Raw genomic sequence first — 57671 nt, 5'->3', positions numbered from 1 at the left:
GTCTGTGCTTCTGCAATTGTAAATGCATGTTCTTCGCCGTCTTTGCATTCAATGACGATTTTTGTCGCCTCTGGTTTAAGTTCAGCATTTTTTAAGAAATGACTTAATTCGATACCGAAAGTACCTGTTTCCATCCCTTTACGATCGAATTTTCGTTCTGATTTTAAAGTTGGTGGGAAAGTAGCACCTTCCATAATTTCGCGTGACCAGTGAGCACCGACTTCACGCATATATTTTGTATCCGCATCTTCCTCTACTTCTCTTGCTTGGAAGTACGTATTTAAGTCTAGTTTACGATCGTCAAAAATCCAAACAGTTGGATCTAATGTAAGCTGATACGAAACTGCACCCTTGATAGGAATAATTGTTTCCATAATAGAAATCCTCCTCAAATCTTGTATATCCATGAATTAGTATAACGCTAATGCAAGGAGATAATAAAGAAATATAATTTGGATTCTTTATTTTCCTACGAAGACACTTGCATTTTTATCGACTAAAAGATAAACTTTATTAAGATAGAATCGAAGAAATATCAGATAATGGGGGCGTCCTCATGGATACGAAATCACAAACTTCCTTTCAAGAGAAGGCTTTGGAGCTTTTAGTAGCTGATGCAGATAAAATTGCTCGCCTCATTCGAGTACAGATGGATCATTTAACGATGCCACAATGCCCTTTATATGAAGAAGTATTAGATACACAAATGTTCGGCCTTTCACGTGAAATTGACTTTGCTGTGAAGCTTGGACTTATTGAACGCGATAAAGGCAAAGCAATTCTCGATTCACTCGAGAAAGAACTTTCTGTACTACATGACGCGTATACAGACAAATAAAAAGAAAAAACTCAAACGCTGCTTGCGATTTGAGTTTTTTTACTAGAACGAGGTTTTCCAATGAAACAATACTTAAAACGATATGCTCAAAATTTTGATTATCCATTATTTTTTACTGTCTTGTTGTTAAGTTTATTTGGGTTAGTGATGATTTATAGTTCAAGTATGATGGTTGCAATTGTACAGAAGGAACAAGCACCTGATTATTTTTATCAAAAACAACTAATTAATTTAGCTGTCGCGTCTTTAGGTTTTTTAGTAGCAGCATTTTTCCCTTATAAGCATTATGCAAATAAGAATATTATGTTGTTACTTACGATTGTATTAATCGTTCTCTTTACATGGGTAAAAGTAGCGGGTAATGGTGCAGAGGAAGTAGGTTCTCAAAGTTGGATTCATGTTCCAGGATTCGGGAATTTTCAGCCTTCTGAATATGCGAAACTATTTATAATTTTATATTTTGCAGCAGCATTTTATCGAAAATCTCAAAAATATACATTTGAAAAACTACAACCAACAGAAATTTTTTATCCGATTTTCCTATGGATACTTGTTGTTGCGGGTGTGGCATTTGAAACAGATTTGGGAGCTGTCATTATTTTATGTGGCATTGCAGTATCCGTTGTTGCGGCAAGTGGTATTCCTTTTAAAACATTTTGGAAGTTTTTTGGCGTATTAGGTGCATTTGGTGCAGCCATTCTTGGTATGCTTTGGCTCTTTAAGGGCGAACTATTAAAAGGGAACCGTAAAGGACGTATCGAGTCTTATTTTAATCCGTTTGATTATGAAAACGGGGTAGGTCACCAAGTTGTCAATAGTTATTATGCAATTGGCGGTGGTGGTTTAGAAGGTCGAGGGCTCGGTCAATCTATTCAAAAATTAGGATATTTACCTGAACCACAAACCGATTTTATTATGGCAATAGTTATGGAGGAACTTGGTGTATGGGGCGTGCTAATCGTCTTAGGTGGTTTAGGATTTATTGTATATAAAGGTTTTTCTATCGCATTACGAACAAAAGATCCGTTAGCACGTATGATAGCGGCAGGTATTGCTAGCTGGATAGCTTGGCAATCGTTTATTAATCTTGGGGGTGTAACCGGGTTAATCCCGTTAACCGGTGTCACGCTGCCTTTCATTAGTTATGGCGGGACATCTATAATTTTGCTATCTTTAGCTATGGGAATATTGGTCAATGTTTCCATGTTTGAAAGGGTAGAAAGAAAGAAATCACAAACATAAGGGGGATACCTATGGAATCAATCAACAAAATCCTTGTAGCCAATCGGGGAGAAATTGCAATTCGAATTTTCCGTGCGTGTACGGAGCTCAACATTAACACTGTCGCTATATATTCACGTGAAGACAGTGGGGCATTCCATCGCTTTAAAGCAGATGAGGCTTATTTAGTAGGGGCAGGCAAGAAGCCCATCGATGCGTATTTAGATATTGAGGGCATCATTGCAATCGCTAAGGATGCAGGCGTTGATGCGATTCATCCAGGGTATGGTTTTTTATCAGAAAACGTGGATTTTGCACGTCGTTGTGAGGAAGAGGGAATTTTATTCATTGGCCCAACTTCACAGCATTTAGATATGTTTGGTGATAAGGTAAAAGCACGGGAACAAGCTATTAACGCAAATATTCCGGTCATTCCAGGTACAGATGGTCCAGTTGCTTCTGTAGAAGAAGTACAAGCTTTTGGTGAACAATATGGATATCCGCTCATGATTAAGGCTTCCTTAGGTGGCGGCGGGCGCGGAATGCGTGTAGTACAAACAAAGGATGATGTTGCGTCTGCTTATGAACGTGCCAAATCAGAGGCAAAAGCAGCTTTTGGTTCGGATGAAGTATATGTAGAAAAGTGCATTCTCCAACCAAAGCATATTGAAGTACAAATTATAGGCGATAAAATGGGCAATATTGTGCATTTATATGAGCGTGATTGCTCAATCCAACGCCGCCATCAAAAGGTGGTAGAGATCGCACCATCCCATTCGATTTCGGAAAATTTAAGAAATAGAATTTGCGATGCAGCGGTTCAATTAATGCAAAATGTCTCGTACATAAATGCAGGGACAGTCGAGTTTTTAGTTGCAGGTGATGATTTTTATTTCATCGAGGTTAACCCTCGAATTCAAGTAGAGCATACGATTACAGAAATGATTACAGGAATCGATATTGTACATGCTCAAATTAAAGTGGCGGCAGGCTACAGCTTGCATAGCGATGAAATTCATATACCACAACAAGCAGAAATTCCGATGATTGGTTATGCAATCCAAGCGCGTGTCACTACAGAAGACCCAGCTAATGGCTTTATGCCTGATACAGGTAAACTAATGGTATATCGTTCGAGTGGTGGCTTTGGTGTTCGCTTAGATGCCGGTAATGGCTTCCAAGGAGCTGTTGTAACACCGTACTATGATTCGTTGCTCGTAAAAATTTCAACTTCAGGCATGACGTTTAAGGAAGCCGCAGCGAAAATGGATCGAAATTTAAAAGAATTCCGTATTCGTGGGGTGAAAACGAATATTCCGTTTTTAAATAATGTAGTAACCCATAAAAATTTTATAGAAGGCACGTTTGATACAAGCTTTATCGATACAACGCCTGAATTATTTAACTTCCCTGTGCGCCAAGACCGCGGAACTAAACTACTAAGCTATATCGGTAATGTGACGTTAAATGGTTTCCCAGGGGTGGAAAATAAGGCGAAGCCAATTTTTGCTCAGCCAATTAAGCCACTAGTAGACTTGAATGGACAGCCACTGTCTGGTACAAAACAAATTTTAGATGAACATGGTGCAGATGGGCTGACAAAATGGATTTTAGAACAGCAAGATGTGTTATTAACGGACACAACGTTCCGTGATGCACATCAATCCTTACTGGCAACACGTGTACGTTCTCAAGATATGTACCAAATTGCAGATGAAACAGCACGTATGATGCATAACTTCTTCTCACTCGAAATGTGGGGAGGCGCAACGTTTGATGTAGCATACCGTTTTTTAAAAGAAGATCCATGGGAGCGTTTAGCGAAGATACGTGCGCAAATACCAAATGTACTATTCCAAATGTTGCTACGTGGAGCAAACGCTGTAGGATATACGAACTATCCAGATAATTTAATTCGTGAGTTTATTGCTGAGTCAGCTGCATCTGGTATTGATGTATTCCGAATTTTCGATAGCTTAAACTGGATTAAAGGTATGGAAGTAGCGATTGATGCGGCAAGAGATGCAGGGAAAATTGCAGAAGCTGCGATTTGCTACACAGGAGATATATTAGATGATGGACGTGCGAAATACTCTGTGCAGTATTACAAAGATATGGCGAAGTCTTTAGAGGCGTCAGGAGCCCATATTTTAGCGATTAAGGATATGGCTGGGTTATTGAAGCCGGAAGCTGCATATCGCTTAATTTCGGAGTTAAAAGAAGCGACAAGCCTACCTATTCATTTGCACACGCATGATACAAGTGGCAATGGTATTTATTTATATGCAAAAGCGATTGAAGCAGGGGTAGATATTTTAGATACAGCACTTGGCGCAATGGCTGGCTTAACATCACAGCCAAGTGCGAACTCACTGTACTATGCTATGAAGGGTAGTCAACGTGAAATTCGTGCTGATATTGAATCGCTTGAAAAGCTTTCATATTACTGGGAGGATGTTCGTAAATACTATAAAGATTTCGAAAGTGGCATGATCAGTCCACATTCAGAAATTTATGTCCATGAAATGCCAGGTGGACAGTACAGTAACTTACAGCAGCAAGCTAAGGCTGTTGGACTTGGCGATCGTTGGGATGAAGTAAAACGTATGTACTCACGTGTAAACTTATTATTTGGAGACATCGTGAAAGTAACGCCATCATCGAAGGTGGTTGGTGATATGGCTTTATTCATGGTGCAAAATGATTTGAATGAAGAGACGGTTATTTCAAGAGGGCAAACAATTGATTTCCCAGATTCAGTTATTGAATTATTCCAAGGATATATAGGGCAACCACACGGCGGCTTCCCTGAGGAGCTTCAAAAAGTAGTCTTGAAAGAGCGTGAACCAATTACTGTTCGTCCAGGTGAACTGTTACAACCAGTTAACTTTGAACAGCTAGAGGAAGTATTGGCGGACAAATTAAATCGTCCGGTTACGAAGAAGGACATACTTGCCTATGCACTGTACCCGAAAGTATTTGAAGAGTATGCTAAAACTGTAGAGTCATTTGGTAATATTTCAGTTCTAGACACACCTACGTTCTTATACGGATTAAAGCTAGGCGAAGAAATTGAAGTGGAAATTGAAAAAGGTAAAACGTTAATTATTAAACTTGTATCGATTGGTGAGCCACAGCATGATGGTACACGTGTTATGTACTTCGAGTTAAATGGTCAATCACGAGAGCTTGTCATTCAAGATATGACAGTAGAAGTGGATGGCAGCATAGCACTAAAGGCAGACCCAAGCAATCCAAATCAAATTGGGGCGACAATGCCAGGTACTGTTTTGAAGGTCGTAGTATCTAAGGGCAGTCCTGTTAAACGTGGTGACCACTTGTTAATTACCGAAGCCATGAAAATGGAAACAACTGTACAAGCACCAAAAGACGGTATAGTGAAAGAGGTATATGCAAGTGCGGGCGATGCCATTTCAACAGGTGACTTATTAATAGAAATTGAATAATACATTATAGAAGAAGGTTATTAGTTTGCTGCTATGGCATACTAATAACCTTTTTTCTTATAAAAAAGAATAGTAGGAAGTGCTCAAGAAAATAATATAGTACAAAACCCTATAAAAATAGTTTTAATAGTAAAAAACATTTCACTATTATATAGTAGAAATCCACTTTTTCGACTTAAGGTATAAGCAGTTTATTGTTTGCTGATGCTGATGTTGTATTATTTCCAGTTTCTTGTCGAAGATTATATAATTGAAGTAAACAAATAGCCTTTTACTTTGTATCAAAAAAGTAATATAAAATAGCTACTTCTTAGCAAAGTTCGTGCATATGTGTTTTTTACTTTTAGATGAAGGCTATGTGGGGTAAATGAAAAAAAAAGACTCGACAGAGCCGAATCCTTTTCTATAGTTATTTATTTTTTTCATTATAATTGCTACGTGCTACAAGCATAATCATGTAACAAAGGAGACCAAATAAAAGTGAAATGAACAATGAATGCAATAAAGCTACTGTTAAATTCAATCTAGTAAGGACTACTGACATACCAGCTAAAACTTGTAATATAACTATGATGAAAGCGATAATCCAGCCATAATAAATAACACGTTGTTGTTTGTATTCTTTTATAGCGTGCCAAGTTATGTATGTAATCCAAATGAAAATAATGATAGCTGCAAGTCGATGTCCCATTTGTACCCATTCGTACATATTGTTTGGTGAGGCAAACGGTGTTTCGTTGTAGCAAAATGGCCAGTCTGGGCATACTAAACTAGAATCTGTATGTCGAACGAGTGCCCCTGTATAAACGACCAAATAAGAATAAATTGTGACAGCAATTGTATGCCAACGTAGTTTTTTCCCAATAAATACGTTATCTGCATCAAACTTTCGATCAACTTCAAATACAATCATAGAAAGAATAAGAACCGCAGCAAAAGAAATAAGTGAGATTCCAAAGTGAAGTGCTAGAATGAAGTCTCCTTGTCCCCATAATACTTGAGCTGCTCCAATTAGTGCCTGTGCGATTAAGAAGAACATCGATAAAAAACCTAAAAATTTTACTTCACGAATATGCCCAAGTTTCCGCCATGTCCAAATCGTTAGGACGAGAATTGAAATTGATACGACTCCTGTTACAAGACGATGTGAGAATTCGATTAATACTTCTGTTGTAATTTCTTTTGGGATAAGAGATCCATTACAATCCGGCCAGTTTCTACCGCAGCCTAAGCCACTATCTGTTTTAGTAACGAGTGCCCCGCCAAGTAAAATAAGGAGCATTCCCACTGTAGCGGCAACAGCAAACCACTTCATATACCTGTTGTGTTGCATAAAATGAGTCACCTACTTTATCTATCAATATTACATGAAAGTAATGTTTCTGCTACTAGATGATATCTAAAATACGTTTAAAAAACAACTTGTAAGGAGTAGGTAGTTTTAGATGTTGATTCCATTTCACAAATTGTTCATAATTTCGTGCTTTAACCTTCACAATTCATTTTAGAAAATGATTTACTATAGATATGTTGTTTTTAATTATATTTCTAGACAAAGCTAATTTTTACAACTTCATCTAAATTTCACTAAACGTCTAGAAATCAATCGCAAATTTCGCTATAGTTATTGTTAGCGGAATATGCTTACAAAAATGAAAGGAGAGGTAACATGTCAAACGGTCGTACGTTTTCAGCTACTAGAAATACTGATCCAGGAACTTCATCCGTTGTAAAAGATTTCTTAGCACTGATAAAAATTGGAATCGTTAACTCGAATCTTGTCACAACGTTTACAGGGATGTGGCTAGCATTTCAATTTACTGGTAGACATTTCTTGCAAGAGCTTGATGTTATAGTTTGTATCATGCTTGGTGCTGCATTAATTATTGGCGGTTCTGGTGCAATGAATAATTTCATTGATCGAGATATTGACCCTATTATGAAACGCACAAAGTCAAGACCGACAGTGACAGGTAGATTTAAGCTGAACTTTGTATTGACCATTGCCCTCTCATTTTTAATTGTAGGTGAAATTTTGTTATTTACGGCATCATTTGCGGCCGGCATGTGGGGACTAGTTGGAATATTCGCTTATGTTGTTCTATATTCAATGTGGTCAAAGAGGAAGCATGTTAGTAACACGATTGTTGGAAGTATTTCAGGGGCGATTCCACCAGTAATTGGTTTTGCAGCAGTTGAACCTGCACTTGGCCCAGGAGCACTTGCCTTATTTCTTATGATGTTTGTATGGCAGCCACCGCATTTTTATGCGCTTGCTATGAAACGTACTGAAGAATATCGTGCAGCTAATATCCCAATGCTACCAGTTGTAAAAGGTTTTAAACGAACGAAGTACTCAATGTTTTTCTGGATTCTTTTATTATTACCGTTACCGTTCCTTTTACCTGAGCTTGGAGTTGGATTCTTAGTGCTTGCGACTACTTTGAACGTAGGCTGGTTATTACTAGCTTTAAAGGGCTTTACCACAAAAGACGATATGAAGTGGGCAAATAAAATGTTTATTTATTCATTGAATCATATGACCATATTATTTGTGGCTATCATAATATTTGCGGTATTCAGCTAATTTGGAATTCTTTCTTTCACAAGAATTCATATAGATAGAACCAATGTCCTAGGTACACATGAAAATACAACAAAGAAAGAGGGGTTTAATTAAGCTATGATGAAAGGGCTTAAAAAGTGGCGTCTTTTTTCACTTCTAGCAGTGATGATGGTTTTCCTTTCTGGTTGTGGTGAAGAATATATTTCTGCACTAAAACCATCTGGTCAAGTAGGTAAAGAACAATTCAACCTATTAATGTTGGCTACTGGAATTATGACGTTAGTTGTAGTAATAGTATCTGTAATCTATTTACTTGCATTCTTAAAATTCCGCCGATCAAAAGTAGGCGAAAACGTTATTCCTAAGCAAGTGGAAGGTAGTCACACACTTGAAGTAATTTGGACAGTTATTCCAATTATTTTATTATTAATCTTAGCTGTACCGGTTGTTACTGCTACTTATAAATTTGCAGATGTTGCTGCAATGGACGAAGTAGATGCTGAAGGTAACAAAACTGCCCTAACAGTAAATGTAACTGCAAAATTATACTGGTGGGAGTTCGAATATCCAAACCAAGGGATTGTAACAGCACAAGAATTAGTTGTACCAACAGGTCAAAAAGTTTACTTTAACTTAAAAGCTGCTGATGTTAAGCACTCATTCTGGATTCCCGCGATTGGCGGTAAAATGGATACTAACGTAGAGAACTTAAACAAATTCTATTTAGTATTCGATAAAGAATCAGCAGATCTTAAAGATGGCGTATTCTATGGTAAATGTGCTGAGCTATGTGGCCCTTCACACGCACTAATGGACTTTAAAGTAAAAACAGTTAGCCCAGATGCATTCGATGCTTGGGTAGCTAGCATGAAAGCAACTGAAGGACAAACTGCTTCAAAAGATTCAACTGATCTTGGTGAAGCAACATTTGCTAACAGCTGTTTAGCTTGTCACGCTGTATCTGGCGTAGGTGGTACTGGTGGAGTGGGTCCTAACTTAACTACATTCGGTGACCGTAACCGTGTTGCAGGTTTCTTAGAACATACTGAAGAAAACGTACAAGCATGGATTAAAAACCCAGGTGACTTTAAACCAGGTAACTTAATGATGAATCCAGATGGTACTGCACCAATCTATGGCGATTTATCTGAAGAAGAAATTCAAGCTCTTGCAACTTACATCATGGGCTTATCAGTAGAGAAATAATTTTTCGTTTATGTAACAAACTTTGAGGGAGGTAAAAGTTGTGAGCTCATATACACAGAAAAAGGGCTTTGGAGCAGCTGTCTGGGATTACATTACAACTGTTGACCATAAAAAGTTAGCCGTAATGTATTTATTAGCCGGTACATTGTTCTTCGCTATCGCTGGTTTTGAAGCGTTATTAATGCGTATTCAGTTAATGAAACCAAATAACGATTTCGTTTCAGCTGGTTTTTTCAATGAATTATTAACGATGCACGGAACGACAATGTTATTCCTTGCCGCGACTCCATTACTATTCGCATTTATGAACATGCTTGTACCATTACAAATTGGTGCACGTGACGTTGCATTCCCGTTCCTTAACTCTTTAGGGTTCTGGTTGTTCTTCCTAGGTGCTGTATTCCTTCACCTATCATTCTTTATGGGTGGCGCACCTGATGCGGGCTGGACATCTTATGCATCATTATCTTTATATTCTCCAGGACATGGTATTGACTTCTATGTACTTGGTTTACAAATTTCAGGGGCGGGTACGTTAATTTCAGGTCTTAACTTTATCGTAACGATTATTACTATGCGTGCTCCTGGTATGACATTTATGCGTATGCCATTATTCACTTGGACTGCTCTAGTATCAAGTGCATTAATCTTATTCGCATTCCCTCCATTAACTATTGGTTTATTAATGATGTTATTTGACCGTATGTTCGGTGGTAACTTCTTTGACCATACAATGGGTGGTAACACAGTAATTTGGGAACACTTATTCTGGATCTTCGGACACCCAGAAGTTTATATTTTAGTATTACCTGCTTTCGGTTTATTCTCGGAGATTATCCCAGCATTCTCTCGTAAGCGTCTATTCGGATACTCTTCAATGGTATTCGCAACAATTTTAATTGGTTTCCTTGGCTTCATGGTTTGGGCTCACCACATGTTCACAACTGGTCTTGGGCCAACTGCAAACGCAATTTTCGCTGTTGCAACAATGGCAATTGCCGTTCCAACAGGTATGAAAGTATTCAACTGGATCTTAACTATTTGGGGCGGATCGATTAAAGTTACTACACCAATGCTTTATGCACTTGGTTTTATCCCGTCATTCGTTGCGGGTGGTGTTACTGGGGTAATGCAAGCATCTGCTCCACTTGACTACCAATTACACGATTCTTACTTTATCGTTGCTCACTTCCACTACGTAATCGTAGGTGGTATCGTAACTGCTTTATTCGGTTCAGCGCATTTCTACTGGCCAATTTTCTTCAACCGTATGTTAAACGAAGCGCTTGGTAAATTGACTTTCTGGGTATTCTTTATCGGATTCCATTTAACATTCTTCGTACAACACTTCTTAGGTTTAATGGGTATGCCACGTCGCGTATTCACTTACATGGAAGGTCAAGGTTGGGATCAGTTCAACTATATTTCTACAATCGGTGCATTGATGATGGGTGTAGGGGTTATCTTAATGGTAATTAACTGCTTAATGTCTATCAAAGGTAAACCAGCAGGTCGCGATCCATGGGGCGATGGTCGTACTTTAGAATGGTCAATTCCACAACCAATTCCATTCTATAACTTCCGTCAAACACCACTTGTTCGTGGTCTAGATCCATGGTGGATTGAAAAGCAAGAAGGTAATAAAGATGTTACATTTGCTGAGCCATTAGGTGATATTCATATGCCAAACAACTCTGCAATCCCATTCGTTATTTCTTTAGGCATGTTTATCGCAGCATTCGGTGCCCTTTATAATCCAGATGCAGATAAACCATGGTCAATTTATGTATTAATTATTGGTCTTGCTATTACATTTGGTGCAATGATTTTCCGTTCTGTTAAGGACGATCACGGTTTCCACTTACACAAAGAAGACATTATTGAAATTGAAGAACAACTTTACGGTAAAGGAGGAAATAAATAATGGATATCAATACTAAATTTACTCCTCATACTTGGCCAGATCATCCTGAACAAGCAACGATGGAAGGTAAAAATAAAGTCGTTGGTTTCTGGATTTTCCTTGCCTGTGAAGTTGTACTTTTCGCAAGTTTATTTGCAACTTACTTAGCACTTAAGAACAAAGGGCCAGCTGGCATGGAGTTCACAACACAAGGTTTATTTGAATTACCGTTAGCATTTGCAATGACGATGTTACTATTAACGTCTTCACTGACTTCAGTTTATGCAATTTACCATATGCGTAACTTTAATTACAAAGGTATGCAAACTTGGTTAGCAATCACGTTACTTTTAGGTCTTGGCTTCCTTGGCCTAGAAATTTATGAGTTCCAACACTATGTGCACCTTGGTTTCACTTTTAACCAATCTGCATTCGCAACTTCGTTCTATACGCTAGTAGGTACACACGGTTTCCACGTAACTTTAGGTTTAGTATGGATTACAACATTACTTATCCGTAACGCTAAACGTGGACTGAACTTGTACAATGCGCCTAAATTCTTTGTGGCTGCATTATACTGGCACTTTATCGACGTTGTTTGGGTATTTATCTTTACAGTAGTATACTTGATGGGAGTGATCGGATAATATGTCATCACATGATACACCTGTAGTTGCTAAGTCTCAAGCGCAATTCGAATATGATCGTCATCATAATGCCGTTCATATGCGTAAACAAGTAATCAACTTTGCGATCATGATTTTCTTTACGTTTATCGCGTTCGCTGTAGTTGCAGCTGGTTTTTCTAAATACTTAATAGCACCATTTGTTCTATTGCTTGCTGGCGTTCAAGTTGTTCTTCAACTTTATGCTTTCATGCACTTAGAAGATAAAAAAACACACTTCGGTGGTGTTATTGCATTCTTTATGTGGATGGGCGTTTTAATCGCATTTACATTCTTCTTAGCATTTTTAACAATTATTTGGTGGTAATCACCAAAAAAGCATGTTCTCTGCTCTTCGCAGAGACGTGCTTTTTTTGTTTTGCTAATAGAATGTAGTACTGGTAAATTGTTCACCGTTCGTTCATTGCAGTATAGCTGTAAGCGTTTTATAATAGGAGTACTGAGTTTTATTGTCTCTGTATAATTGTGCCCGTTTTTTATAGTGCGAACGCTTTAAAAAAACACGATATTCGCTAGAGGCGTAACTTTATTTTGTAAAAGTTTGTTTCCAAGATAAGTAAAACATTTTGGTGTGCATCACTCGCTTAAGGCGTTAGGAATGTATGCTGGAAAAAGTTAAAGGAGCGCGTATTGTATGCCACTTAGTATATTTGGTTTCCAAGCTTTATGGAGCCCGTATTTAATAGGGGTTCTCGTTTTTATAACAGCGATTTACTTTTTAGTGACAACGAAATGGCGTAAAGATTTTAAAGTAAGTGAGCCATTGAAAAAAAGTGAAGCAATTTATTTTGTATTGGCAATGATTACGATTTATATTATTAAAGGATCTCCAATTGATTTAATGGCCCATATTATGTTTACAATGCATATGGTGCAAATGGCTATTCTTTTATTGCTTGTGCCAATTTTCTTAATTAAGGGTATTCCATGGTGGGTGTGGAAGGTTGCAATTGAAGCGCCTGTTGTCAAACCTTTATTTAAAGTGTTAACATTACCAGTGGTTGCGATATTTGTTTTTATAGGTTTATTTTCTATCTACCATTTACCATCAGTATTAGACTACATTAAATTAAACGAAACATTACATGGTACTTATACATTTGTATTATTTGTTTCTGCTGTTTTAATGTACTGGCCTCTAATTCAAAAAATACCTGATAGTGCTGAAATGAAACCTTTGCATAAATTAGCGTATATTATTGCCAATGCGGTTTTAATTACTCCTGCATGTGCTTTAATCATTTTTGCGCCTAATGCTATGTATGAAACATATACGAGTGGCGAAGCTTGGCTCAAAGCAATGGAGCTATGTGTACCAGCCTCAACTTTATCGGGCTTGTCTTTATCTGGACCAGAGTTATTTACAGATATGAAGCCTGTTGCGGATCAGCAACTTGGTGGTGTTCTTATGAAAATATTACAAGAGATTATTTTTGGTGTTTTAATCGGCGCTATCTTTACAAAATGGTATCGTTCTGAGCAAAAGGACCCTGATAAGATTACTGCCGATGCATTAAAAGCACATCAACAGAAATGGGAAAGAGAACATCAACATCAGCTGTAATAATTGAAATTTATTTTGTATAAGGAGTTTTTGTGAATGGAATTGCAAATTTTGCCTACTATTAGTACATCATTTATTGTAATAAGTGCTGTACTTGTAGCAATTGGTTGGGGCTTAATTATAAAGGGAAAAGTAGAAGCACATAAAAAGGTTATGTTAGCTGCTGGTGTTGCTGCACTTTGCTTCTTTATTATCTACGCTTCACGTACGGTCTTTATTGGTAATACAGCTTTTGGTGGTGGTGAGGATTTAAAACCTTACTATACATTCTTTTTAATTTTCCACATTACATTAGCAACAGTTGGAGCTGTGTTTGGACTAGTTAGTATTATTTCAGGTTTAAAAACAAACATTAAGCTTCATAAGCGAATTGGACCAATTACTAGTATTATCTGGTTCTTTGTAGCAGTAACAGGTGTTATGGTGTACATGTTATTGTATATACTATTTGAGCCAGGTGAAACAACATCTGTTATTAAAGCGATTTTAGGATTTTAACAAAAAAATCTCCCTCCTTACTCTTGAGAAGGTGGGAGATTTTTTATAGAAGACTGATTAAATAAAGAAAGAGCAACGACAACGAGTAAAGGGCCGATTAAAATACCGAGAAAACCAAATATTTTAAAGCCGATAAACATAGCAATAAAAGTGGAGAGCGAAGAAAGACCAATTTTATCACCAATAATTTTAGGCTCAATCATACGACGTATTAAGAAAAGTACGACTGTTAGCACAACTAAGGCTATAGCAAAGACATAATCACCAGTAAATGCTTTGTAAATTGCCCACGGTAACAGTAAAATAAATGAGTCTAAAAAGGGAATAACATCTAATATAACAATTAAAAGTGCTAATATAAACGGAAATGGCGTTTTTAATAAAAAGAACGATATTAAGGCTACGGCAAATATACAAACTCCAACAAGTAATTGGGCTTTAATAAAGCCGAATAATGCAACTTTAACACGCTCTCCGATAAAAAGTATTTTTTGATGGTAATGAAAAGGGATAGGTGCCAATAGTCTTTGGTTAATCGATGGTAAATCTAAAAGTAGCATATATAATACAATCCAATAAACGAAAATATCAAACAAAAGTGATGGTAAGTGGGAAAGTAACGACGACCAATCATTAATGTTTGTTAAAGAAAGTGCAAATTTTTCAATGGAAGATAACCCTCGTTCAATCATTAATTGAATTTGTGTCACAAGATCTAATGGCAAATGATACGTATAATTAGCTAGCTTGGATTGAATTTGAATCCATAGTGCTGATAATTGGTTGAGATAATCTGGAATATGAATAATAAAAGACGAGAACTGTTTCCAGCTTATATAGCCTAAGAGAATACATAGTAGTAATGTTATACAAAAAAAGAAAACTAAAAAAATGGAGACAATGATTGTACGCTTTTTTCGAAAGCGTTTGCTCATTCGAATAATGAGGGGCTCTAATAATAGTGCAGTTACATAGGCAAGAAGTATAGGGAAAGATAAGGATAAAAACCATAGAATAATTAATCCTATGGCGATGACAATTATAGGATGACGAAAAAAGGGTCTTTTAAAAAATTGTATCAAGTATCTCACCTACATCATTTGAAAGATATAGTTAGTATGAGGAGAAAAAAATTTTTTACTCAAAATAAAAAAGACTGGACCACCAGTCTTTTCTTGATAATCATACATATAAATTCTTATGACATGCTTGCATTTTGGAACTACAAGTAAAATGAACTTGTTGTTGCATTAATACCATCGTTTTTGGTCATTAATATGCAAAGACATTGGCTTTACGTTGTTGCTAATGTGCTAATTATGCGTTAACAGTTTCCAACGCTTTTTTGTTAGAAGGAGACTCAACTACGAATGCTTCTAAGTCTAATCTTACTTTTTTTAAGATTTCATCACATTTTTTTACAAGATGAGCTGGGAAAACTTCATCGTCACCATACTCAACACCATGTGGATAGTAGTATTTACCAAGAGCTGGTTTCATTAATGTTAAGACAGCATCATGTGCTCCAACATCACCAGATTGCGCATATGCGAATACGCGTAGGTAGTAACGGCCTTCACGAGTATCGAAACGACGGTCAAAAGTCATGCGTTCGTAATCCCAAGCACCATCACATTCTAAACCATTATTTTTCATAATGTTTTCAATCAGTTCTTGGTCAGCTGTTAAATTCTCAAGGTTAGTATTCTCAAAATACATCTAATAATCCTCCTTTAGCTTTTCGTACAAAGTATACGCTCATTTTTATAATAGAGCATATTCGACATTGTTGCAATGACAACATTGTGTCAACACGTTTACAATTGATATAATAACTTACAATAATGGGGAAGAAAGGGGTCGTGTATGAAAGCTTTATTTCGCATTTTAATTGCCTGTGCAACGATTGCGTTTATCGGCTTTATGTTCTTTAATACGCCCAAGGAAAATGAGCCACTTGAAGGACCAAATGCCAATTCAAATATTATTCCGAAAACAGAGTTGGAGCAACCAGAAGTTGGAGCGATGACACGTCCACAAAGTGGTATGTCGACATTAATTGGCCAAGGAATACAAGTTGTCTTAGAACAATATGGTGAACCAGCAAGGAAAGAGCCTTCATCTTTTGGTTACGAATGGTGGGTTTATAAAACAAGTGTGTCAACATTTTTTATGCTAGGCGTGCAAAACGATGTTGTAACACAAGTATACATAGCGGGTGATAAGCTAGATGCTACACCTTTTAAAATAGGTCAGAAGCGGGACGATATTTACCGAATGACGATTATCGATTATGAAGTAGCTGCCAATGTAGGTGAAAATATTTTCATTTTCTCTATGAGTGAGGAAGATATGCAGACTAGGCTACTAATAAAATTTGATGGACTATTTGCACAGCTTTATATTGATCGAGAAACGAGTACGCTACAAGGTGTTCGCTTTACTGATAGCGAGACACTCGTACTACATCAGCCTTATGAAATGATTTATCAAGGGGAGCTTGTTAGTCCGACACCGCCATCCTCGTTTTTACAACAGGAAATTAATGAAGCAAGTACTGCGCAGCTTGATGATTTAATTAATGTCACGCGCGTTCATCATGATTTAGCTTCATTGGAACTTGATGAAAAACTCGAAGAAGTAGCAAAACTGCACAGTGAAGATATGAAGGTGCAAAATTTTTCTGGTCATGAATCACCAACAAATGGCGATTTAAAGAAACGTTTAGACACACATGAAATTGCTTATAGTGATGCAAATGAAAACCTTGCGACAGCATACTTTGATGCGATTGAGGCAATGCACGGCTGGCTAAATTCACCTGAACACCGCAAAGTAATTTTAAATGATAAATTTTCTGCTGTAGGATCAGGTGTCTTTTTAAATTACTACACACAAATTTTCATGGAGCCATCGAAGCAAAAGGATGATAGTGAGGAATCCGTTGAGGATACAGAAGAAGCAATTCAATAAGAAAGAAAGGTGTCAGGCACTCAAACAATTCTGAATTTTCATAGCGCTACCAGTAGTTAACTAAGTAAAAATCTACGCAGAATCCTGAGGGAGCGCACGAAATGTAAGATGCAACAAGCCGAGCGACAGCGAGGGTTGCTGCTTGCAGAGTGCTGTGCGCGGACGATTTAGAAGCCTGTATAGGTATTTATAATTGAATCATTCTCAAAAGATTGTCTTGATTAATTCAAGACAATCTTTTTTTGTGCCTAAAACCGACAAAATAGAATGGCTAATCTTTTTCGTCTTGGTTAATGGCTTGCATCACTCCATGTTCACAACCTACTTAAATGGTATTTGGAGGCTTCTACATTTTTCGTCACACCGTTACAAAAGCCGTCATATGATAGAGAACTGAAAGGAGGAATGAGACATTGCAATTAGCTGAGCTATTGAAAGATTGGCCATGTAGTGTAACTGGTGGATCCATTCGTACAATAATTACTGGTGTAGAGGATTATGCCCAATCGGTGAAACCTGGAGATATTTTCATTGTCCGAAAAGGAAAAAAGACATCTGGCAGTCGCTTTGTAAAAGAAGCACTGGCAAGAGGAGCTGCCGCCGTAGTATCCGAGGAAAGTATTGCAATCCCATTCAGCGATCAGAATATTCCTTTCGTTTGGGTACCGAATACCGCTTTGTTTTTATCTTATGCAAGTGCAAAACTAGCTGCTTTTCCTGCTGAAGCATTATCGGTTATTGCCATAACGGGAACGAATGGAAAAACGACGGTAAGTCATTTTGTAAGCCAATTACTAAAGGCTTTACATAAAAATGTAGCAGTTATTGGAACAGTAGGCTTCTTCGTTAATGGGCAAAAACAACAAACAGAATATGAGCAATTAACAACATTACAAGCAAAAGAGCTGCATCCTATTTTAAAACAATGTGTTCGTCAAGGTGTGACACATGTTGTTTTAGAAGCTTCCTCGATGGGATTGCAACAGCATAGACTTGATCATTGTGATATTGATTGTGGGGTATTTTTAAACTTATCAGAGGATCATTTGGAAGACCATGGGGGACTAGAAGCGTATAAACGTGCTAAAAAGAGGTTAGCTGATTTATCAAAAAAAATTGTGTTAAATGGAGACGATAATTTTTGTCGCTCCGTTGGTATTTACGACAAGAAAAAATCATGCTCATTCGGCTTTGACAATCACAATGATTTACATATCCAGATTGTGAGTGAAACTATTGGAAAAACAGTACTATGTTTGCAAACGACAACGAGTGAGCACATAATTGCTATTCCTTTTGTTGGTAAGTATCATGTGCAAAATGCAGTAGCTGCATTAATGGCTGTGTGGCGTTTAGGCTTCACTATTGATGAACTAGCTGAACATATGTGGGGATTAAAATTACCAGAAGGTAGACTGGAGCGAATAGAAAACCCACTTGGTATTGATGTGTATGTAGATTATGCACATACAGCTGAGGCATTGCAGGCAGTGTTACAAACTTTTGATAGTAAGAAGACCATCTACCTAGTGTTTAGCTGCGGTGGCAATAGAGATAAGGCAAAACGTTTTGCAATGGGGGCTGTGGCAAGTAAGTATGCAGATGTTATTTTCTTAACGACAGATAACCCTCGTGATGAGGATCCTATATTAATTAATGAAAGTATTATTGCAGGTTTCTCAGAGCAGCAATATTATGAAATTTTTTTAGACCGTAAAGTTGCGATTCATCAGGCATTGGCAAAAGCGCAAAAAGGAGATATTGTGCTTGTTGCCGGAAAAGGGCATGAACAAACACAGCAAATAAAAAATCAAAAATTCCCTTTTTCCGATCAACAATGCATTAAAGATTATTTTTCCACTGCTATTACTGACGACGCTGAATAACGAAGAACGAAGCGGTGGCAATAGCTAGTTTACGACCAGTTTCATCCTCGATGTCACATTCCATTACAAGTGTTTGACGTCCCTTATGAACAAAACGTCCTCTTGCAATTAATTCTTTATTGGTCGTTGTTGCTATATAGGAGACGTTAATATTTGTTGTTACAACATTAAAGCCTGCTGGAACAGAACGTGATGCGAGTCCGCCCATTGCGGCATCAGCAATTGTTGCAATGATCCCTCCATGCGGTACTTTAATAGTATTGTGAATAACGGGCGTAATAGGTATCCGTACCTCACTACTGTCTGGCTCGAAGTTGCCCACCATATGTAAAGCGGCATTGATATATCGACGATGTATGCCTTGTTGTTTATCGTGAATACCATTTAGCAAGTGTAGTAATACTTCCTCATCCTCCGCTGTACTATGTTGTAAAATAGTAGCGAGTAATTCTTCAATTTGTCCTTTAGATGATGTTACCAATTTTAAAACTCCTTCTTTTACAAATATCAATAATGTAAAATTACCACAAAATCTGTTATGATGGGTATTAGATTGGGGGAATTAAAATGATGATAACCTCTGAATGGGCAATCATTTTAGATGAGGCCGATGCGCTTTGCGAAATGATTCTTTCCTCCGAGCCTGCGAATACGCTAAGATTAGCGTATAATGCTGTTTATAGCGATAGCGAGCTAGTTGAAGCTATTTATGCATTTGGTCGCATGAAGGAGCAATACGAAGATGTACAACGTTTCGGAAAATATCATCCGGATTATCATACAATTATGAAATCGATTCGTCAGCAAAAGCGCTCACTCGATTTAAATGAAAAAATTTCAGCATTAAAGTTAGCTGAAAATGATTTTCAAGATTTACTAGATGAGATAAGCTTGCTTATTGGTAAAACGGTATCGGAAGCGGTAAAAGTACCAGTAAGTAATCCGTTTTTCGCATCCAATTCTTCATGTGGAAGCGGTTGTGGCTCAGGTGGCTCTTGCTCCTGTTCAGCATAATAGAAGTAGTGTCAAAACGACACTTCTTCATGTAAAGACACAAACCTCTCGAGGTGTTGTGTCTTTTTTTGTGAAAATTCATAACCATATTTTAAAGTAGGGAAGTAGCAAATTATTTTATATGTAGATGCTACTAGTTGATTGGAGTGAAAGGTGCGACACCCCTGCTGGAACAGCACGAGCTTAAAATCCATTTTTGCGGCATTGACGCAAAAATTAGTTGAAGCCGTGCTTGCGGAAAGGGAGCGCCTAGAATGGAAATCAACGTGTCATATTTCTATATGATAGTAGAAGCATGTCAAAATGACACTGCTTCTATTTTTTTTGCAATAAAAATTATATAGTAAATATGTAAGTAAAGTTGGGAAAAGGGGGCAATGAAATGAATACATATCGAATTGCTGTTATTCCAGGGGATGGTATCGGAAAAGAAGTAGTACCAGCAGCGATAGAAGTTTTAGACAAGGTTGCACAATTAGATGGAAGCTTTACATTTGAATGGACAACATTTCCATGGGGCTGTGATTATTATTTAGAAACAGGTAAGATGATGCCTGATAATGGCATTGAACTATTAAAAGGCTATGATCAAATCTTTTTAGGTGCAGTAGGAATGCCTGACTTAGTACCCGATCACGTTTCCTTGTGGGGGTTGTTAATTAAGATTCGTCGTGAAATGAAGCAGTCTATTAATGTACGTCCAGCGAAGCTACTACAAGGCTTAGCATCACCATTACGTAATCCGAATGGCTTTGACTTTGTTGTTGTACGTGAAAACTCAGAGGGGGAGTATTCAGAGAGTGGTGGTCGTATTCATAGCGGACAGGATGAGATTGCCATTCAAAATGCGATCTTTACTAGAAAAGGGACCGAACGTGCAATGCGATATGCCTTTGATATGGCTAAAAGTCGTCGTCAGCATGTTACAAGTGCAACAAAATCAAATGGTTTAACTTACAGCATGCCTTTTTGGGATGAGGTATTTGAAGAAGTTGGTAAAGATTATGAAGCAATTGGACAAGCGACTAATCATATTGATGCGTTAGCAGCTTTCCTAGTGATGAAACCAGAAAACTTTGATGTAATCGTTGCTTCCAATTTATTTGGAGATATTTTAACAGATTTAGGTGGAGCTATTATGGGAAGTATCGGTATTGCTCCAGCGGCTAACTTAAATATTGAACGCGAATATCCTTCTATGTTTGAACCAGTTCATGGCTCCGCGCCAGATATTGCTGGAAAAGGAATTGCTAATCCGCTCGGGCAAATATGGACAGGTAAAATGATGCTTGATTTTTTAGGCTATCCAGAGCTAGGTTCAAAGGTGTTAAATGCAATGGAGGCTACATTAGCGCAAGGTATAAAAACCGGAGATTTAGGGGGAACTGCAACATTACGTGAGGTAACTGATGCAATTTTAGCTCAATTAACTTAATGGCATTTTATAAAAGATAAAGGTAAGAGCATTTACAATAGTTGCTCTTACCTTTGTATCTTCAATCATGTTCTTGTAGTAATTCAACTGCAATATCAGGTCGATCGGTAATAATACCTTTTGCACCGTTATTAATTAATTTATTCATCGTAACTGAATCGTTGATTGTCCAATAATGAACAGGGATATTGAGATTATTTAAAAACTGAATAAACTTTGGTGAATCGAGCGATACGACACCTGATTTTGGAGGAATTTGAAATACATCTACTTTTGGATGATATAAATGTCCGAATTGACTTGAGAATGAAGCAAATGCTTTGCGTACATCTGATTCACCTGCTCCAAGCGCAACTTGATTTTGTGCATATAAATTAAAACGGTCAATTTGTTCACCATAAAAGCTAGTGACAACGACATGATCCTCTGCATTAAGTTCTTCTATTAATCGCCATAGTTTAGAAGGCATTAAACTACCTTCATACGTATCTGGTGCATCTTTAATATCAATATTGATTAACATATTTGGATAGCTTTCTAGTAATTCGCGTAGTGTAACAACGTCAACTTTTTTATCCCGATAAGGAAATTCACCTGCTAAATCTTCAAATTGATAGCCATGATTTAATGCGTTTATTTCTGCTAATGTCATTTCTGATACTGACCCATAACCATCCGTTGTACGTTCTACAGTAGCATCATGGTAAACGATAATTTCTTCGTCTTTTGTTAAGCGAATGTCTATTTCAAAGCCATCTACACCTAATTGTGCAGATTTTTCAAAAGCAAGCATTGTATGCTCAGGTTCTAAATGTGCTCCGCCACGATGTGCGAGAATAATCGGGCGATCAAATTGTAATGCTTGTTTCCCTTCACGCTGTTGAGGTTTGGAAATAGCTTTACTACCTGCCCAAGCAGCTGCACTGGCTGCTGCTATTGCAATAGCTATCTTCGTTTTCTTACCCATATTCGTCCTCCTTAACAATCAAATTAATATAAAAGGTGCTGGCGAATTCACTTGCAATGTTCAAGCTAAAGCACTTTTATCTAGCATGAGAGAAAGTAAATCTGTCGATAAACGCGCTATGCTTTACCATTATAACGGAAAAATGAGCGTTCTGTCAGCTAAACTCTGTTGCTATCATTTTCCGGTCTATGGTATGCTTTTATGTAAGAAATGAGGGGAAACTATATGAACGAACGACAAGGGCTAATCGTTTACGTCCATCAATTAAAACATGCGAAATCACTTCGAAAATATGGTCATGTTCATTACATTTCTCGTAAGCAAAAGTACGTAGTATTATATTGCAATCGAGAGGACATTGAAATGATGACAATAAAATTACAACGCCTTCCATTTGTGAAAGACGTTGTAGAATCTTATCGTCCCTTCGTTAAAACTGAGTTCGAAAATGCAAAGCCAGATAAAGCGAAGGAATATGACTATAAAGCGGGGCTATAACATTAATTTAATGCTGGAATATAGTGATGAAGTCTCATTATTCCAATTAAGTATTGATAAAATAGTTTTGGCTCCGAAAATATAGAAGAGTGCTTTATTTCTACAACAACCGCTTTTCGACCTAGTTGTTCAACACTTTCTTCGAACATAATTTGACGCTTGGAAGGCTTTTCTTCATGGAATGGAATGCCTTCGCGACAAATATAAATCGGCATGAATTTACTTTCTCCGACTGGTTTTAAAGCGATAGCTAAAGAAGCTACCTGTTTATCTTCTTTTGTAGATGTTAGTATAAAGGCTTGGTGAAAGCGACCTTGATTCGTTTTAATAATTTCAAGTAGTTCATAAACATCGCCATAGCCTTCTCCTAATTCTATAAATTGTTGTGGCATTTAATATTGCACATCCTTTCCAATACACATAGTATCATGCTGCGGGAGGTCAAGCACATGAAATTTGCAGTCAGTTTTTTTTCAATTTTAGTATTAGTTGTATCTGGTGTGTTGTTTTTCCAATATCAGGCCTATTCTTCTGATTTAGAGACAGGAAATGGTGCATTCCATTATTCACAGGAAATTGAGATTGTCTATCGTGAAAATAGTCTAGATATTCGTCATCATTTTAAAAACTTGCCAAATCAAAAGGTGAAAATAAAATGGCCAGAGAATGCAACAAACCCAACATGTTTTATCGATAACGAAAATAGTTGTAATCGTTTATCAGAGGAAGTTTCCTATTTTGAAAAAGGTGAAACTAAATCGCAATCCGTTTCATACATAATCCCAATCGAGGGTGGCTTAAAAGATAAAATGTTGCTTCAAAATGTCTTTGCCACTTTAACGAATGGAGAGGTATCGTATTCTGTCATACATATTTCAACAGATAGTAAAACTGTTGGACAATGGATAACAGGTCTACCTTTAGTTGGTCAGCAACAATTATCACTTGTTAACTATACGATGTTTAGCGGCAATGGCACAGCAAGTGATTTATATTGGCAGGCTGGTGATTTGAAGGCGCAAGAGCAAACACCTGTCTTAACAATTTATGCACAGCAGACAATTTCAAATGATTTCTTAAAATCACTCGAAAATTTAAAGTTCCTAAATGATGAGCATATAGCGATTATTCAAGAGAAAAATCCTGTTGCCCAACATGACGAACGATTATTATTTTTACCAACGCTAACAGCACAAGCGGTTGAGCAGGAAGTGATTCTTTCGCAAATTCATTCACAATATACTTTTGAAAATTCGCCGGCATGGTTGACTGAAGTTGTGGCATCCTATTTAGTGAAGGGTACGATAGGCTCAGAGAAGACAAAAGAAATTGTGCAGACATTAAAAGACTACATGACAGCAAGCCAACAGTTAGCATGGCAGGAAGCTATGGATAACCTTGGACAAGAACCAATCTCTCCGGTGACAATGGATAAGTTACTTTCAACAGTGTTGAATGGGAAAACTTCTTATTTCCAATTAAATGCAACACAAGAAAATGGTACGTATCCATTATTAATGGAGGACGAGCGTAGTATTTATGTCGATGGCATTCATAAAAAAGATGTTCATGTTATTTTATATGAAGGTCAAGTATTATACAGTGCCGATACATTACTACCTTATCTAGGCTATACAGCGGGGGAAGGGAAGAACGGTTATTACGTAAATAGTGACAATCGAACATTCCGCTTCCCGAAAGAATCTGGATTCTACGTATTCAATCAACGTAGATATTCCACAATTTCTGATCCAATTATTAAAATTGTTGATCATTATTATGTAGAAGAAGCTTGGCTACAACGACTATTTTTAGTAGAACTACAAAAAAGTGATGGTCGAATTCAAGTTTTAACACAAGAACAAGAATAATTTTTTGCAGCGGAGGAGTTCTTTCGCTGCAAAAATGCTTTCTATTTGTAACAGAAAGTACGGTGAAATACATCTATGAGAGTAGTAGCAGGAGAACGTAAAGGAATGCCTCTAAAGGCAATTGCAGGGAGTACAACAAGACCTACAACAGACAAAGTAAAAGAATCCATATTTAATATGATAGGTCCATTTTTTGATGGCGGCACTGCACTTGATTTGTTTGCAGGAAGCGGTGGATTAGGAATTGAGTCGCTCAGCAGAGGTGCAGAACATGCTATCTTTATTGAAAAAGATGCTAAAGCATATCAGGTACTACAGGAAAATATAAAGAAGTGTCGGTATGAAAATTGTTCAGAGCTTTTTCGCATTGATGCAAAGCGTGCTGTGAAAGCGCTATTAAAGCGTGATATTACATTTAATCTTGTATTTTTAGATCCGCCCTATCACCATAAAGAATACTATGATTTAGTACAGGTGCTTGTGGACCATGATAAAGTACAACACAATGGTATTATTTTATGTGAACATGCAAAAGAAGTAGAATTACCAACTAGTTTTGGTGCTTTTCTATTACAGAGACAAGAAACATATGGCGGAACGATTATTTCGGTCTATCGTTGTGCTGAGGAAGAGGGAGAGTAAGTTGGAGAAAATTGCTGTTGTTCCTGGAAGTTTTGATCCTGTTACATTTGGTCACCTAGATATAATTAAGCGTGCAGCTGATGTTTTTGATATTGTCTATGTTGCGGTTTTAAACAATTCATCAAAGCACCCGTTATTTTCTGTAGAAGAACGTATGGCATTGATGGCAGAAGTTACAAAGGACTTGCCGAATGTACGAATTGAGAGTTCTTCAGGTCTCCTGATTGATTATGCTAAAGAAAAGAACGCAAAAGCGATTGTTCGCGGCCTACGAGCGGTTTCGGATTTTGAATACGAAATGCAAATTACATCGATGAACCGCTTTCTTGACGAAACGATTGAAACATTTTTCATCATGACAAAAAATCAATATTCGTTCTTAAGCTCTAGCATTGTTAAAGAAGTAGCGAAGTATGGAGGCAATGTTCATGAACTTGTTCCGGATTGCGTGGAACGAGCTTTAAAAGAAAAATACGGTTTTGCTAAATAAAAAATAGAGGATGTATTAATTAAGACATCCTCTTAGAAGACTATAGACAAACTTGAAAAAATTTTCGAGTGCTATCTATAGTCTTTTTTATTTCAAATAAATAATTTGCCTGTTGGTAATTGTGTGAGTGCCTGACACTTTCCGAAGCCACACTGCGCTTTCCGCGGGCACTTTGTAAGACGCAGGAGTCTCCGCGGAATTTTATGTTAATTTTATATGCAGTGCCATGAAAATTCAAAATTGTGTGAGTGCCTGACACTTAGAGAGGCACTTAGAGACACGTTTTTTTTATTTTAAGAAAAAAAGAGCATAAATAGTAGGGACAATGATTATGCTAAGAAGGCGAAATTTGATGTAAGGTCTGACCGAAAGCTTGGCAGATTTTGCAATGACAAAAATTTGTAAATGGATACTAATGCTTTGCATCGTTAGCATAATGACTACTAGCAATGATAAGTATGGGTAACTGCCGAATTCTGTGACAGTCATTTTTAATCCATTTGTAACTTCTAATACAGCGGCGATGGCATGTTCGACTGGTTGAGGAAGATTAGGCAACATTTTATCTAAACTTTGTTGTAATATTGTTTGAATCGTTGTGAAAAAAATGATGGTCGTTCCAACTAACAAAATGGTTGGTGCTGTTTCTTTTATGCTCTCTGAAAATGGGGATGCATATAAGGTGGAATTGTGTATAGAAATAGTAGGTGTGTCGGTTTTACGAAATAAAAAATAACCAACTACTAAGCAACAAATATTAAAACTATGTAGTAAACATAAAAACAGCCAACCAAACGTATTACTGTGTAATAAATCAAGGCTAACAAAACCTAATACAAAAAGAGGGCTTGGTGCATGACAAACCGCTAGTAAAAAATTTGCCTCCTTAGGATGTAATTGTCCACTGTTTTTTAGATACACAATTGTTGTAGCTCCAGTTGGGTATCCACCGAGTGCGCTTATCAAGTAGGCTTGTACGTATAAAGAAACTCTTTTTGTTTTTGCGCGCATTGGAGCGGTTAAACGAAGTAACCATTGCGTTAAAATAAGATAAGGTAGTAAATACGGAAATAACGCCTCCATAAATAGATTCAATCCTAAATCGGTACCAGTATGAGCGGTTTGTGGAAATAACAAGAGTAATAGGATAAGAAGTATGCAGAGCGCTATTTGAATTGTCGCAAACATGTTATCATCTCGTTTCAACTTTTTGTCATTCACATAGGCAAATGCTAAAATTAATATATGTGAAAAAGGCAAAAACATGAACTACTGGTTTTTGCATGCGTCTTAGGAGGTGTCCATTCATGAAGAAAAAAATTGGTTTATATGTAGTGTTTTTAGTCGTGCTTTGTTTTTTAATGTTATACCGACTAGACGCGTATATTATGAAGCCTGGAAGTGCATACGATGTTAGTAAATTTGTTAGTGTCGCTAATAATCATACGGATGAAGCGGGATCGATGAGTTTAATGACGGTTGCTATGCAACAAGCCACACCGTTTTCGTATTTATGGGCGAAAACGCAAAAATATGAAAAAATAATGGATATTCAACAAGTGAGAAATCCATTAGAGGATGACGAGGAATATAATATCCGACAGTTAAAGTTAATGTCAGACTCTCAATTCAATGCAAAATATGTGGCCTTTCAAAGAGCGGGGTTAGAGACGACAATACACTTTAATGGTGTATTTGTATTAAATGTCTTAGATGGTGGCGCCTCAGATGGTTTCTTAAAAGCGGGTGATGAAATTACAAAAGTGGATGGTACAGAAATTACGAACCAACAAATGCTTGTTGATCTGTTGTCAACAAAACAAATTGGTGATAAAGTGACCATTCAATTATTACGTAATCAAAAGGAACAGAAAGAAACGATTACTTTGAAGGAAATTCCTCAAGCTGAGGAAAAGCGAGCAGGGTTAGGAATTACCTATGCAGAAAGTAAGTCGATTGAAACTAATCCAAGTGTTACAATGCACACAGAAGATATTGGTGGTCCTTCAGCGGGGCTTATGTTTACACTTGAAATCTTAAATCAATTATTGGAAGAGGATATAACAAAAGGCTATGCAGTAGCTGGAACTGGTGAAATGCTCATAGATGGATCAGTTGGACGAATTGGTGGTATTGATTACAAAATCATTGCAGCCGATCGAGATGGCATGGAAATATTTTTTGCACCTGATGATGAAATCTCAACTGAAATGAAAGCAAAATACCCTGAATTAGAATCGAATTATGCGACGGCAGTCAAAACAGCTAAAGAGATCGGTACAAAAATGAAAATTGTACCTGTGAAAACGGTCGATGATGCAATTGCTTATTTAAAACAACTAGAGCCTAAATAAATATCCTATTTGTGGTCGACAAAAGTTAAAAAGTGTTAGATTGATGACCATCAATCTAACACTTTTTGCTATGCCTGAGGCCCGCTACTTCAGTGGCTTTCTGCTCTGTGCAGTATTCAGCTAACGTGTTGCTTCTGATGTGATTTTAAAGTTATGTCCTAGCCTCTTAAGACTGAAGACTGCAGCTTAAAGCATCCGCTCGCAACGGCAATCTACTGTAGTATTCATCCGCTAAAATCGAATCGGCGGCGTTTGATAATCTTTTGGCAATGCGAACTGCTGCGCCCCTTGTTCTATACTAAAGTTATATACTTCGGCAGCGTGTATATCTACAGCGAGCATAGCATCATTTGTAGAGGCAACGCGGCTTATTAATGGTAATGTAAAGTCCTTTTTATGCATGCCTAAGTAAGCTTGCCCTTGTGCACTCATTCCGAGTAAGCGGATTGTAGAAGGGGATTGGAAGCTCTTAAGTTGCTCCTTTGTAAAACCTGTATAAATATGTGTCAGCATGCGTTGTAAACGTGTCCAAGTATAGCGTTTTGATTTTATTTTCTCCATAAAGCTACTAAAGGAGCTACTCGTTTTCGCTGCTTTTAGTAATGCATGCTCTATGCCCTCTGTTACTTCCGCATAGCGTGTTAACTCGCTCGCTGTTTGACGAATAAGGGTAAACTGTAAAAACGGCCAAAAAGCCTCCCAGCTAGCAAAATTTTTATATTGAACATGCCACTCCTGTAAATAATGAAAGGAAGCTTGGGGGAGTACATCATGAACGCTTTGTAATGTTCCTGTTGTAGCGAGTGCTTTACGAATACCGGTGGCACTTGCAATCGATGACCCCTCCTGCATAGCATCGTGATAACCTGCGGCTATACGAGGAATAGTTAAAGGCTTAATTGCACTTCCTAGCGTCATTGCCGCTTCGATATAATGGAATCCTAGTATATTGTTTGGTTGTGCTAAATCAATGTATGTAGCAGGAAACTTTTGAGAAAGCTGTTCATAGGCATAATGCAGGCTTTTAGGATAGCTAACACCCGTTTTAACGCTTTCTTTAATAAGTGCGTCATATTCGGTGCGGTGCTTCGTAATTAACTGGTACGTATTCATAAAGGGTTGTATTGAGCCATCTTCGCTGCCGAAGGCAAATGCCTCACAGCGAATTGCCGATAATAATGAAATCGCCCCCTTTGCGAAATCCGTTGCGGGTGCGGTACTATAGACATACGGTAGCTCAATTACAATATCAACTCCGCTAGCGAGCGCCATTTTTGTGCGTGTCCATTTATCTACCATGGCAGGTTCACCACGCTGCAAAAATGTACCGCTCATAACAGCAATTGCTATATCTGCTTGCGCTACTTTTTTTGCCTGTTCTAAGTGATAAGCATGTCCATTGTGAAAAGGATTGTATTCAACAACAATACCGACTGCTTTCATTCCGTAAAACCCCCTTTATTTTATCTTTTGTGCTTCTTGTTTTGACCATTCAGGATGCTACAAATAGTTTTACAGTGCCTCTAGCCTATTCTTTGCACATTACTATTGAAATTTTAGTATAGGTTGTGTATTGTGGCTAAGTGGAATGATTTTGATGTACTTAATTATAGGTGGGTTTTCGAGTGGTGACAAGAAATTATCTTGACATCTATTTTTACACATTATATAATCAACAGTGTTGTCTCGAGGTGATTAAACGAATGAAATGGTCAATTCATCAATTATCTAAATACCGTCAAGACGGAATGCCGATCGATACCTATGTCCAATTGGATGAGGTGATGGAGCGAAACCAGGATATTCGAGCAATTTCGCCCGTTCATGTAAAAGGGCTATGTACATTCGGTGCATCGCAAATGACTTGTCAGCTTACTGTGACAGCAACGTTAACACTCCCGTGTGCTCGCACTTGGGAAGATGTTGAGTTTCCTATCAAAGTTGAGACAGTTGAATTATTTAGCTGGATTGACGAAGAAAAAAGAGGGGAAGATGGCGGTAATATTCACTATATAGATGGTGATGTAATCGACATGAAGCCAGTTATTGAGGAGCTAGTGCTTCTTGAGGTACCAATGCAAGTATTCAAAGAGAATACCGAAGGACAAGTGCATGGTGGTAAAAACTGGTCTTACGCAACTGATGAAGACGTGGAGCTTCACAAAAAAACTGACGAACCAAAAGTGGATCCAAGACTAGCTGATTTAGCTAAGTATTTTGATCAAACAGACGAATAGACGATCTGTAAGGAGGTGCCATCAATGGCTGTACCATTTAGAAGAACTTCTAAAACTGCAAAAAGAAAGCGTCGTACGCATTTCAAACTATCTGTACCTGGTATGGTAGCTTGCCCAAACTGTGGTGAAGCAAAATTATCACACCGTGTTTGCAAAGCTTGCGGACAATACAAAGGTAAAGAAGTAGTAAGCAAATAATACAGTGTTTGCTCACTTAAAAGGCTAGTAAAGAGACCATGGCTCTTTACTAGCCTTTTTGTTTGCGCGAAGTGACTGAATTTTTAATAAATAGTATTAAGTTATATAGTACTATAATAATTGTGTGATACAATTTATTTAACTTGTGGTCGACGGGGGTTGGAAGTGTGGCTGAAGTTAAAAGTCTTGGTGGAGGTCGTAGCTTTTGGATAAGAGCTTATCATGCAGGCTCCGCCTACGCTGAGGCATAATTGATGATGGGGACAAAGGGGGAACTGTAGTGGCTTATATAATTGATAATCAAGATGGGATTATGACTTTTACGATAAATCGTGAAGAAAAGCGTAACGCTGTGAATGATGAGGTAATGAATGGCCTTCGAGAAGTAATTACATATATCCAAAATCATGACGATGTGCGTTTTTTAGTAGTCACAGGAGCGGGAGAAAAATCTTTTTGTTCAGGTGGTGATTTATCGGAGTTTCATTCTCTTGAAACGGAAGATGAAGCATTTGGTATGTTAAGTAAGATGGGTGAGATTTTATATGATCTTGCCACATTGCCGGTACCGACGATTGCGTTAATAAATGGAACGGCTGTCGGTGGTGGCTGTGAGATAGCGACTGCTTGTGATTTCCGCTTAGTGGCGAGTCATGCTAAATGTGGCTTTATTCAAGGGACATTAGCAATTACAAGTGGCTGGGGTGGCGGTACATACTTGTTTGAACGAGGTTTACGTCATGATCGAGCAATGAAGATGCTAGTGGATGCAAAGCCATATCCAGCTGAATTACTATATGACATTGGTTGGGCTATGCGCGTATTTGAGGGATCGAAGCAACTTGCTTTAAATGATTTTATTGAACATATGCGTAAAATACATCCTTCAGTGCACAAGGCATATAAAGAAATTGAACTTCGTAAATGGCGTGAGCGTAATATGTATGAGCGTGTAATGGAGGAAGTTCGTACTTGTGCAAAACTGTGGGAAAGTGAAGCGCATCACGAGGCAGTTAATAATTTTCTAACTAAAAAGAATAATAAGTAGCGTAGAGTGGCAGTGATTACATTAAAACATAATCACTGTCTTTTTTCGTCCTGTGATTCTATTTTGCCTGATAACGCATATAGTAGTAAAAAATGTGAGGGTGATAGATTATGGAACTGAAAAAAAGAAAAGATCAATGGACGAAGGAAGACGATGAAAGATTAGCAGAAATTGTCTTGCATAATGTGCAAAATGGTAAAACGCAGTTAGAGGCATTTGAAATGGCTGCTGATGAACTTGGACGTACAAAACAAGCATGTGGCTTTCGTTGGAATAAAACGTTACGTGGGCAATATAGTCAATCGCTTTTAGCTGTTCGCAATCAACCTCAACAATCTATGCGAAGTCATTTGAAATTAGCGTTAACAAGTTTTGATGAATTGACAGAAGCCTATCAAAGTCTTGAGATCAAACACCGTGAATTGCAAAATGAACATGAAAAGCTAGTGAAATGGTTACAGCAAGGCTATTCTTTAATGAAAGATTAACGTGTCGAAGGGAAAATGATTGTAAGTAGATAGTTACGTTCTTTTTCGAAAAAGAGTAAAGTCTTTTAAGAAAATAATGCAAAAGAAACCATAGGATGTAAACGCTAACGTCGACTAAACATTTTGCCTACACTGGATGAAAACAACCATTATTGTATCGTAAACACCAGCTAATCTTGTATAATAGAAACACCTGCAAAGGAGGTGTCTCAGATGAATTTCTGAGGCACCTCCTTCTATGGCGTAAGGAAAAGTGGTGTTTATGTTACTGCAGTGCGAGAAAAGTAAATGCTGGAGAAGCGTTTATAACTTCAGTTTAGGCTGTTTAAAAGGTTTGTTTTTTTACTGTTTAGATAGCCTCTTACATTAAGTGGAGGTGGCGAACGTTGTGAATGTAGTAGTTATTGGAGCAGGTGCAGTCGGTCAGCTAATGGCTAGTTTCTTAGCGGAGGCTTGTATGGATGTTACCTTAGTTGTAAGAAGACAAGAACAAGCCGATGAACTTAATTTGAAGCATTTAACGAGGGTCCATATAGATGGTACAAAGACATTGCATCAAATTGCTTCAAGTGTTGAGTTAGAGATGTTGCCCCGTCCGGATTTGATTGTAGTTGCTGTGAAATATGGTCAATTGCAAAATATTTATAAACAATTATTAGGTTTACCTAAGGAAGTGCCGTTGTTGTTTGTGCAAAATGGTCTAGCGCATTTTGATGAGGCTTTACGTTTACCGCAAAATACGATTGCTTTTTGCTCAATTTCGTTCGGTGCTCAAACAATTGATTTTACAACTGTTCAACATAGAGGTGTTGGTCTATGCAAAATAGCAATAGCGCGTGGAGACAGTTTTGTATTTGAAAAGTTGTTACACTTAGAAAATCCTTTATTCCCAATAGAGTTGGTTGAAAACGCCGAACAAATGCTTTTTGAAAAAGCTGTATTCAATTGCATGATTAATCCATTAACGGCTATTTTGCAAATTAAAAATGGTGATTTATTAACGAATAAGCACGCATACTTGTTAATGCATACCATATATCAGGAGTTAACAGAGGCTTTTAAAGATATTGAAAGTACCATTCCGTTTTCCGCAGTAATAGCTTTGTGTAAAAAAACAGCGGCGAATACATCATCTATGCTAGCTGATCGCATGCAAGGTAGAAAAAGTGAGGTTGAAACGATTGTTGGTGTAGTTTTACAAAAAGCTTCAGCGAACGGTTATCCATTACCTACTTTGCGAACTTTATATCACCAAGTTCTAGCGATTGAAGAGAGCGGTGGGCAATCTTGAAAGATTTTTTACATATAGTCATCAGCGTCATTATTTTTTGTCCAATTCTTTTATTCGTTATTGTCTATGCTATTAGTCGAAAGGTTAATATTCGTGGTACGCATGCATTTGGAGCCGCATCTGATGTGACGACGTTCTGCTTGTTTTTCTCGGTACCATTGGCAATTGGAGTGCTGTGGGGAGTAAATATAGGAGCCTTTTTAGTAATGCTAGCAATAATTCTGGCAATCATTTTTACATATGTAGACTGGCGTACAAAAAGAGAAATTGAAGTAAAGCCGCTATTACGGAAAATTTGGCGTTTTTTATTTTTAGTACTTAGTGCAGCGTATATTTTGATTTGTATAGTCGGCATGATTCAATCTGTTGTAGAATATTTACACACTGTATAAGCATTTTCTTTTCATGTTGGAGACAGAAGCGTTAAAATAATAGCATTAAAAAGTTTACAAGGAATACGATGATTTAGTGAGTAGAGGAGTTTGTGTTAAATGAAACTGGAGTCAATCCAAGTACCCGTGAAAAATCGTGTGCTAGCAGATTATTGGTCGCCAAATACTGCCATTCATGAGTTTTTTGAATATGAATATAATGATAAATCATTTGAAAAGCGAGCAAAATATTTGGAGCAACGCGCGTGTGACCAAAAAGAATTAACAGCAATAATTCGCCAATTTATGGAGCCGCTTGGCTTATCTGAAAAAGCGAATGAGCATTTGCAACAACTTGAGCAAGGAGCTGTTGCGGTTGTCGGTGGGCAACAAGCGGGTGTATTAACTGGCCCTCTTTACTCGGTTCATAAAGCCATTTCGGTAATATCATTAGCGAAAGAACAAAGTGAAAAGCTTCAACGACCAGTTGTACCTATTTTTTGGATAGCTGGAGAAGATCATGACTTAGAGGAAATTAACCATACATTTACAATGCGTGATATGGATATAAAAAAACGTGCGTATGGTGAACGTTCACGAAGAAAAACAATGGCATCGACAACAAGCCTAAACAAAGAAGCGATGGTTCAATTAGTTAACACTATCATTAAGGATTTGGGAGAAACAGCACACACTGAAAGGTTGTTCAACCAACTTTTAGATGCATTGAATAATAGCGAAACATTTACAGATTTCTTTGCGCGACTAATGAACGAGTTGTTTAAAGAAGAAGGGCTGCTAATGATCGATGCGGCAGATATGAACTTCCGTCAATACGAACGTAACAATTTTGTACAGCTTATAAACCATAGTGAGGAAATTGCAAAATTAGTAACGGAAAAGGAAGCGGCGTTGGAAAGTGCTGGCTACGGGAAGCCGATTTTAGCAACCGATGATGCAGCTAACCTGTTCTATGTAAAAGATGGAGAGCGCTTTTTACTAGAAAGACGACACGATCAATTTGTCAATTTAGCAGCAAATATTAAACTTTCACGTGAAGAGCTATTAACAATTGCAGAAAAAAACCCTGAGGATTTAAGTAATAATGTTGTAACACGTCCGTTAATGCAGGAAATGACGATACCAGTATTAGCGTTTGTGGGTGGACCTGGTGAGCTTGCTTATTGGGCAACACTAAAGGATGCCTTTTCTGTGTTAGGTTTACAAATGCCGATTTTTGCACCACGTCTCAATATTACGATTATTACACGTCATGTAGAACAACTGTTGCGTGAATATCATTTAACAGTAACGGATGTATTGGATGGCAAAGCGATGGCATTAAAGGAGCAATTTATTGCCGAAGTTCAAGATGATGAGGCGAAACGTCAAATTCTAGAGATGCAACAACTCGTTTTGGAAAAATACGCTACTCTTGAGCAATATTTTGCACAACAACATATGTCGCTAGATAAAATACTTGAAAAAAATAAAGAAAATCATGTAAGGCAGTTTGAGTATTTGCAACAAAAGGTAGAACAAACTGTGTTAAGTAAGCATGAGACTACTATCCGTAAATTTATGACGCTACAAAATGAGCTATATCCAAATGATGGGTTCCAAGAACGTTCTTATAATCCATATCAATATATTAATGAGTTTGGACCTACGTTAATTGATGAAATGCTCAAGAAAACATATAGCGTTGGAAATCACCACTATTTACTTTATTTATAAGAATTAAAAATATATCTTTAGAACTATTAAAGGTATGATGTAAATATAGATTTGAAGAAATTTGTCGCTTTAACAGGAAAATAGAGAGCTATCCTACTAAGGGTAGTTCTTTTTTTATGCCCTTTAGCACAAAATAAATTTTTGATTAAAGGTCTAAACACACATAAAAGGTGAAAATGTCAAGTTTTTTTTAAAAAAAGTGGAGGAAAGTGGGGCGATGTGGTACATTATTTAATAAAGTGGGGTGACTAGCATGTTCATGGGAGAATACCAACACTCTGTTGACGCAAAAGGACGATTAATTGTGCCCGCAAAATTTCGTGAAGCCTTAGGTGAAACCTTTGTTGTGACACGCGGACTTGATAATTGTTTATTTGGCTATCCTATGGATGAATGGCGAAAACTCGAAGAAAAATTAAAAGGTTTACCGATGACAAAGAAAGATACACGTGCTTTTGCAAGGTTCTTCTTTTCAGGTGCGACGGAAGTAGAAATAGACAAGCAAGGTCGTATTAATATTCCTTCGACTTTAGTGCAACACGCACATTTAGTAAAAGAATGTATTGTACTAGGTGTCTCGAATCGAATTGAGATATGGGCAAAAGATGCTTGGGAAACTTATTTCACAGAGTCTGAACAATCTTTTAATGAAATTGCAGAAAATATGATTGGCTTTGATTTTTAACTTTGTAGTAGACGTAAAAACGTCAGTTGAAAAAGTAAAGGCCTGAGGGGAGCGATTGGTATGTTCGATCATACAACCGTGTTATTAAAAGAAACTGTTGACGGATTGAACATCGATCCTGATGGTGTATATGTGGACTGTACGCTTGGTGGAGCAGGACACAGTGAATATTTAGTACAACAATTATCAGATAAAGGCCGTCTAATTTGTTTTGATCAAGACACAACGGCAATTGAAAATGCGAAAGTGCGTTTAGCTCCTTATTTAGAGCGAGTAACATTTGTGCATTCGAATTTTCGCTATTTAAAAGAAGAGCTACTAGCTATTGGTATCCAAGAGGTAGATGGCATTTTATATGATTTAGGCGTATCTTCGCCACAATTAGATACACCAGAACGTGGTTTTAGCTATCATCATGATGCTCCACTTGATATGCGTATGGACCAGACGGCAGCGCTTACGGCGTATCATGTCGTTAATGACTGGGCATACGAAGATTTAGTCCGTATTTTCTTCCGTTATGGAGAAGAAAAATTTTCTAAGCAAGTTGCTCGAAAAATCGAAGAGGCTCGTAAAACGGCACCGATTGAAACAACGGGACAGCTTGTGGAACTAATTAAAGAGGGTATACCAGCAGCGGCTCGCCGTAAAGGTGGACATCCTGCAAAGCGCATCTTCCAAGCAATTCGTATTGCTGTCAATGATGAGCTAGGCGCAGCAGAGGATTCATTAGTCGATGCGATTGATATGATTAACGTAGGTGGACGCATTAGTGTTATTACGTTCCATTCATTGGAAGACCGCCTATGCAAGACAATTTTTAAGGAAGCGTCATCTTTACCTGAATTACCACCTAATTTACCTGTAATTCCAGATGACATGAAGCCGACTTTAAAGCTTGTATCTAGAAAGCCGATTCTACCTTCTGAGGAAGAATTAGCAGTTAACAATCGAGCACGTTCAGCAAAGCTTAGAGTGGTGGAGAAAATTAACGACAAAGGGCGTGAGTAAATGGCAGCAGTTCGTGTAAGGCAGCACCAACAGCAACATGTGCAACAACCGTTAACACCACCTAGTCCACAACCCACTATCATACGTCGTAAAAAAACGAACCAGAAGTTTGAAAAGGCGATGCTACTAGCTCTAGTAAGCATTATTGCTGTATTGTCAGTACTAGTGTTGAACAATCAAGCAGCAATTCAAACGACAAGCATGGACATTCAAAAAATCCAAGCAGAAGCAGATGAGATTGCGAAACAGAATGTTGACTTGACAGTTCGTGTAAGTGAACTTTCTACATACGAAAATATATGGAAAAAAGCAAAAGAACTCGGTTTAACTCAAAATGAGAAAAATGTAAAGGTAGTGCCGGGAGAATGAAAAAAAAGAGATTTCGATTCCAATGGGGAGCCTTTCTATTACTAGTTTTTTATGGAGGGCTCTTTTTTCTATTATTCACGAGAATGGTTACGTTGCAGGCGACAGGTGAAGCAGAAGGACAAGCGCTCGCTGCAAAGGCAGCAGCTAAATATAACAAGGAAAGTGCAATAACAGCAAACCGAGGGAAAATATTAGATAGAAATGGACAAGTCATAGCAGAAGATACATTAAGTTATCGATTAATTGCTGTAGTTAGCGATAAGGCTACTACAGATGAAAAGAATCCACATCACGTTGTAGATCCTGAAAAAACTGCGGAAGTTTTAGCCGACTATATACCAATGAAAAAAGAAGATATTTATAAGCGGCTAACCAAGCTGCGCAGTGATGGGACACTACCATACCAGGTGGAGTTTGGTGTTGCGGGCAGAGGCATTAACCATGAAGTAATGAGCAAAATTAAGGACTTAAAATTACCTGGAGTTTTGTTTGTCAGCGATTTAAAACGCTATTATCCAAATGGTATATTTGCTTCTCATTTAATTGGTTTTGCATTGAAAGAGGACAATGAGGATGGAACTGTAACAACGAAAGGGAAAATGGGATTAGAGCTTACGTATGACAAAGAGCTAACAGGTGTCAACGGTAAAGTTAAATATCAAACGGACGCTTTTAGTTATTTATTGCCGAACAGTGAAAAAATGGTTACACCTGCTAAAGACGGCGATAATATCTTTTTGACGATTGATAAAACAATTCAAAGTTTCGTAGAGGATGCGATGACGCAAGTAGAGAAGGAGTATAATCCTGAATCTATGATAGTAGTAGTAGCTGAACCGAAAACTGGGAAAATATTAGCAATGTCACAGCGTCCGACTTTCAACCCCGATACGCGGGATAGTACGAATATGAAATGGCTCAATGCCGTAACAGAGGAAACGATGGAACCAGGGTCAACGATGAAAACATTCACGCTTGCTTCTGCTATCGATACTGATAAATGGGCACCATATGATGAGTATATGTCTGGGCAATATACCGTGCATGATCGTACAATTCGAGATCATAACCAAGTAGGATGGGGGAAAATTTCATATTTACAAGGTTTCCAACGCTCATCCAATACAGCGATGGCCAATTTATTAAAGAGCATTGGTGATGAAGTATTTGTTGATTACCTAGATAAATTCGGTTTTGGTAAGAAAACGGGCATTGATTTGCCGAATGAAGCAACGGGTACGATTTTATCGAAGTATCCAATTCAACGAGTAACAACGACGTATGGTCAAGGTTCAACAGTGACACCGATACAGCTTATTCAAGCGATGACTGCGATTGCCAACGACGGTAAGATGATGCAGCCATATGTTATTGATAAGATTGTAGATTCAACAACTGATAAAACAATTCAACAGCATGAGCCTGTTGAAAAGGGCCAGCCGATTTCAGCGGATACAGCGAAACAAGTACGTGAAATACTTGCTTCTACATTAACGTCAGAATACGGAACAGCGAAGGACTTTGTACTCGATGAATACCAAGTAGCAGGTAAAACAGGTACTGCCCAAATTCCAAAGGCAAATGGTACCTATTCATGGGGGGCTAATGAGTTCCTGTATTCATTCCTAGGAATGGCGCCGTATGATGATCCACAACTAATTATGTATGTTTCAGTTGAAAAGCCAAAGCTTAAAGGTGAACTGGGCTCGGTACCAGTGTCAAAAATATTTAAGCCTGTCATGCTCAATAGTTTAAAACATTTAAATATTAGTCCAGACGATGTTCAGCGAGTAGATCATGTAGATTTAAATGATTATACTGGTCAAAATGCAGAAGCTATACAGGTAGAGCTAGCAAATGATGGTTTGAATCCTATTATTGTTGGGGCTGGTGGAAAAATTATAGAGCAATATCCAAAAGGTGGACAAACGCTTGTAAAAGGCAATTTTGTATTTTTAAAAACAGAAGGTGATATCGCACTGCCAAACTTTACTGATTGGTCACTGCGTAATCTATTAGTTTTCAAATCAATGTCAGGTCTTCAGATTGAAGTTGTTGGAGAGGGCTTTGCAGTGAGCCAAAGTGTATCTGCAGGTACAGTGATTTCAGATAATGCACCAATTGTCGTGAAATTGAAAACACCTGCTGAAAGCTTTGTGCAAGACGTGGAAGCGCCATCTGAAGGAGAAGTTGAACAAGTAGATGATGAATAGTCACTGAATAGAAGTCCACTTTATTTCATACGTTGTAAAAAACAAGGTGTGATGTCGAATGAAGTGGATTTCTATCCATTCCAAAAAGCGTTTACGTATTTTATATGTTTTGTTTATGTGTGTAGCAGTTGCAATTGTTATTCGGTTATTTGTTTTGCAAGTGTTTGACCAGAAAGAATTGACGCAAAAAGCAGAAGAGAACTGGGATCGTGAAATTCCATTTGCAAATGAACGCGGGCATATTACGGACCGAGATGGTAACAGTATTGTGACGAACAAGCTAGCTCCTACATTATATTTCATGCCGTCACAAAGTAAAGATATTCCAGGAGCGGCCGCGAAAATTGCACAGGTGCTTGAAGTAGATGAACAAAAACTGTTAGAAAAGATGCAAAAAAAAGCGTACTTAGTAAAGCTAGCACCTGAAGCGAAAAATATTTCCTATGAGAAGGCTGTTGAGTTGCAAGGGATGCAAATTGAAGGACTATATAGTGGTGTAGATTACTCAAGGGAATATCCTTATGGTACGCTACTATCTCGCTTTTTAGGTTTTACAGGGTATGATGCGCAAGGGCTAGCGGGGATAGAATATGAATACGACAAGCTCTTACAAGCAAATTCTTCTGCCATACGGCTTTTTACAGATGCGAAAGGTAATAACTTACCGAATGTCGCTAGTGCATGGAAAGCTGGAGAAGATGGCGCAACGATAGAGCTAACAATTGATGTAGATGTACAGCAAGTCGTTGAGCGGGAGCTATCGCAAGCAATGGAACGCTATGAAGCTGACCAAGCAATGGCCATTGCTATGAATCCAAATACCGGAGAAATACTAGCTTTAGCCTCATATCCAACCTTTCATCCAGCCGAATATCAATTAGTCGAGCCTGTTATTTATAACCGAAATTTACCGGTTTGGATGACATATGAGCCAGGTTCAACTTTCAAAATTATTACGCTCAGTGCCGCTTTAGAAGAGAACTTGGTAGATTTAGAAAATGATACTTTTTACGATCAAGGTTTTACGATGGTTGCAGGTGCTAGATTGCGCTGTTGGAAGCGTGAAGGTCATGGACATGAAACATTTTTAGAAGTAGTACAAAATTCTTGTAACCCAGGCTTTATTGAATTAGGTCAACGCTTGGGCGGTGAAAAGTTATTACAGTATATTAAAGACTTTGGTTTTGGAGAAAAAACAGGATCCAATATTGCTGGTGAAGCTTCAGGGATATTATTTTCTAAAGAAGCATTTGGTCCTGTAGAGCAAGCGACAACCTCATTTGGTCAAGGTGTAGCAGTTACACCGATCCAACAAGTGCAAGCGGTAGCTGCTGCTGTCAATGGGGGCAAGCTCTATACGCCATATGTTGTGAAAAAGATTTTTAATCCAGATACTGGCGAAACGATTAATGAAACAGAACCAGTTATTAAAAGGCAAGTAATTCGTGAGGAAACGTCTGCAAAAGTGCGAGAGGCATTAGAGTCGGTTGTTGCGAAAGGTTCAGGGCGACAAGCATATCGAGATGGTCTACGTATTGGAGGCAAAACAGGTACAGCACAAAAAGTTGAAAATGGACGGTATAAAGATGGCGAATATATCGTATCTTTTATAGGATTTGCACCTGCTGACAATCCACAAATCGTCGTGTATGTAGCAGTGGATAATCCAAAGAAAACAACACAATTTGGTGGTGTTGTAGCAGCTCCGATTGTTGGCCAAATTATTGAAGATGTAGCACCATTTGTTGGCATTGAAAAATCAAAGGAACAGCTTGAAAAAGATTATCGTTGGGGTGACCCACTTACTGTGAAAGTACCAAGCTTCATAGGGCAAACGAAGGATGATATTGCCAAGCAACATTATCCATTCCGCATTGAATGGCATGGAGAAGGTACTAAAATTGGTAGTCAATTACCTGAAGTGGATAGTGTTATCAAACAAGATGGCACCATTCATTTATATTTAGTGAACTAACGTAACTTTACCTTTAAAAAAAGGGAAAGAACCACTATTATTATGAAGGGTAGTAATAAATATATGAGAGTTTGTGCTTTTTTCGTGAAGAAGAAAGTGAAACAAGATTTAAAGGAGATTTTTCAATGAAACTCGCAACAACGCTTACCATTTTAGCTATTGCTTTTATAGTAACAGTTATCTTGGCACCAATTAGTATTCCGCTTCTTCGACGATTGAAGTTTGGGCAAAGTATTCGTGAAGAAGGACCGAAATCACACATGAAAAAAGCAGGCACACCGACAATGGGAGGCATTATCTTTTTATTAGCCATCATCATTACAACGGTAGCAATTGGAAGCTTTTTAGATTTATTAACAACACAAACTGTGGTCCTTTTACTTGTACTTGCAGGTTTCGGCTTAATTGGCTTTTTAGATGATGGCTTAAAGGTCATTTTCAAACGTAATTTAGGGTTAACATCGATTCAAAAGTTAATAGGGCAAATCGTTATTGCGATTCTTGCATACTTCCTATTGCACGTTAGCTCTTTTGATACTTCATTAGCCATTCCATTTACAGACTGGACAATTGATTTTGGTGTGTTTTATGTAGCCTTTATGATTTTCTGGTTAGTTGGGTTTTCTAATGCTGTTAACCTAACAGATGGTCTTGACGGTCTTGTGGCAGGTACAGCATCGATTGCATTTGCGGCATTTGGTGTTATTGCACTATTCCAAAGCCAAGCAGATATTGCGTTATTTACATTTGCGGTAACAGGAGCATTATTAGGATTTTTACTATTCAATGCAAACCCTGCAAAGGTATTTATGGGAGATACCGGCTCACTTGCACTAGGTGGTGCACTAGCCATGGTATCGGTACTAGTTAAAGAAGAGTTTTTACTTTTATTAGTTGGATTAGTGTTTGTTATAGAAACACTATCTGTTATTTTACAGGTGGGTAGCTTTAAAATTCGTAAAAAACGAATATTTAAAATGAGTCCTATCCACCATCATTTTGAATTATCAGGTTGGTCAGAATGGAAAGTCGTCCTTGTATTTTGGTCAACTGCTTTAGCAGTAGCATTGATTGCAGTCTTATCGGAGGCGTTCTTATGAGAGAATATACAGATTTACAACATAAAAAAGTCCTTGTTTTAGGCCTAGCTAAAAGTGGTGTGGCAGCAGCGGAGATTTTACATGAGCTTGGCGCCTTTGTAACAGTCAATGATTCAAAGCCGTTTGATGAAAGCCCAGATGCGCAAGGTCTACTGCAAAAAGGCATAACAGTTATTTGTGGTCGTCATCCAGAGGATTTACTTGATGAAGGATTTGAGCTAGTTGTTAAAAATCCTGGTATCCCATATAGCAATAAAATTGTAGCAGATGCCATTAGTCGTGATATACCTGTATGGACAGAAATAGAGCTAGCTTATTTAATTAGTGATGCACCATTTATTGGTATTACAGGCTCTAATGGTAAAACGACAACGACGACATTAATTTTTGAGATGTTGGAAAATGGTGCAAAAAAACCGTTAATTGCAGGGAATATCGGCACAGTAGCATGCGGTGTAGCAAGAGAAGCACACGAGGATAACGTCATAGTTACGGAGCTTTCATCGTTCCAGCTTATGGGTATCAAAACATTTAAACCAAAAATCTCTATTTTAACAAATCTTTATGATGCCCATCTTGATTATCATGGTACGTTTGATAACTATGCTGAGGCAAAGTTTGGTGTAACACGCAATCAGAATGAAAATGATTATTTCATTTACAATGCGGATCAGCCAATAGTTGTTGGCTATGCTGCAAAATCAAATGCAAAAAAAGTACCTTTTTCTTCTAAAGGACGTACTGAACAAGGAATTAGCGCTGATGATACGACAATCTATTGGCAAGGTGAGCCGTTTATGGAACGAGCGAATATTGCTCTGCCTGGTAAACATAATCTAGAAAATATTCTAGCTGCTGTAGCAGCTTGTATATTGATTGGCTGTGACAAGGCTAAAATGGAAGAGGTATTAGCTAAATTTGGAGGCGTCCGTCACCGTACACAATTTGTACGTGAATGGAATGGTCGAAAAATTTACAATGACTCTAAAGCAACAAATTGCTTAGCAACAAAAAGTGCATTAGATGCATTCCAGGCACCTATTATTTTGCTTGCGGGTGGTTTAGACCGCGGGCATTCTTTTGAAGAGTTACGACCTTGTATGGGGCATGTGAAAGGCGTTGTGGCGTTCGGTGAAACGGGCTTGCGTTTTGTGGAATTTGCTAAATCTTGTGGTGTATCGCAAACGGTTATTGCTCAAAATGTAGAGGATGCTGTTCATTATGCCGCACCGATGTCTGCCGAAGGAGATATTATTCTACTATCACCAGCTTGTGCAAGTTGGGATCAATATGACAGCTTTGAAATTCGTGGTGACGTTTTTATTGATGCTGTAATGAAGCTGTAATGAGCCTGTAACTATTTTAGAATATACTTGATGTGGAAGGATGGCATTACTGAGAGGGAAAGAAAGCTATTTATTGCTCGTCACAACTTTGATGCTATCAATAATCGGCATTATTTTCGTCTATTCTGCAGGTACCTATTGGAGTGCCGTTCATTATAGTGGAAAAATGCCGTTTTATATGAAACAAAGTTTGTATTTTGTGGTAGGCATTGTAGTGTTTTTAATTACCATTCGATTAAACATATTAAAAGAGCAATCCTTTTGGAAGATGGCTTATATATTTTCGTTGGTTTTACTAGTCCTTGTACTGATACCTGGTATTGGGCTTGAACGAAATGGGTCACAAAGCTGGATTGGTGTAGGACCATTAACGATACAACCTGCTGAGCTAACAAAAATTACAGTGCTTGTGTACATCAGTCATATATTGGCACAGCACAAAACTGGTACGCCAATCGTTAATTGGCGACATGCTGTTATCGTAATATTACCCGTTGCGTTAATTATGCTTCAGCCTGATTTTGGGTCTGTATTTATACTAGTTGTATCTGTTTTTTTATTGTTATTTGTGGCAGGGTACCCGTTAAAGCTTTATGCGATGATAATGGTAGCGGGAGTTGCTGGATTAGTAGGCTTGATTGCCACAGCACCATATCGACTTAAACGTATTGAAGCGTTTCTCGATCCTTGGGCAGACCCATTGGTAAGTGGATTCCAAGCGGTACAATCTTTAATGGCAATTGGCCCAGCCGGGATTTTTGGACATGGCTTTGGTCAAAGTAGACAAAAATTTCTATATTTACCTGAGCCACAAAATGATTTTATTTACGCGATTATTTTAGAAGAAATTGGTTTGGTAGGTGGGCTCGTTATTTTAGCACTATTTGTACTGACAATATACGCTGGTTACAAATTTGCAGTACAGGCTAAAACACGAACATCCTATTATGCGATTATTGGACTTGTGACAATGTTAACTGTACAGGCGTTTTTAAATATAGCTGTAGTTATCGGTTTGGTTCCTGTAACCGGTGTCACATTACCTTTTATTAGCTATGGTGGAACATCTTTAGTAACAATGTGGTTAATAATAGGTATTATTTATCAATTAGCGAAATAAATATAAAGGAGGAGTACTTTTTATGGAGAAAGTAATTGATATAGAAGATCGCATCCCTACGCTTAAACAGCGACGAAAAAAGCGTACAAATCGAAAATTCATTGTCCTAATATTACTTTTCTTTTTAGTGCTAGCTGTACTCCTTTATTTTCAATCTCCTTACAGTGATATTAAAAGCATTACGGTTAATGGTGCCCAACTAGCTGATGAACAATATTATTTAGAAGCTAGTACGCTTGCACCAGGAAAGTCGATGTGGGGTTTTACGGTAAAAGATGTAGAGCAGGCATTGCTAAAGGACAAATGGGTACAAGAGGCACATGTCAAGCGCAAATGGCTGCGGGGCGTCACGATTGATATTAAGGAATGGAAAAAAGTTGCGTATCTAGCTGGTGACGGAACTTATTACCCATTGTTGGAGAACGGTAAGAAGTTTGAACAAGCGGGCGACAATATCCCTATTGATGCACCTGTTTTTATTGGCATTACAGGAGAAAAAACAATTAACAAGCTTGTAGAGCAATTAGCACGTTTAAAACCAGAAGTATTAGCTTTAATCTCCCAAGTCAATACTAACAGTAATGAGGCTAATCCTAATGCGGTCAAGCTTTATATGAATGATGGCTATGAAGTACGTGCAGTTATTCCAACATTAGCTGAAAAGCTAAATTATTATCCTTCAATTGTTGCGCAAATAGCAAATTTAGAAAAGGGTGTTATTGACATCGAGGTTGGCTCATATTACCGTCCTTTTAATGATGAGTACAATAAAGTCAGCATTGACATGACAGACAACCCTGATGAAAAAGCGGACAACCCTGATGAAAATGCCGCCAACCAGGAAGTGAATGAAGATGAACAACAAGAAACAGAATAGCAAAGGGAATTTCTTTACGAGGAAACAATTTGAGCTCCTCATCGTTTGTATAACTACTGGGTTTATCATCGGCTATTCATACAACCAAGCAAAGGACAATCGACAAACAAGCTCCATTAAATCTGAGCTATTTGAGCAAGAAGATACGTATCGTGAGGAATTGATTGAACAGCAAGAGCGCAATAAAGAACTCAAAGAAGAAGCGAACAAGTTACAAGAAAAGATTCGGAACTATGAAAAAGAATTCGCTTCGAATGAAAAGGATTCTAAACAATTAGTTCAAGAAGCAGAAGACTTACGTTTACTATTAGGTGATTTAAGTTCAGAAGGAAAGGGTATACGTATAACGCTTCAAGATGGCGATTACGATCCTAAATCTGTAAACCCTAATGATTATATCGTCCACGAAAGCCATGTGTTTAAATTATTAAATGAATTAAAAATTTCTGGAGCACAGGCAATTGCCATTAATGGGCAACGGGTCTTGGCTAATTCCTATATAAGATGTAATGGACCTGTTATTACAATTGACGGCAAGCAACACCCTGCCCCCTTTGTAATTGAGGCCATAGGGGATTCTACAACACTTCGTGCTTCATTGAACTTAAGTGGTGGCGTAGTAGATCAGTTGTTAAATGACAATATTGTTGTGTCATTAGAAGAAAATCAAAAATTAACAATGCCAAATGTAAAAGTTGAAAGTTAACGACTGTTATTTCATGAATACACATAGGGTGAAAATTAGGTAAAGCCTCCCACGGATATCCTAGATAAAAATTGTTCATATTACAATTCAACATCTAAATTTAACGATATCAAGGAGTAATGGTTTGCGATACGTCTAGGAGGGGCTATTTTGAAAAAAAATATGTACACCCGAATAACGATCGTGCTATTTATTATCGGTTTGATGATAGCGGTACAATACAATACCATTCAAAAACCAGCTGAGCGAGATACACGAGATATTTGGGCCATACGAGAGGAATTAGCAGAAGAAAAGCAAAGGCATTCCACATTATTAGCAGATATTCGCTCACTTAATGAGGTAATGGGTCGCTATGAGCAATCTGAAAAAGCTAATTTACAAGTTGTTTTAAATGACACAGTCAATCAATTAAAACAACAGGCAGGCTTAACGGAAACTACAGGTCCAGGGGTAGTACTCCGAGTGGAGCCAGCGCCGGAATTAGTTGCAATGGGGTATGAAATGAAAGAGATCTCTCCGGACTTACTTACCCAATTACTGAATGAATTATTTAAATATGATGCTGCTAGTGTTGCCATTGATGGGAATCGCATTGTTCATACATCCGCCATCAGAGACATAAATGGGAAAACGACGGTGAATAGTGTAGCACTTTCATCACCACCTTTCGAAATCTATGTTGGGACAAGCACATATAAGGCAGCACAAAAAATGTATAATTCTATTCAAGCTTCAACATTTATCGATTCATTTTATTTAGATAATTTTAAATTAGTGATAGAGGAGCCTACTGCACAGTTAACCATACCTGCATTCGATCAACCATTGACGAATGATTATTTAACAGAGGTCAAAAAAGGAGATTAATATATGTGGCTACCATTTTTAGGTTTGGTATTTGGACTAGCGCTTGGCTTGTTAACAAATATCCAAATTCCCTCTATCTATGAAAATTATTTGTCAATAGCAGTGCTGGCTGCATTAGATACGTTATTCGGAGGTATTCGAGCTCAATTACAACAAGTATATGACGATAAAGTATTTGTATCAGGTTTCTTTTTTAATATAGTTCTTGCGGCGGGATTGGCATTCATAGGTGTGAATTTAGGGGTGGACTTGTATTTAGCTGCCATTTTCGCCTTTGGAGTGCGTTTATTCCAAAATATAGCAATAATTAGGCGTATTTTACTAACTCGGTTAGATGAAAAACGTCACAATAAGAAAAAAACTTCCATAGAATGAGAGAAAAATTGACCAAAATACTCGATTTGCTTAGACATTAGGCAAGATTTACAATAGAATGAAATTAAGAGCATTTTCAAGGAGGTGCAGCGAATTTGAATCATCAAGAATTATATATATCACTCGATATAGGATCTTCCTCTATCAAAGTATTAATAGGTGAAATGAGCGACGGACAATTACATGTAATTGGGGTCGGTAATGTAAAATCGAATGGGGTTCGAAAAGGTGCAATTGTTGATATTGATGCAACAGTTCAATCTATTCGAAAAGCAGTAGAACAAGCAGAACGAATGACAGGTTATCAAATCGATGAAGTCGTTTTAGGCGTTCCAGCTAATCAGACGATGTTACAACTAGTTAAAGGTGTTGTCGCTGTAAATAGTGAAAATAGAGAAATTACAGATGATGATTTAGACAGAGTGGTAGAATCTGCACAAGTCATGTCAATACCTCCTGAACGTGAATTAGTCAACATCATTCCAAGACAGTTTATAGTAGATAATTTAGACGAAATTAAAGACCCACGAGGTATGATTGGTATTCGTCTCGAAATGGATGCGACAATGATTACGACCTCTAAAACGCTGTTACACAATGTACTTCGTTGCGTAGAGAAAGCGGGATTAAGCATTAGAGAGATTTATTTACAACCACTGGCGGCTGGTTATTTTGCATTAACGGAAGATGAAAAAAACCAAGGTACAGCCTTTATTGAATTAGGTGGCGGCTCAACAACTATTGCGGTATTTGAAGAGGGGCTACTTACACATACTGGTGTCATTCCAGTAGGTGGGGATCATATTACAAAAGACATTTCAATTGTTTTAAAAACACCGACAGATCAAGCGGAGCAAATTAAACACCAATTTGGACATGCCTTTTACGATGATGCTTCAGACGATGAACTTTTTGAAGTGCCGGTTGTAGGTACAGATTCAAGAGATCAGTACAGCCAACGCTTTATTTCAGAAATTATTGGTGCTAGATTAGAAGAATTATTTGAACTAGTAATTGATGAGTTAGCACGTCTAGGCGTTCGCGATTTGCCAGGCGGTGTTGTTTTAACTGGTGGTGTTGCAAAGCTAGATGGTATTGCTCAATTAGCACGCCAGATACTGCAAACGCGTGTTAGAATATATACTCCAGATTATATTGGCGTTAGAGAGCCTTCATTTACGACGGCAGTTGGACTAATTCGTTACGCCTATCTAGAAGATGATTTTTATGGAAAAGGTACGAATACGCAGCCTATTGAGTATGCGGTTGTCGGTGGTCAAGCACCAGCATCTAAAAAGCAAGAATATGCTACACCTACAGAATCAAAAGGAAGCGTAATCGGTAGAGCAAAAAAATTATTTGATAAATTTTTTGATTAACTTGAATGCGTAATGAATGATACAGAGTCGAGTTACCGTGGGAGGAAAAAAGAATGTTAGAATTTGATACAAGTGTTGATCAACTTGCAGTTATAAAAGTCATTGGTGTGGGTGGTGGCGGTAACAACGCTGTAAACCGAATGATAGAGCATGGTGTACAAGGTGTTGATTTTATCGCAGTGAACACAGATTCACAGGCTTTGAATTTATCGAAAGCAGAAATTAAGCTACAAATCGGTACAAAACTTACGCGTGGTTTAGGAGCAGGAGCTAATCCAGAAGTAGGGAAAAAAGCGGCTGAAGAAAGTCGTGAACAATTAGAAGAAGTATTACGCGGTGCGGATATGGTATTCGTAACAGCTGGAATGGGTGGAGGCACAGGTACTGGTGCAGCACCGGTTATTGCCCAAATTGCACGTGATTTAGGCTCACTAACAGTTGGTGTTGTAACACGACCTTTTACTTTTGAAGGGCGAAAGCGACAAACACAGGCAATTGGTGGTATTGGTGGCATGAAAGAAGCTGTCGATACATTAATCGTCATTCCGAACGACAAGCTATTACAAATTGTCGACAAATCGACTCCAATGCTAGAAGCATTCCGTGAAGCGGATAACGTTTTACGTCAAGGTGTACAAGGTATTTCGGATTTAATCGCAACACCAGGTCTGATTAACCTAGACTTTGCTGACGTAAAAACAATTATGTCTAACAAAGGTTCTGCATTAATGGGTATCGGTATTGCGACAGGTGAAAATCGTGCAGCAGAAGCTGCTAAAAAGGCAATTTCAAGCCCATTACTTGAATCATCAATTGATGGTGCTAAAGGTGTCTTGATGAACATTACAGGTGGCTCTAACCTAAGTTTATTTGAAGTACAAGAAGCGGCAGATATTGTTGCATCGGCTTCGGATGAAGAAGTTAACATGATTTTCGGTTCGGTTATTAACGAAAATTTAAAAGATGAAATCATTGTAACTGTTATTGCGACTGGTTTCACAGAAGAGGCGCTACAACAACACCGAGGAAATACTCGTCCAGGCATTAACAGCATTAATAATAATCGACAAGCTGCTCCTCAACAACAAGCACCTATTCGTGAGCAGCGTCAAGAGGTACATGTTCAGCAAGAACAACCACAGCGTCAAAATCAGCAAAATTATGGACAAGATGATATGTTAGAAGTACCTGCATTTTTACGTAACCGTAAAAATCGCGGATAATAAAAACTCGTATTTTACTTCTGTAAAATACGAGTTTTTTAGGTGCCAGACACGCAAACAATTCTGAATTGTTTGCGTGTCTGGCACTTTTTGTGTAAGGAAACGATGTTTTTTGTCAAAACATTTTAAGGAAATCATGCGATTGTTTGACAATATTTGTGGCGCTGGCGTGCTAACTTTGTAAGTAGGAGGCGGCTGTTATGTATGGAGAATGGCTGGTGCTCATTAATACGCTTTATAATCTAGCAATTTTGACGTTTACGGCAAAAGTTACAGGCGTTTATGTAAAGAATACGAGATTATTAATGAGTTCAATTATTAGTAGTTTTATAGCTGTAATCGGTGGTCAAATGCTGCTTACGATTGTGCTAAGTTTTATTGTACTGATTGGTCTAGCTTTTCGCTTTAAACTTCGAAGCTTTCAAAAGCAGGGTCCTATTGTACTGACCGCAACGATTGTTATTGGCGGACTGTTAACAGCATTACAACCGTATTTAAAGAATCTTTCTGTCATTCACTTTATTGTACTTTGCATATTGCTGGCATTTGGTAATCTCCTTATCTTTTATAAGCAATGGGGATTTGTCAAGCTGGAGCGTGTAAGTGGCCAGTTTGTATTTCAAACGACCTTAAAGGTTTTTGATGAAGTTATCCCACTTTCGGCATTTGTAGATACAGGAAATCAATGTATTGAGCCACTGTCGGGAAAACCTGTCCATTTCGTTTCGTATTCAGCGCTACGACCTTATTTACCAGCAACAATTCGAGATGCATTATCGCAATGGCAAGATACAGATCCTTACGATGTATCAATGTTTTCAGTAGATTATCAGCGTCTTATTCGATTTATTCATGTTAATACTGTACAACAACAAACTGTTGTCTTAGGCTTTCGCTTTGATGAATTGCATATTAAAGGCGAGTCATCACAAGTGAAAACAAATGAATACATCGTTTTAACAAAAAAAGCTAAAAATTTTCCGCATAGCACAGCAGCAATTTTACATTTTTCAGCGCTTTCAAATAACTCATAGAGGGGGAGAACTATTGCTTCTTAGGCTACTTGCTAGCTTGAAAAAATTATGGGGTAAGTTTCGGAGTCGTGAAACGTACTATATAGGGGGAAATGATTCATTGCCAGTGCCACTAAGTCGAGAAGAAGAAGTCACAGTCATTGCATCCTTTATGAACGGAGATTTACGAGCTAGAGATACACTTATTGAACGTAATTTACGTCTTGTTGTTTATATTGCTAGACGTTTTGATAATACGGGTACGCCGATTGAAGATTTAATTAGTATTGGTTCAATTGGCTTAATAAAGGCGATTGAAACGTTCAATACCGATAAAAATATTAAACTTGCAACGTATGCATCACGCTGTATTGAAAATGAAATTTTGATGCATTTACGTAAAACAAGTCGCATGAAGGGTGAAGTTTCACTAGATGAACCACTAAATTCTGACGCAGATGGAAATGAGTTACTATTATCTGATATTTTAGGGACAGAGGAACATATTATTTTAGATAATGTTGAAAAGAAAATCGAACGTCAGCATATGTTCCATGCCATTAATTTATTAGGTGCACGTGAACGTTATATTATGGAATGTCGTTTCGGATTAAACGGTAAAATCGAAATGACGCAAAAAGAAGTAGCAGATCATTTAGGAATTTCGCAATCATATATTTCAAGGTTAGAAAAGAAAATTATACAAGATTTACGAGAAAATTTGAATCAGCCAATATCTTAGATAGGGAAATTTATCCTACCTAAAATTGGTCACATCTTTTCTGCATATTCTCGATTCTGTCGGACAAACTGATGTAACGGTTTAGTCAGAGAATAACATCCGGAGGAATCGAATATGCGAACAAAAGTAGATCTTTGCGGCTTAGATACATCGACTTTGCCAATTTTAAAGCACGAAGAAATGAAGGAACTCTTCATTCGATTACAAGCAGGAGAAACAGAGATTCGGGAAGAGCTTGTAATGTGTAATTTAAGGTTAGTGCTAAGTATTGTCGGACGATTTGCCTACAGGGGTGAACAGGCAGATGATTTATTTCAGGTAGGCTGTATTGGCCTCATGAAAGCCATTGATCATTTCGATTTAAAGCATAATGTACGATTTTCAACATATGCTGTACCAATGATCATTGGTGAAATTCGTCGCCATCTGCGTGATCATCATGCATTACGTGTTTCTCGTTCTCTTAGAGATATTGCGTATAAGGCGATGCAGGCAAAAGAGCAATGGATAACCGATAATTTGCGAGAACCAACGATTGAAGAAATCGCAGAAATGATTGACATGAAAAAAGAAGATGTATTATTTGCTTTAGATGCCATTCAAGACCCAGTATCATTACAAGAACCCATTTATGCAGACGGTGGAGACGCTGTTTATATGATGGACCAATTACGTGATGATGATGTATCAGAAGATCAATGGGTTGCCTACGTGTCTGTGAAAGAAAGCTTACAAAAGTTAGATGTACGTCAGCAAATGATTGTAGCTAAGCGTTTTTATTATGGTGAGACACAAACTGAAATTGCAAAAGAATTAGGGATTTCCCAAGCGCAAATTTCACGTCTAGAAAAAAATGCCATTGAAACAATGCAGAAAGATTATAAGTAAGTAGACAATGCGCACCCGAAACTTCGGTGCGCATTTTATCTTCATTGCGTTAGTGCGAACATGAAGATAGCGGTCATAGTTTTTTATTTGCAATACAGCAACTAATCAATAAGCATTGTAATTGTTTGAGCTCAACATAAAACACAATGGTAATTGATTTAGTAGGAGGGATACAGATGCGTTTCTCGATGTTACAGCAAAAAGAAGTAATAGAAGCAGGGAATGGACGTTTTTTAGGCTTTGTTGTAGATGCAGAAGTATCAAAAGAAACGGGCTATGTAACGGCATTTATGATTGCAGAGCCACGAAAATATCTAGGGTTTTTTAGAGGAGAAGAATCAATAAGAAAAGTGTATATGAAAGATGTCCTTGTAGTCGGAAAGGATGTCATTCTAGTAAAGGCATTATCGTAGAATCATAGCATTTGTGCTGCTCGCTCATATTTTTCGAACAGTAAGACTGTAGCCCCTCATTTCGTGTGAGCAGCGTAAATGTATCAGCATTATTATAGGTCAGGCTATTCATTGATAAATGAAGAGTTGCTTGTTACAATAAAGGAAACTAAGTTGTAAAGTTGGGAAAAACAGTGACGAAAATCTTAACAAATTTAGACAAAATTAATAATCAAATACAAGCAGCACAACAGCGTTCAAATCGTGAGGCAACTAATGTTCAAATTATTGCTGTTACGAAAGAGGTTTCCGTTGAGAGAACACAAGAAGCAATTGATGCAGGGCTTATACATTTAGGTGAAAATCGTCCTGAAGGCTTAAAACAAAAAATTGAAGCCATTCAAGCAAATGTACACTGGCATTATATTGGATCATTACAAACTCGAAAAGTAAAACAAGTTATTAACGAAATTGATTACTTACATTCCTTGGATCGTCTAAGCTTAGCTGAAGAAATTGAAAAAAGAGCAACAAAAGCGGTAAAATGTTTTGTACAAGTTAATGTGTCAGGGGAAGAATCAAAACATGGTTTAACAGCAGAAGACGCAGTAACTTTTATTGAATCTTTACAAGACTTCACGAAAATTCAAGTTGTAGGTTTAATGACAATGGCACCAAATACAGAGGACGAAACAATTATTCGCTCTGTTTTTAAACAATTAAAACAATGTCAACAGCAAATAGCCGAACGAGGATTCGCACACGCACCTTGTACCGAGTTATCAATGGGCATGTCTAATGACTTTGAAATAGCGGTAGAGGAAGGAGCTACATTCGTTCGAGTCGGAACGGCTCTTGTTGGAAATGAAAGAGGGGAACAGGATGAGCATGAAAAATAAAATTAAAAACTTCTTTTATCTTGAAGAAGACCTAGAAGAAGAAATCACGCAAGCTCCTATTCAACAGCAACAACCCGTGCAACAACCGATTCATGCAGCTAAACCATCTAAAAAGGTCATCAAAGAACGTAAGGCACAGATTCATGAAATTGTACCGCAAAGTACAAATGCTAATAATAATATTGTTAGTTTACAAGCAGCTATGAATACAAAAGGTGCAAAGGTTGTATTGGTAGAACCGAGAGTTTATGCAGAGGCTCAGGATATCGCAGAAAACTTAAAAAACAAAAGAGCAACAATTGTTAATCTGCAACGTATTGAACGAGAACAAGGTATACGAATTATCGATTTTTTAAGCGGTACAGTTTATGCGCTTGGTGGAGATATTCAACGTATAGGCAAAGATATATTCTTATGCACACCAGATAATGTAGAAGTGTCTGGCGAAATTTCAAATTTTATTTTAGACGATAATTAATAGCGAGGATTGTAGTTTATATGACTTTTTATATAATTTTGCATTATTTGGATTTAGCGTTTACTGTGTACTCATTTATGCTAGTAGCATATGTTTTAATGTCTTGGGTACCAGCTGCTCAAAGTTCAGCAATTGGCCGTTTTCTTGAAAGAATATGTGATCCATACTTAGGGCTTTTCAGAAAAATCATTCCTCCTATTGGCATGATTGATATTTCTCCGATTGTGGCAATATTCATGTTGAATTTTATTAAAAATGGGCTTTTTATTGTGATTCAAAAAATATTCTTTATGTTTTAGTCCAAATCCTCACAATTAGTGGGGATTTTTTGTGTAAAAAGGGAATACTAGATATACATAAACTAGTAGTTTCAAATGGATGAGGTAGATGGGGTGAACGAAAGATGGAGCATTTAATACAACATTTTAGGAAGGACGAGCAGCCTTTTATTGAGCAGGTAGTAAGTTGGCAACGTGAGGTGGAAGACCGTTATGCTCCGAAACTTACAGATTTTTTAGATCCAAGGCAGCGTTTTATCGTGATGTCTATCATTGCGCAAAATCCTATGCTTCAAACGACAAGCGATGGCTTGTTTCATGAGGCAGAACGGCAACGTATGCTTATTTTCCCAACGTATTTCGAACCGCAAGAGGAAGATTATCAGCTTACCGTATTTACAATTCACTATCCTGCAAGATTTGTCCAATTACGCCACCCAGATGTGCTCGGTGCCCTATTATCATTAGGCTTAGACAGGGCTAAATTCGGAGATATTCGGGTGAATGAGCAGCAAGTGCAGTTTGTTGTCGCTGAAGAGGTAGCAGATTATGTACGCCTTCATTTAACGGGGATTGGAAAGGTTAAAGTGCATGTAGAATCAATTAAAGAGTCACAAGCGCTTATTGAAAATGAAGATGACTGGCAGGAGGAATCTCATACCGTTTCTTCTATGCGTTTGGATGTCATTATTGCAACGATATTAAAAGTGTCTCGTCAAAAAGCACAAGCACTTATTAGTGGAAAAAAAGTGCGTGTAAACTGGACTGAACGAGATAGTGTTGCTTTTGAATGTCAAGAAGGTGATATTTTATCAGTACGAGGTAGTGGTCGCGTGAAAATAATAATGACAGAAGGCCGAACAAAGAAAGATAAAATTCGTTTACAAATCGGTCGTTTGACCCAAAAAGGTTAAAAAACATGTAATTTCTATTTATTTTTACTGCTAAGTTGTTAGAACAATTGTATAATAGAAATTACGAATGTACATGTAAAGGAGAGAAGGATCGTATGCCATTATCACCTATTGATATACATAATAAGGAGTTTACAAAATCTTTCAGGGGATATGCTGAAGATGAAGTAAATGAATTTTTAGATCAAATTATTAAAGATTATGAAAAACTACTCCGTGAAAAAAAAGATGTCGATAAGCAACTAGAAATGGCTTTAGAGCAAGCGAGACATTTTAATTCTTTAGAGGAAACATTACAAAAATCAATTGTTGTCGCTCAAGAGGCAGCAGATGAAGTACGAAGAAACTCACAAAAAGAAGCAAAGCTTATTGTGAAAGAAGCCGAAAAAAATGCCGATCGTATTGTTAATGAGGCATTAACGAAAGCACGTAAAGTAACAATAGAAATAGATGAGCTGAAAAAGCAGTCAAAAGTTTTCCGCAATCGATTTAAAATGCTTGTAGAAGCACAGTTGGATTTGCTTAATGCAGACGATTGGGATCATTTATTGCAATATGATATTGATTTAACAGAAATTCAGTCTTCTGTTGAGGAAGCGCAAGAATCAGAAGAAATCTAAACCGTCCATTGAAAAAGTGACGTAGTCATGTAATGAATATGACTTGACGCAATTCATGGATTTCCATATACTATTGTAATAGTAATTAAATAAGAACAGATATGCATATAGGCAGAGACGAAGACAGTATTTGTTAGGTGTAGAAAAGCGATTTGGGGATAGTGTGAGCCCAGACAAGCAAATAACAAAGAAAATCACTTCTGAGCTAAATAACTGAACGTTTAGTAAGTTATTTCGGAGCGCACAACGTTAACGTGCTTTCAAGCGGTAGTACAATTATGTACTACAACTAGGGTGGTACCGCGAGTTCAAGCTTCTCGTCCCTTACAGGGATTGAGGGGCTTTTTTGTTGTTAATGGATTGTTTTGCGTGTCACTAGGAAAGTATATCAAAAAGGCGTAATTTAAATGATTGGCACAAGATGTGTCCTAGTTACCTTTGCTTGGGGCTTACAAGAATCTGTCGAATGTAATTAAATGCTTAGCAATTGTTCTCTGTTTGCAAAAAATAAAGGAGGAATTTACAAATGGTTGAATATAAAGAAACGTTACTAATGCCAAAAACAGATTTTCCAATGCGCGGAAATTTACCTGCGAATGAACCAAAAATGCAAGAAAAATGGAATGAGATGGACATCAATAAACTACAAATGGAGCGTACAGCAGGTCGCCCTGAATATGTTCTACATGATGGCCCTCCATATGCAAATGGTGATATCCATATTGGTCACGCATTAAATAAAGTGCTGA

Annotated in this window: 59 protein-coding genes and 1 other annotated feature (2 of these 60 only partly in view); of the genes, 50 read left to right on the top strand and 9 right to left on the bottom strand. The window is 37.7% G+C overall.

Annotation, left to right across the window (positions count from 1 at the left end; all coding sequences use genetic code 11):
• Positions 1-374 carry the 5' portion of a molybdopterin-binding protein gene (locus ACIP9C_RS08135; protein ID WP_401009590.1) on the bottom strand. The gene continues 127 nt to the left of window position 1, outside the view, so 374 of the gene's 501 nt are visible here — the first part of the coding sequence; it begins with the start codon at positions 372-374; the stop codon falls past the left edge of the window.
• 182 nt (positions 375-556) lie between these two features.
• On the opposite strand from ACIP9C_RS08135, the gene ACIP9C_RS08130 reads away from it, so the two are divergent.
• Genes ACIP9C_RS08130 through pyc form a run of 3 tightly spaced genes read left to right on the top strand, consistent with a single transcriptional unit; the run spans position 557 to position 5526 of the window.
• Entirely contained in the window at positions 557-838 is a 282-nt protein-coding gene (locus ACIP9C_RS08130; protein ID WP_173477891.1) for an Fpa/YlaN family protein, read from the top strand.
• 60 nt (positions 839-898) lie between these two features.
• Complete coding sequence (locus ACIP9C_RS08125; protein ID WP_401009589.1) at positions 899-2080, top strand: FtsW/RodA/SpoVE family cell cycle protein; 1182 nt, start codon at positions 899-901, stop codon at positions 2078-2080.
• Between the two features lie 11 nt (positions 2081-2091).
• Positions 2092-5526 (top strand): pyruvate carboxylase, encoded by a 3435-nt coding sequence (gene pyc, locus ACIP9C_RS08120; protein WP_401009588.1) that lies wholly within the window; start codon positions 2092-2094, stop codon positions 5524-5526.
• A 409-nt stretch (positions 5527-5935) separates the two neighbouring features.
• Here pyc and ACIP9C_RS08115 read toward each other — a convergent pair whose 3' ends face one another.
• On the bottom strand, positions 5936-6859 hold the full coding sequence (locus tag ACIP9C_RS08115) for a COX15/CtaA family protein (RefSeq protein ID WP_401009587.1): 924 nt from the start codon (positions 6857-6859) through the stop codon (positions 5936-5938).
• Between the two features lie 336 nt (positions 6860-7195).
• Here ACIP9C_RS08115 and cyoE point away from each other — a divergent pair, with 336 nt between their 5' ends.
• From cyoE to ACIP9C_RS08080, 7 genes are all read left to right on the top strand, one after another.
• On the top strand, positions 7196-8113 hold the full coding sequence (gene cyoE, locus ACIP9C_RS08110) for a heme o synthase (RefSeq protein WP_401009586.1): 918 nt from the start codon (positions 7196-7198) through the stop codon (positions 8111-8113).
• 96 nt (positions 8114-8209) lie between these two features.
• Complete coding sequence (gene coxB, locus ACIP9C_RS08105) at positions 8210-9298, top strand: cytochrome c oxidase subunit II (protein ID WP_340826030.1); 1089 nt, start codon at positions 8210-8212, stop codon at positions 9296-9298.
• Positions 9299-9338: 40 nt separating this feature from the next.
• A complete protein-coding gene (gene ctaD / locus ACIP9C_RS08100; RefSeq protein ID WP_340826028.1) occupies positions 9339-11222 on the top strand; it encodes a cytochrome c oxidase subunit I in 1884 nt (627 codons plus the stop codon).
• Entirely contained in the window at positions 11222-11848 is a 627-nt protein-coding gene (locus ACIP9C_RS08095) for a cytochrome c oxidase subunit 3 (protein ID WP_401009585.1), read from the top strand. The genes ctaD and ACIP9C_RS08095 overlap by 1 nt, the downstream gene beginning before the upstream one ends.
• A gap of 1 nt (position 11849) precedes the next feature.
• Positions 11850-12194, top strand: a complete 345-nt coding sequence (locus tag ACIP9C_RS08090) for a cytochrome C oxidase subunit IV family protein (RefSeq protein ID WP_340826026.1) — start codon at positions 11850-11852, stop codon at positions 12192-12194.
• Positions 12195-12521: 327 nt separating this feature from the next.
• Complete coding sequence (gene ctaG / locus ACIP9C_RS08085) at positions 12522-13451, top strand: cytochrome c oxidase assembly factor CtaG (protein WP_401009584.1); 930 nt, start codon at positions 12522-12524, stop codon at positions 13449-13451.
• Between the two features lie 36 nt (positions 13452-13487).
• Positions 13488-13949, top strand: coding sequence for a DUF420 domain-containing protein (locus tag ACIP9C_RS08080; RefSeq protein ID WP_173477881.1), 462 nt, complete (start codon positions 13488-13490; stop codon positions 13947-13949).
• 17 nt (positions 13950-13966) lie between these two features.
• Here the strand turns inward: ACIP9C_RS08080 and ytvI are convergent, their stop codons facing one another.
• On the bottom strand, positions 13967-15040 hold the full coding sequence (gene ytvI / locus ACIP9C_RS08075) for a sporulation integral membrane protein YtvI (RefSeq protein ID WP_401009583.1): 1074 nt from the start codon (positions 15038-15040) through the stop codon (positions 13967-13969).
• A 226-nt stretch (positions 15041-15266) separates the two neighbouring features.
• Positions 15267-15668, bottom strand: coding sequence for a YugN family protein (locus tag ACIP9C_RS08070; protein ID WP_173477879.1), 402 nt, complete (start codon positions 15666-15668; stop codon positions 15267-15269).
• A 147-nt stretch (positions 15669-15815) separates the two neighbouring features.
• Between ACIP9C_RS08070 and ACIP9C_RS08065 the strand changes: the two genes are divergently transcribed.
• Positions 15816-16922 carry a CAP domain-containing protein gene (locus ACIP9C_RS08065; protein WP_401009582.1) on the top strand — a complete coding sequence of 369 codons (1107 nt, stop codon included), beginning with the start codon at positions 15816-15818 and terminating at the stop codon, positions 16920-16922.
• A 413-nt stretch (positions 16923-17335) separates the two neighbouring features.
• Positions 17336-18808 carry a UDP-N-acetylmuramoyl-L-alanyl-D-glutamate--2,6-diaminopimelate ligase gene (locus tag ACIP9C_RS08060; protein WP_401009581.1) on the top strand — a complete coding sequence of 491 codons (1473 nt, stop codon included), beginning with the start codon at positions 17336-17338 and terminating at the stop codon, positions 18806-18808.
• On the opposite strand, the gene ACIP9C_RS08055 is transcribed toward ACIP9C_RS08060, so the two are convergent.
• Positions 18789-19289, bottom strand: coding sequence for a PaaI family thioesterase (locus ACIP9C_RS08055; protein ID WP_401009580.1), 501 nt, complete (start codon positions 19287-19289; stop codon positions 18789-18791). The genes ACIP9C_RS08060 and ACIP9C_RS08055 overlap by 20 nt on opposite strands.
• Before the next feature lie 86 nt (positions 19290-19375).
• Here ACIP9C_RS08055 and ACIP9C_RS08050 point away from each other — a divergent pair, with 86 nt between their 5' ends.
• Positions 19376-19822: a YlbF/YmcA family competence regulator gene (locus ACIP9C_RS08050; RefSeq protein WP_173477875.1), complete on the top strand. Its 447-nt coding sequence runs from the start codon at positions 19376-19378 to the stop codon at positions 19820-19822.
• A 382-nt stretch (positions 19823-20204) separates the two neighbouring features.
• Complete coding sequence (locus ACIP9C_RS08045; protein WP_401009579.1) at positions 20205-21257, top strand: tartrate dehydrogenase; 1053 nt, start codon at positions 20205-20207, stop codon at positions 21255-21257.
• 61 nt (positions 21258-21318) lie between these two features.
• Here the strand turns inward: ACIP9C_RS08045 and ACIP9C_RS08040 are convergent, their stop codons facing one another.
• On the bottom strand, positions 21319-22224 hold the full coding sequence (locus tag ACIP9C_RS08040; protein ID WP_401009578.1) for a glycerophosphodiester phosphodiesterase family protein: 906 nt from the start codon (positions 22222-22224) through the stop codon (positions 21319-21321).
• 225 nt (positions 22225-22449) lie between these two features.
• Between ACIP9C_RS08040 and ACIP9C_RS08035 the strand changes: the two genes are divergently transcribed.
• Complete coding sequence (locus tag ACIP9C_RS08035; protein WP_173477872.1) at positions 22450-22722, top strand: YlbG family protein; 273 nt, start codon at positions 22450-22452, stop codon at positions 22720-22722.
• A 2-nt stretch (positions 22723-22724) separates the two neighbouring features.
• Here the strand turns inward: ACIP9C_RS08035 and ACIP9C_RS08030 are convergent, their stop codons facing one another.
• Positions 22725-23114, bottom strand: a complete 390-nt coding sequence (locus ACIP9C_RS08030; RefSeq protein WP_401009577.1) for a DUF7147 family protein — start codon at positions 23112-23114, stop codon at positions 22725-22727.
• A gap of 57 nt (positions 23115-23171) precedes the next feature.
• Between ACIP9C_RS08030 and ACIP9C_RS08025 the strand changes: the two genes are divergently transcribed.
• The 3 genes from ACIP9C_RS08025 (at position 23172) to coaD (ending at position 25725) form a co-directional block, all read left to right on the top strand.
• Entirely contained in the window at positions 23172-24593 is a 1422-nt protein-coding gene (locus ACIP9C_RS08025; RefSeq protein ID WP_401009576.1) for an RNA polymerase II, read from the top strand.
• A 75-nt stretch (positions 24594-24668) separates the two neighbouring features.
• Positions 24669-25235 carry a 16S rRNA (guanine(966)-N(2))-methyltransferase RsmD gene (rsmD, locus tag ACIP9C_RS08020; protein WP_401009575.1) on the top strand — a complete coding sequence of 189 codons (567 nt, stop codon included), beginning with the start codon at positions 24669-24671 and terminating at the stop codon, positions 25233-25235.
• Position 25236: 1 nt separating this feature from the next.
• Complete coding sequence (gene coaD, locus ACIP9C_RS08015; RefSeq protein WP_401009574.1) at positions 25237-25725, top strand: pantetheine-phosphate adenylyltransferase; 489 nt, start codon at positions 25237-25239, stop codon at positions 25723-25725.
• Positions 25726-26013: 288 nt separating this feature from the next.
• On the opposite strand, the gene ACIP9C_RS08010 is transcribed toward coaD, so the two are convergent.
• Positions 26014-26991 carry a hypothetical protein gene (locus tag ACIP9C_RS08010; RefSeq protein WP_401009573.1) on the bottom strand — a complete coding sequence of 326 codons (978 nt, stop codon included), beginning with the start codon at positions 26989-26991 and terminating at the stop codon, positions 26014-26016.
• 41 nt (positions 26992-27032) lie between these two features.
• Between ACIP9C_RS08010 and ACIP9C_RS08005 the strand changes: the two genes are divergently transcribed.
• Positions 27033-28079: a SepM family pheromone-processing serine protease gene (locus tag ACIP9C_RS08005; protein ID WP_401009572.1), complete on the top strand. Its 1047-nt coding sequence runs from the start codon at positions 27033-27035 to the stop codon at positions 28077-28079.
• Between the two features lie 231 nt (positions 28080-28310).
• Here ACIP9C_RS08005 and ACIP9C_RS08000 read toward each other — a convergent pair whose 3' ends face one another.
• Complete coding sequence (locus ACIP9C_RS08000) at positions 28311-29522, bottom strand: nucleotidyltransferase (protein ID WP_401009571.1); 1212 nt, start codon at positions 29520-29522, stop codon at positions 28311-28313.
• 260 nt (positions 29523-29782) lie between these two features.
• On the opposite strand from ACIP9C_RS08000, the gene ACIP9C_RS07995 reads away from it, so the two are divergent.
• From ACIP9C_RS07995 to ileS, 31 genes are all read left to right on the top strand, one after another.
• Positions 29783-30316, top strand: coding sequence for a YceD family protein (locus ACIP9C_RS07995; RefSeq protein ID WP_401009570.1), 534 nt, complete (start codon positions 29783-29785; stop codon positions 30314-30316).
• Between the two features lie 24 nt (positions 30317-30340).
• Positions 30341-30514 carry a 50S ribosomal protein L32 gene (rpmF, locus tag ACIP9C_RS07990; RefSeq protein WP_010858320.1) on the top strand — a complete coding sequence of 58 codons (174 nt, stop codon included), beginning with the start codon at positions 30341-30343 and terminating at the stop codon, positions 30512-30514.
• 280 nt (positions 30515-30794) lie between these two features.
• Positions 30795-31562, top strand: coding sequence for an enoyl-CoA hydratase/isomerase family protein (locus ACIP9C_RS07985; RefSeq protein WP_337981945.1), 768 nt, complete (start codon positions 30795-30797; stop codon positions 31560-31562).
• Positions 31563-31672: 110 nt separating this feature from the next.
• Positions 31673-32050 carry a transcriptional regulator gene (locus tag ACIP9C_RS07980; RefSeq protein ID WP_173477864.1) on the top strand — a complete coding sequence of 126 codons (378 nt, stop codon included), beginning with the start codon at positions 31673-31675 and terminating at the stop codon, positions 32048-32050.
• A 388-nt stretch (positions 32051-32438) separates the two neighbouring features.
• Positions 32439-33341 carry a ketopantoate reductase family protein gene (locus ACIP9C_RS07975; protein WP_401009569.1) on the top strand — a complete coding sequence of 301 codons (903 nt, stop codon included), beginning with the start codon at positions 32439-32441 and terminating at the stop codon, positions 33339-33341.
• On the top strand, positions 33338-33733 hold the full coding sequence (locus ACIP9C_RS07970; protein WP_401009568.1) for a DUF3397 domain-containing protein: 396 nt from the start codon (positions 33338-33340) through the stop codon (positions 33731-33733). The genes ACIP9C_RS07975 and ACIP9C_RS07970 overlap by 4 nt, the downstream gene beginning before the upstream one ends.
• A gap of 99 nt (positions 33734-33832) precedes the next feature.
• A complete protein-coding gene (gene bshC / locus ACIP9C_RS07965; RefSeq protein WP_401009567.1) occupies positions 33833-35449 on the top strand; it encodes a bacillithiol biosynthesis cysteine-adding enzyme BshC in 1617 nt (538 codons plus the stop codon).
• 253 nt (positions 35450-35702) lie between these two features.
• Positions 35703-36134 carry a division/cell wall cluster transcriptional repressor MraZ gene (gene mraZ / locus ACIP9C_RS07960; protein ID WP_401009566.1) on the top strand — a complete coding sequence of 144 codons (432 nt, stop codon included), beginning with the start codon at positions 35703-35705 and terminating at the stop codon, positions 36132-36134.
• A gap of 60 nt (positions 36135-36194) precedes the next feature.
• A complete protein-coding gene (rsmH, locus tag ACIP9C_RS07955) occupies positions 36195-37145 on the top strand; it encodes a 16S rRNA (cytosine(1402)-N(4))-methyltransferase RsmH (protein ID WP_401009565.1) in 951 nt (316 codons plus the stop codon).
• Positions 37146-37514 (top strand): cell division protein FtsL, encoded by a 369-nt coding sequence (gene ftsL, locus ACIP9C_RS07950; protein WP_401009564.1) that lies wholly within the window; start codon positions 37146-37148, stop codon positions 37512-37514.
• Entirely contained in the window at positions 37511-39727 is a 2217-nt protein-coding gene (locus ACIP9C_RS07945; RefSeq protein WP_401009563.1) for a penicillin-binding protein, read from the top strand. The genes ftsL and ACIP9C_RS07945 overlap by 4 nt, the downstream gene beginning before the upstream one ends.
• Before the next feature lie 58 nt (positions 39728-39785).
• On the top strand, positions 39786-41702 hold the full coding sequence (locus tag ACIP9C_RS07940) for a stage V sporulation protein D (RefSeq protein ID WP_401009562.1): 1917 nt from the start codon (positions 39786-39788) through the stop codon (positions 41700-41702).
• 125 nt (positions 41703-41827) lie between these two features.
• Positions 41828-42802 carry a phospho-N-acetylmuramoyl-pentapeptide-transferase gene (gene mraY / locus ACIP9C_RS07935; protein ID WP_401009561.1) on the top strand — a complete coding sequence of 325 codons (975 nt, stop codon included), beginning with the start codon at positions 41828-41830 and terminating at the stop codon, positions 42800-42802.
• The gene (murD, locus tag ACIP9C_RS07930; protein ID WP_401009560.1) at positions 42799-44148 is read left to right on the top strand and encodes a UDP-N-acetylmuramoyl-L-alanine--D-glutamate ligase; all 1350 of its coding nucleotides are present in this window, start codon (positions 42799-42801) and stop codon (positions 44146-44148) included. The genes mraY and murD overlap by 4 nt, the downstream gene beginning before the upstream one ends.
• A gap of 40 nt (positions 44149-44188) precedes the next feature.
• Positions 44189-45268: a putative lipid II flippase FtsW gene (gene ftsW, locus ACIP9C_RS07925; RefSeq protein WP_401009559.1), complete on the top strand. Its 1080-nt coding sequence runs from the start codon at positions 44189-44191 to the stop codon at positions 45266-45268.
• 22 nt (positions 45269-45290) lie between these two features.
• Positions 45291-46145 (top strand): cell division protein FtsQ/DivIB, encoded by an 855-nt coding sequence (locus tag ACIP9C_RS07920; RefSeq protein WP_401009558.1) that lies wholly within the window; start codon positions 45291-45293, stop codon positions 46143-46145.
• Positions 46123-46851, top strand: coding sequence for a DUF881 domain-containing protein (locus ACIP9C_RS07915; protein ID WP_401009557.1), 729 nt, complete (start codon positions 46123-46125; stop codon positions 46849-46851). Before ACIP9C_RS07920 ends, ACIP9C_RS07915 begins: the two co-directional genes overlap by 23 nt.
• 150 nt (positions 46852-47001) lie before the next feature.
• Positions 47002-47721, top strand: a complete 720-nt coding sequence (locus tag ACIP9C_RS07910) for a DUF881 domain-containing protein (RefSeq protein WP_401009556.1) — start codon at positions 47002-47004, stop codon at positions 47719-47721.
• A gap of 3 nt (positions 47722-47724) precedes the next feature.
• Positions 47725-48096 carry a small basic family protein gene (locus ACIP9C_RS07905; protein ID WP_173477852.1) on the top strand — a complete coding sequence of 124 codons (372 nt, stop codon included), beginning with the start codon at positions 47725-47727 and terminating at the stop codon, positions 48094-48096.
• Between the two features lie 95 nt (positions 48097-48191).
• On the top strand, positions 48192-49475 hold the full coding sequence (ftsA, locus tag ACIP9C_RS07900) for a cell division protein FtsA (RefSeq protein WP_401009555.1): 1284 nt from the start codon (positions 48192-48194) through the stop codon (positions 49473-49475).
• Between the two features lie 53 nt (positions 49476-49528).
• Positions 49529-50698 carry a cell division protein FtsZ gene (ftsZ, locus tag ACIP9C_RS07895; RefSeq protein ID WP_401009554.1) on the top strand — a complete coding sequence of 390 codons (1170 nt, stop codon included), beginning with the start codon at positions 49529-49531 and terminating at the stop codon, positions 50696-50698.
• Between the two features lie 200 nt (positions 50699-50898).
• Positions 50899-51732 carry a sigma-E processing peptidase SpoIIGA gene (locus ACIP9C_RS07890; protein WP_401009553.1) on the top strand — a complete coding sequence of 278 codons (834 nt, stop codon included), beginning with the start codon at positions 50899-50901 and terminating at the stop codon, positions 51730-51732.
• 13 nt (positions 51733-51745) lie between these two features.
• A complete protein-coding gene (sigE, locus tag ACIP9C_RS07885; protein ID WP_024362133.1) occupies positions 51746-52453 on the top strand; it encodes an RNA polymerase sporulation sigma factor SigE in 708 nt (235 codons plus the stop codon).
• Between the two features lie 114 nt (positions 52454-52567).
• Entirely contained in the window at positions 52568-53341 is a 774-nt protein-coding gene (gene sigG / locus ACIP9C_RS07880; RefSeq protein WP_024362132.1) for an RNA polymerase sporulation sigma factor SigG, read from the top strand.
• Between the two features lie 176 nt (positions 53342-53517).
• Positions 53518-53754 (top strand): YlmC/YmxH family sporulation protein, encoded by a 237-nt coding sequence (locus tag ACIP9C_RS07875; protein ID WP_173477847.1) that lies wholly within the window; start codon positions 53518-53520, stop codon positions 53752-53754.
• A 173-nt stretch (positions 53755-53927) separates the two neighbouring features.
• A complete protein-coding gene (locus ACIP9C_RS07870) occupies positions 53928-54632 on the top strand; it encodes a YggS family pyridoxal phosphate-dependent enzyme (protein WP_401009552.1) in 705 nt (234 codons plus the stop codon).
• The gene (locus ACIP9C_RS07865; RefSeq protein ID WP_401009551.1) at positions 54616-55110 is read left to right on the top strand and encodes a cell division protein SepF; all 495 of its coding nucleotides are present in this window, start codon (positions 54616-54618) and stop codon (positions 55108-55110) included. Before ACIP9C_RS07870 ends, ACIP9C_RS07865 begins: the two co-directional genes overlap by 17 nt.
• Before the next feature lie 20 nt (positions 55111-55130).
• Complete coding sequence (locus ACIP9C_RS07860; RefSeq protein WP_401009550.1) at positions 55131-55409, top strand: YggT family protein; 279 nt, start codon at positions 55131-55133, stop codon at positions 55407-55409.
• A 104-nt stretch (positions 55410-55513) separates the two neighbouring features.
• Positions 55514-56302 (top strand): YlmH family RNA-binding protein, encoded by a 789-nt coding sequence (locus ACIP9C_RS07855; protein ID WP_401009549.1) that lies wholly within the window; start codon positions 55514-55516, stop codon positions 56300-56302.
• 95 nt (positions 56303-56397) lie between these two features.
• Positions 56398-56922 (top strand): DivIVA domain-containing protein, encoded by a 525-nt coding sequence (locus tag ACIP9C_RS07850; RefSeq protein ID WP_340825975.1) that lies wholly within the window; start codon positions 56398-56400, stop codon positions 56920-56922.
• 105 nt (positions 56923-57027) lie between these two features.
• Positions 57028-57250, top strand: a binding site (T-box leader).
• A gap of 198 nt (positions 57251-57448) precedes the next feature.
• Positions 57449-57671, top strand: partial view of an isoleucine--tRNA ligase gene (ileS, locus tag ACIP9C_RS07845; protein WP_401009548.1) — the 5' end (the start) only. The gene runs 2546 nt beyond the window's last position; only the first 223 of its 2769 coding nucleotides appear in the window; it begins with the start codon at positions 57449-57451; the stop codon falls past the right edge of the window.

This window comes from Lysinibacillus sp. NPDC093210 (assembly GCF_044753985.1).
In the GTDB taxonomy this organism is placed as follows: Bacteria; Bacillota; Bacilli; order Bacillales_A; family Planococcaceae; genus Lysinibacillus.
This window is presented reverse-complemented; position numbering and strand designations above follow the sequence as displayed.

Coding starts and splice junctions, on each gene's coding strand:
- mraY (WP_401009561.1), top strand. CDS start 41,828: ATGAAACTCGCAACAACGCTTACCATTTTAGCTATTGCTTTTATAGTA.
- ACIP9C_RS08115 (WP_401009587.1), bottom strand. CDS start 6,859: ATGCAACACAACAGGTATATGAAGTGGTTTGCTGTTGCCGCTACAGTG.
- ACIP9C_RS07860 (WP_401009550.1), top strand. CDS start 55,131: ATGACTTTTTATATAATTTTGCATTATTTGGATTTAGCGTTTACTGTG.
- ACIP9C_RS08065 (WP_401009582.1), top strand. CDS start 15,816: ATGAAAGCTTTATTTCGCATTTTAATTGCCTGTGCAACGATTGCGTTT.
- ACIP9C_RS08025 (WP_401009576.1), top strand. CDS start 23,172: ATGAAATTTGCAGTCAGTTTTTTTTCAATTTTAGTATTAGTTGTATCT.
- murD (WP_401009560.1), top strand. CDS start 42,799: ATGAGAGAATATACAGATTTACAACATAAAAAAGTCCTTGTTTTAGGC.
- ACIP9C_RS08070 (WP_173477879.1), bottom strand. CDS start 15,668: ATGTATTTTGAGAATACTAACCTTGAGAATTTAACAGCTGACCAAGAA.
- rsmD (WP_401009575.1), top strand. CDS start 24,669: ATGAGAGTAGTAGCAGGAGAACGTAAAGGAATGCCTCTAAAGGCAATT.
- ACIP9C_RS07890 (WP_401009553.1), top strand. CDS start 50,899: ATGTATGGAGAATGGCTGGTGCTCATTAATACGCTTTATAATCTAGCA.
- ACIP9C_RS08000 (WP_401009571.1), bottom strand. CDS start 29,522: ATGAAAGCAGTCGGTATTGTTGTTGAATACAATCCTTTTCACAATGGA.
- ACIP9C_RS07855 (WP_401009549.1), top strand. CDS start 55,514: ATGGAGCATTTAATACAACATTTTAGGAAGGACGAGCAGCCTTTTATT.
- ACIP9C_RS08130 (WP_173477891.1), top strand. CDS start 557: ATGGATACGAAATCACAAACTTCCTTTCAAGAGAAGGCTTTGGAGCTT.
- rpmF (WP_010858320.1), top strand. CDS start 30,341: ATGGCTGTACCATTTAGAAGAACTTCTAAAACTGCAAAAAGAAAGCGT.
- coxB (WP_340826030.1), top strand. CDS start 8,210: ATGATGAAAGGGCTTAAAAAGTGGCGTCTTTTTTCACTTCTAGCAGTG.
- ftsZ (WP_401009554.1), top strand. CDS start 49,529: ATGTTAGAATTTGATACAAGTGTTGATCAACTTGCAGTTATAAAAGTC.
- ACIP9C_RS08005 (WP_401009572.1), top strand. CDS start 27,033: ATGAAGAAAAAAATTGGTTTATATGTAGTGTTTTTAGTCGTGCTTTGT.
- ACIP9C_RS08010 (WP_401009573.1), bottom strand. CDS start 26,991: ATGTTTTTGCCTTTTTCACATATATTAATTTTAGCATTTGCCTATGTG.
- ftsW (WP_401009559.1), top strand. CDS start 44,189: ATGGCATTACTGAGAGGGAAAGAAAGCTATTTATTGCTCGTCACAACT.
- ACIP9C_RS08095 (WP_401009585.1), top strand. CDS start 11,222: ATGGATATCAATACTAAATTTACTCCTCATACTTGGCCAGATCATCCT.
- rsmH (WP_401009565.1), top strand. CDS start 36,195: ATGTTCGATCATACAACCGTGTTATTAAAAGAAACTGTTGACGGATTG.
- ACIP9C_RS07980 (WP_173477864.1), top strand. CDS start 31,673: ATGGAACTGAAAAAAAGAAAAGATCAATGGACGAAGGAAGACGATGAA.
- ACIP9C_RS07875 (WP_173477847.1), top strand. CDS start 53,518: ATGCGTTTCTCGATGTTACAGCAAAAAGAAGTAATAGAAGCAGGGAAT.
- ACIP9C_RS07940 (WP_401009562.1), top strand. CDS start 39,786: ATGAAGTGGATTTCTATCCATTCCAAAAAGCGTTTACGTATTTTATAT.
- sigG (WP_024362132.1), top strand. CDS start 52,568: ATGCGAACAAAAGTAGATCTTTGCGGCTTAGATACATCGACTTTGCCA.
- ACIP9C_RS08035 (WP_173477872.1), top strand. CDS start 22,450: ATGAACGAACGACAAGGGCTAATCGTTTACGTCCATCAATTAAAACAT.
- cyoE (WP_401009586.1), top strand. CDS start 7,196: ATGTCAAACGGTCGTACGTTTTCAGCTACTAGAAATACTGATCCAGGA.
- ACIP9C_RS08090 (WP_340826026.1), top strand. CDS start 11,850: ATGTCATCACATGATACACCTGTAGTTGCTAAGTCTCAAGCGCAATTC.
- ACIP9C_RS08080 (WP_173477881.1), top strand. CDS start 13,488: ATGGAATTGCAAATTTTGCCTACTATTAGTACATCATTTATTGTAATA.
- ftsL (WP_401009564.1), top strand. CDS start 37,146: ATGGCAGCAGTTCGTGTAAGGCAGCACCAACAGCAACATGTGCAACAA.
- ACIP9C_RS07915 (WP_401009557.1), top strand. CDS start 46,123: ATGAACAACAAGAAACAGAATAGCAAAGGGAATTTCTTTACGAGGAAA.
- ACIP9C_RS08125 (WP_401009589.1), top strand. CDS start 899: ATGAAACAATACTTAAAACGATATGCTCAAAATTTTGATTATCCATTA.
- ACIP9C_RS07850 (WP_340825975.1), top strand. CDS start 56,398: ATGCCATTATCACCTATTGATATACATAATAAGGAGTTTACAAAATCT.
- ACIP9C_RS08040 (WP_401009578.1), bottom strand. CDS start 22,224: ATGGGTAAGAAAACGAAGATAGCTATTGCAATAGCAGCAGCCAGTGCA.
- ACIP9C_RS07920 (WP_401009558.1), top strand. CDS start 45,291: ATGGAGAAAGTAATTGATATAGAAGATCGCATCCCTACGCTTAAACAG.
- ACIP9C_RS07945 (WP_401009563.1), top strand. CDS start 37,511: ATGAAAAAAAAGAGATTTCGATTCCAATGGGGAGCCTTTCTATTACTA.
- ctaG (WP_401009584.1), top strand. CDS start 12,522: ATGCCACTTAGTATATTTGGTTTCCAAGCTTTATGGAGCCCGTATTTA.
- bshC (WP_401009567.1), top strand. CDS start 33,833: ATGAAACTGGAGTCAATCCAAGTACCCGTGAAAAATCGTGTGCTAGCA.
- ACIP9C_RS07995 (WP_401009570.1), top strand. CDS start 29,783: ATGAAATGGTCAATTCATCAATTATCTAAATACCGTCAAGACGGAATG.
- ACIP9C_RS07905 (WP_173477852.1), top strand. CDS start 47,725: ATGTGGCTACCATTTTTAGGTTTGGTATTTGGACTAGCGCTTGGCTTG.
- mraZ (WP_401009566.1), top strand. CDS start 35,703: ATGTTCATGGGAGAATACCAACACTCTGTTGACGCAAAAGGACGATTA.
- ACIP9C_RS08030 (WP_401009577.1), bottom strand. CDS start 23,114: ATGCCACAACAATTTATAGAATTAGGAGAAGGCTATGGCGATGTTTAT.
- ACIP9C_RS08045 (WP_401009579.1), top strand. CDS start 20,205: ATGAATACATATCGAATTGCTGTTATTCCAGGGGATGGTATCGGAAAA.
- ACIP9C_RS07865 (WP_401009551.1), top strand. CDS start 54,616: ATGAGCATGAAAAATAAAATTAAAAACTTCTTTTATCTTGAAGAAGAC.
- pyc (WP_401009588.1), top strand. CDS start 2,092: ATGGAATCAATCAACAAAATCCTTGTAGCCAATCGGGGAGAAATTGCA.
- ACIP9C_RS08050 (WP_173477875.1), top strand. CDS start 19,376: ATGATGATAACCTCTGAATGGGCAATCATTTTAGATGAGGCCGATGCG.